Consider the following 54,089-nt stretch of genomic DNA (forward strand, 5'->3'; position numbering starts at 1 on the left):
AGCTGGACAGACCACCACCTTGACCTCCATTCGGGCGCGTGCACACGTCGTCCGACTCACCCTTTTTGCCGCGGTTCGACCGGCGAAACTGGACGGGCCGACATCCGACCGGGCTCGCGCGACATTCGCCCTGGTTGCCCTTCCCGCCATGGTTCTCAGGGTCGATCCAGCGGGCGGACATGAGACTTCGGTGGTTCGCTCGGGCCGTTGTTGCCCTCATAGCTGCCGAGGCTCACCGACGACAGGCGTTCGTCCCAGCTGTCCCAGTTCGCCTGCTTCTTCGACGCCCAGTAGGAATTGTCGTAGCCCAACAGGTCGCCGAAAGCTTCGTTCCGCTCGACTCGGTCGGGCCTGCCGAAGGCGGCGAGGAAGTCGTCGTAGGAGCGGAGGTGGCGGAAGTACGTCAGATGGCCGCGGTCTGCACCGTACAAGGCGAAACCAACGACAATTCCAGCCGCGATCTTGTAACTGACGTGCCCGTGAAGGTGCAACATGCCGTCGGCGGTGATGACGCTGTCGATGACCTCGTCAAGCGGGATACGCCTGCCGTCCGCAGCGTAGTACTCGCTCTCGATGCCCGTGCTGCTTCTGCCGCGCCGGACGATCGGGGAGAACGTGACTTCCTTGATCCGCGCGCGGTCAATGGAGGTGGCGGCGTTCGATCCGTAGCGGGCGCCGGCCAGGCTCAAGGTCGACAGATCGAGGTCAGGCCGGGCGAGGATGCCAAGGTTGTCCAGGATCTCGATCATCGAGCCGAGGATAACGGCCCCGGTCGGCCTCGACGCGACACCGCTCCCGCCCGCTGGGTGCTTTTGGGCTGACTGTCAGCCCGCTCAGTGGATTGCCGACAACTTCGGCGAGGTGGTTCGCATGGTGCATCGTCCGCTCCACCATGTTGACCAGGTCTTCCGTGGCCTGACATAGACGATCTCCGACGACCGGAGATTGTCTTCCCGGGGTTCCCCCGGCTTCCTACCGGCCCTTGGGGTCGGACACGTAGGTCCCGCGCTGCGGCAGTGTGAAGACCAGGCCCCGGTCGCGTAGCTCCTGCACGGCTCGGCGAGCCGTACCGCGCGCCACGCCGAACTCCTGTTGGATGGCCAGTTCGCTCGGAATGGGCTTGTTCGGCTCCAACTCCCCGCGCTCGATCCGCCCGGCGATGACGTCCGCCACCTGGACGTAGATCGGAGTTGGGCTCATCGGGTCAACCATCGACGGACCGTAGCTCTCTGTACGTCCTAAACGTCCTGGCGGCACGTCCTAGACGTACAGGACGTATACCCTTAGCCTCGACTACAGAGCGTGGTGGTCTGAGCGGATGGAGCCAGGGTCACCCCGCTCCTCCAAGAAATCAGCCAGCGGGAGGCAGCATGAGCGACGTTCGGCACGTAGCTAACCGGCCGAGCTGGCATTGCGCGACGTGCGATGAGCCGTGGCCCTGCCGGGAGCGCCAGATCAAGTTCCTGGAGGACTACCAAGGTCGCCGCCACTTCCTGCGCGCCCTGCTGGCGCTGTGGATGTACGAGGCGGCCGAGGAGATGGGCGTCAGCGCCGGGGACCTCCACGAGCGCTTCGTCGGCTGGAGCCTCACCCGGCGCTGACGCCCCTCGCTCCTCGGGTGCGCGTTTGACTGGGTGTATTTGGCCGGTATCTGGCTGAATGATCCGAACTCGACCGTTCCCCGCCCTCCGTGTCGCCGAGGCCGTAGCGGGCCATACCTGCGCGACGACAGCCGGTTTCTCGCTCGCCAAGGTTTAGGCGTGCGCGCACAATCGTTTTCGTGTTAGCGCCAGTTGTCCGAGACAACAGTTCATGGACGAAGCTGCCCTGCCTAACGTGCGGGCAGACGGTCAAGCGTCAGCGCGACGCGTGGTCGATGATCACTGGCACCCGCTCGGGAAGCTGGATCGCGGCGTTTCCGGCTGGACCTGCGCTAATGCGCCTGACCAGCCGTACGGTCCCCTCCGAGCCGACGTATTTGCTCGGCATTGTCCATTTCGACTGCGTGCCTGGTGTTCGTGCGCGGCTGCTGAACGGGGAGATCGAGTTTCACGAGGGTCTCACCGTGACCAAGTACGAGGCCGCCCATCCCGACGATCCTGCACTCCAGATGCATCTACCGGCGGGAGAGAACGACTGTCTGCTATGCCAGTCGAACGACGGGCCGTTGACCGAGGAGCACCTGTGGTCTGAGTGGATCTCCAACTATCTCACGTCTCACGGTGCGTGGTTTCCGCAGAATCGAGGCTTTGAGACGGCGCCAGCGGGTCCGCGCCCACCTGTGCTGTGCGATGACTGCAACAACCGCTGGGGCAGCGTCCTGGAGGGTGACGTCAAGGCGATCATGGTGCCGATGTTTGAGGGAACTTGGCACCTCGATCGGGCGCAGCAGGAGCGGCTCGCAGTGTGGGCGACCAAGACGGCGTTGGTTCTCGACTCGTTGAATCCGGTTCGCGTCGTCCCGCGTGCCGTCGGGCACGCCCTCCGGCTGGGGCATCGTCCGCCGGACGGCGTGACGGTGTGGATGTCGCCGTTCCTAGGTACGACGCGCGCGCTCGCGGCTTCGTCGTCCCCGCTGCACTTCCCGTTCCCCGATGAAGAGCCGGACCCGAGCCGTCAGCCGAACGCCTTCGTCGCGACGTTCACGGTCTTCCGTGTGGCATTCCAGGTCTTGATCAACTTCGCGGTGGGTGAGTTGGAGCTCTCCGGCGGGCGTCCGGATGTCGAGGCGTGCCTGATGCGGATCTGGCCGACCGAGCACGACCGGATCGACTGGACCAGCGGGCCGGTCTTCTGGGACCACACGCTGGAGTTGCTCGATCGGCGGATCCATGACTAGCGGGAGACGTTGGGGCTCGCCCTTACATTGATGCCATGGACAGCGCGCTCGTGGGCGTCTTCATCGGCGGCGGGCTGGCCCTTGTCAGTACGACCGTCGTGCAGGTGATCGTCGTGCCTTGGGCCCAGGCGCGGATCCGGCGGCGGGAGCGTTGGGAGGACAACCTTCACGAGTTGTCGAAGCTCCTCGAAGAGGAACTGCCGCAGGCTATCCGAGATCATGGCTTCGCCCTCATGGACGTCGTGCGCACTGCTGGTTCCGAGATCGTGTGGAAGAAGGGCGTCCCCACCGAAGGCCGTACCTCGCTGCCAGCCGCGAAGAGGAGACTCTCCGGGCGAAGCTTGACCTACTGTCTGAGCGGCACGCCCGGATGGTGCGGCGTCTGATCTGGTACAACCACGCCTCGCCGGTCTGGCTCGACATCGAGGTGCGGTCTGCCCAACTAGAGGAGACGATCCAACTCCAGACCTCGGTGGTCCCCCTCCACGTTCAGGCGGAGTTGGAGGACACGGGCGACACGTGGCTGGCCGCGAGTAGGGCGTGCGAGGGTCTCGCCAACTTGGTGGAGCCGATCGCTACGTCGATGCGACCGCCGAGGCGCCGGTTCGTTCACGGTCTCTCGGAAGAGTTGCGTGACGTAGGTCGCAAGGTCCTTCGGCGCCGAAAGCCAACACAGGGGGTCGCGGCGGCCGAGGCTGGGGAGGAGCCCGCTACTCGTCCTGTCGGCGAACCGGAAACGGTCCCAGCTTCCCCTCGTGAACCGGATCTCCCTGCGTGACGCCCCTTCTTCGAGAAGACAGTGCCGCCCTCGGCCGAAGCGATGGCCGAGGGTGGCCGACGGTTCCGTGCGGCCTGCTACTCGGCGGACACCGCGCAACGCAGCCGAGCTGCGCTGACGTTGCGAGGGTGGAGGCTCCGGGTGGCGGAGGTGTAGACGCTGTCGTTGTAGGTGAAGACTCCGGCGTCCCACACGATCACCAGCGTCTCCGTCCCGCGCTTCGCGCTCAGCTCCGCCCGGTCGTCGCCTTCACCGCCACGAGGACCTTCCAGCCGAACGGCTTCAGCTCCGCGGAGCGCCTCGGCCTTCGGCCGCCCACTTCGAGGCCGCCGCCTCGGCCTTCCTGCTCGCCTTCGCGGCGGGCGTGGCCGGCGTGGGCTTCGCCTTGGCTGGCCGGGCGGGTGCCTTCGCCCGGATCAGCTCGACCAGTTTCCCCTTCGGCATGCGCGTTGTCGGCGACAGCCCCAGTTCCCGCGCGAGGGTCACGAACTGTGCCTGGGTCCGGCTCTCCAGGTCCTCGCTCGGGTCCGGCTCGGGAGCTACGTGCCGGAGGTAACCGGGGGCCGACCCCGGTTACCTCCCATGGCCGCTGCGCGGCCACTGGCTGCGCTGCGGGTCGCGTCCACCGAGGCTTGCGGCTGGCATGGCTGAACGGACCACCACCCTGGTCTCCGGCCGGCCTCGCGTGCCGTTCGCCCACTCGCCCTATTCGCCACGTTTCGGATTCGTTGAGTTGGCCTGGGGACAGATTGAGACTTCGGCTGTGGTCGGGTCGCAACTGGCGACCAGGGGATTATGAGTCCTCGGCTCTGACCTGGTGAGCCACTGCTCCGGAGCTTCGGGGGGGTACCACGCGTCAGTTCAGGAATAGTGGTACCGGCAGGCGATGATATGCACGCCATCGGCAGTGGCTACGTACACCAGTCGATGCTCCTCGTCGATCCGCCGCGACCAGTAGCCGTCGAACTGGTGTCGTAGCCGCTCCGGTTTGCCAATGCCGTCCGCGTTGCCGTTACGGAGGATATCTTCGATCAACTGGTTGATCCGTCGCAGCAGCCTGCGATCATTGCCCTGCCACCACAGGTAGTCGTCCCAGGCGTCCCGGTCCCAGGTGATCTTCACTCGGCGTTTCCGGCCAGCTCATGCTCCTCGACCTCACCCTGACGGTGCCGCTCGATGGCGGCCTCCAGCCGTCGTGCGTTCGCCGGGCTGGCCTGCAGGTATGCCGTCTCGCGCAGTGATTCGTACTCACGCAGTGAAATGACGACCATCGGGTCGTGGCCGACGCGGGTGATCACTGCTGGTTCGGCGTCTTCCTCGACGCGGTTGAGGGTGGCTGCGAAGTTCTGGCGCGCTTCGCTGAATGTGACGTGACGCATGTCCTATCCCCTTCGGATGTACAGTCCATTGTACATCGAGTGCATCACGTTCGGCAGAGCGTGAACGTCGTTGTCGCCGTGGCGCTCTCATGGATCGGGCCGATCGCTGCGGCGCGGCGAGGGGGAGAACTCCGTGGCCGGGCGGGAGCCGCGCATCAACAGTGCCCCCTGCGGTGTGAACTGGTCAGGCGTCCAGATGGCGCGACGCCGGGGACGGGAAGTCATGCCGAACGACCGCCTGCGGACCGCCATGCCGGAACGTGGCATCACGCCAACCGGCCTCGCCGACGTGCTTGAAGTCGACTCCGAGAGCGTCGAACGCTGGATCGGCGGCCGGCTGCGCCGTAGCCGCTGAGGAGGTGATTCACCCGGGACCGGCGACTCGGAGCGCGGGCCGCGCCGGGGTTCCAACCCGCCGGGGGCCTGGAGGCATGTACTCGGGTAGAGGTGTCCTGGGGAGGAGTCGGGTGGTCGACGAAGAGGGTTTCCGTGAGTTCGTGCGGGCACGGCTGCCTCGGCTTTCCCGGGCCGCCTACCTGCTCGCCGGCGGGCATGCCCAGGCCGAGGATCTCCTGCAGGTCACGCTGATCAAGGCTGCGCTCGCCTGGCCGCGCATCTCCAAGGCGCAGGACCCCGAGGCCTACGTGCGCAAGATCTTGTACCACGAGCATGTCCGCACCTGGCGGCGCCGGCGGTGGCTGGAGGAGTCCACCGACGCCGTGCCGGAGCGGGGGCACGCCGAGGACGAGACCAGCCGGACCGTGTTGCGGGTCGTCCTGAAGGAGGCGCTCGCGCGGCTCACGCCCCGGCAGCGGGCGGTCATCGTGCTGCGGTACTTCGAGGATCTGTCCGAAGTCGACACCGCCCAGGCCATGGGCGTCACGACCGGGACGGTCAAGAGCCAGACCAGTCACGCGCTCGCGCGGTTGCGGAAGCTTGCGCCGGAGTTGGCCGAGCAGGTCGAGGAGTCGATGGAGGTGCGGCCATGAATCGGTTGGGCGAGTTGCTCGACGACCTTGCCGACGATGCGAAGCTCTACGACGTTACCGATCTTGCCTTGTACGGGGCGACCCGGCAGCGGCGGACGGTCGTCACCGCGCGGGTCGTGCTCAGCGTGCTCGCCGTTGTCTGCCTCGTCGGCGGGGTTGCGATCTTCCTGCCGCCGCAGCAGTTCGGGAGCGCCGGGCCGCCCGAAGGTGGGCCCGGCCGGCTCGACGGGGCGCCGCCGGCTCTCGTGCAGCCGCTGCTCGACACGCCCGCGCGCGGATCGCTCGCCGGGGACGCCGGCTTTGCCAGCGGGGTGCTCGATCGCATCGTGCAGGAGCCGGAGGCGTTCGGGCTGCCCGGGGACGGGGCGCGGTTGCGGATCCTCTTCGCCGGTGACGTACCGGGGAATCGCCGGCTGGTGCTCGTGGCGGGAGTGACGTCCGCTCCTCGGATGATCAACCTCGTCGGGCCGCGCGGGGCGAAGCCCGGGCGGCTGGAGCTCACGGGCTGGTCCGACGTCAGCGAGCCGGTGGTGAAGGACGAGTGGCGCGACACCGGCAACCGCGGGTACGTGCTGGTGTTCGGGCCGGCCGGATACGACACGTCGGTGTCGTCCGGGCCGCGCTACCGCGCCGACGGGACCGTCGAGCGGGAGTGGACGGCGGAGCCGGCGGGGTACGTGCTGCGCGACACCGCGAAGCTGCCGGCCGGGCTGCGGTTGCGGATCGGCCGCGGGGACGACGTGCTCTACGAGGGGCCCGTCGCGTCGGCCGGCGCCGCCCGGACCGGGAACGTCGACCCGGCACCGCTGTTCGGGCGGGGCAAGCCGGCGCCGCGGGCGGCCGAGGCGGCCGCGGACGCGCTGGCGTACCAGTTCGGGCTCACCGGCCCGGACGTGCACTACGTCGTGCTGTGGAGCGACGACTTCCAGGTCGACGACCCCAACGGCGGCGGCTCCGGTCTGGGCCAGATCGCCACCGTCATGGCGGTGACGAAGGACGGCGGCGGCCCGTACACGACGTTGGCCACCGACACGAACCCGGAGCCGAACGGGCGCAACCACCCGACCGGCGGCGGCATCGGCGGCGACCCGGCGAAGGCGCTCATCGCCATGCGGTTGCCCACGTTCAGCTGGGACGAGCCCGACACGCTGAAGGTCATCGCGCCGCCGGCGGCGGTGCGGTTCGAGGTGCGGCGGGGCGATGCGGTGCTCGCCAACGGAACCCTGACCAACGGGGTGGGCGGGGTCGAGCTACCGGGACCGCTCGCCGCGGTCACGGTGCGCGCCTACGACGACCACGACGCCGTCGTCGCCGAGCACGCCTTCGCCGACCTCGTCGCCGGCGCCCCGCCGGCCGACCCGTTCGAGCCCGAGATCAAGGGCTGGTGACCGGCGCTCCGGGCGGGGGCGAAACCGCGGGCGAGCGGGACGGAGGCGAAGCCGAGGGCGTCCGTCCCTGCCTACGCTCGGCGCATGTTCGTCCGTGTCGTCAAGGTGCGCTGGGTACGCCTGCTGGTGGTTGCGTTGCTGCTGGCCACGACCTTCGTGGTGGCCCGCGCCGTCACCAGCCGCGGTCCGCGTCCGCTCCCCGCCGATGCCCATCCGTCGGCGTTGCCGGGCGCCGGCTCGGGCGCGTCGCCGAGCGCCTCGCCCTCCGCCGGCGTCTACGCCGACCGCCTGCCGCGGTTCGACAAGGCACCACCCGCCGTCCGTCCGGCCGCGGTCGTCGAGGACGGCGGCGTGCCGTGGGTCGCGCGGGTGCCGACCGACCAGCGAGTCGCGTTCGTCACCATCGACGACGGCTGGGTCAAGCATCCCGAGGCGGCCGAGCTGCTGCGGGAAGCGCGCGTGCCGGTGACCCTGTTCCTCACGATCAACGCCATCAGCGACAACCCGGGGTACTTCCGGACGCTGCAGGACCTCGGCGCCGTGATCGAGGCGCACACGATCACCCACAACAAGCTGTCCGGTCTGTCGTACGACGCGCAGCGGCAGGAGATCTGCGGCTCGGCCGACCGGCTCGCCGAGCTCTACGGCCGGCGGCCGACGCTGTTCCGGCCGCCGTTCGGCGAGAAGGACGCGACGACGCTGCGCGCCGTACGCGACTGCGGGATGAAGGCCGCGTTCTTCTGGAAGGAGTCGGTCAACCAGGGCAACGTGTGGTACCAGGAGGTCAAGGTCGTCCAACCGGGCGACGTCATCCTCATGCACTTCCGGGACCAGTTCGTCGAGGACTTCATCGCCGCGCTGCGGGGCATCAAGACGGCCGGGCTGACGCCGGCGCTGCTGGAGGACTACTACTCCTGACCGGCCGGGTCGGCCGGGTCGCCGGCGGTGGGCGCGCCGGCGAGGAAGCGGCGTGCCGACTGTGCGTGCGAGCAGGGGAAAGCGACCAGCCGTGCCCATGAGGCCAGGCAGCCCTCGCATATTCCGTCTCGCTCGACGTGCTGCTCCAGGAGTGCGAGGGCCTCGCTGCGGGTTTCGGGTGCCCGGTAGTCCTTCATGGCGGTCCTTGGTGAGGATGCTGACGATCGCGTCACAGGGCAGGATCGCGGCGCACGCAGCCAGCTGTTGAGCCGCGCCTCCAGCCACGTCGCCTCGTCCACCCCGCCTGGAAGGTGTGTCTGGTTGAACGGGCGTGCGTCGACTCGCTCGGGTTACTCGGGTCGGCGGGAGTGTCGGGAAGGTGTCAGATCTGCCGGAGGGTGAGGCGGGCGGGTGAACCTGCATTTCACCCTCGGGCGATCTCATCGGCGTACGGCAATGGCCGCTACCGTCCGGTGCATGCTGGTACGGACGCCCGGCCGCGATGACGCCGAGTGCCGCGACACGAACACCCGGCCGCACCCGAGCCGGCGGCCCACGGTGGAGCCGGCGGCCGGCAAATGACGGACCCCGACCGGACGGAGCCGGGCACCGCCGGGCCGGAGCTCGACGACGAGCCGCTGCTCGTACGTCCCTACGTCCACCTGCTGCAGCACGCGGAACACCCCGCGGACGACGTCATGGGCGGCCCACCACCGTCAGCCGGTCAACCCGAGGATCACGGCCGGCCCGCGGCGACGCCCGGCCGCGCCGGCCCGACCCGCTCGGTCGGGCGGATCGGCTCGGCCCTGACGAGGCACGTCTCGACGGTGCATCGTGGCCGACGCCGCCTGCTCTCCGTCGGCTCGGGCGCGCTGATCCTGCTGACGGGCACCACCGCACTGGTACTCGCCGTCGGCGACCAGCCGGCGGCGCCGGCCGCGGACGTGGGCGGGGCCGCGGCGGGCCCCGTGCGGGCCGCACCGTCGTCGCCGGCATCGATCACGCCCTCAACGGCCGGCGCGTCGTCCCGGCCCGGCCCGCCGCCCGGCTCTGCGTCGCCGCCCCATCCGTCGGACAGCACCCAGCCGAGCGGTCCTCCTGCGCTCGACGAGCAGCCCGTGCCGGGGCAACCGCCGCCGGCCGGCACCCGCACCGGGCGGATCACCGCCGTCTCCGGGCTGTGCCTTGACGGCGCCGCCGGCCCGCACGCCGACAGGATCCGCAGGTGGGACTGCGACGGCAGTCCGGGCCAGACCTGGACCGTGGCGGGCGACGGCACCGTTCAGGCCCTGGGCCGGTGCCTGCAGGCGGCGGCCGGCCACGTCACCCTGCAGACCTGCGACGGCGGCCCCGCCCAGCAATGGCGGTCAGGATCCGCGGACTCGCTGATCAATCCGGCGTCGGGGCTGTGTCTCAGCGGGCCGGACGACGACCCGGGCAGCAGGGGCCCGCAGCGCACGGCGGCCTGCAACCAGTCCGACGCGCAGCGATGGACCATGCCGTAGCGCCGCGCCGGCGCCCAGGGCACTCGGACCGTCTCGACGGCCCGCTTGTCCTGGGCGCCGGCCGCTCTGCCGGCTCATGGGCGTGCTCGGATGCACCGAGAACTGCTACCACCCGTAGGGGGATCGGCTCGCCGAGGTGGGTTGGCGCTGGGCGGACTCGTCGGTCCCGCTGGCCCAGCGCTCGGTGTCGTAGGGCTCCGGGGTGGTGTACGGCGCGGGGACCGTGGCCGGCTCGGGTTCGGCGTCGCGGTATGCCGGGTTCAGGCCGAGCCCTTCGATGCCCAGCGGGCGCTGCGGGGTCTCCGTCGTCTCGGGCGCCTCGGCGGCGGGTTGTGGCCAGCGGCGCCAGCGCTGCCTGCTGGCCGCCCCGACCAGGAGCAGCACGCCCAGCACCATCGTGGTCCCGCTCCGGATCGGTGCGGTCAGGTCGAGGTGCCGGCCGGCCACCCAGAGGTCGTCGGTGAACAGGTTCATCGTCTGTGCCGGTGCGACGAGCAGCATCGCGTAGCTCAAGGTGTACGCGATGCCGATCGCCATCGCCCCCAGCGGCGAGAACCGCAGCGTGCCCAGCAGGCCCAGCAGCAGTCCGGCCGCGGCGAGCAGCGCCACCGGCCGCGCGAAGTCGGCTGCGTGCAGGGTGCCGGTGAACGCGCCGGCGGACCGGACCTGGCCGAGCGCCAGCAGCACCCAGGCCAGCGGAGCGATGACGATCGCAGCGATCAGGGTTCGAATGTGCCGCATGGTCGGCCCCCTACCACGTGAGCCGGTCGGTGTGCGGCCGGACACGAGCCTCTGGTCGACTGCTGGTGATTGCGCGCAATGTCCATCCTCCTCGGGCTTGGGTCGGTTTGTTCCCTCTCAAGGAGCGGGCGAGCGGTGCGCACCGTCACACCCACGAGGCCCGGGACGGGTGGAAGACCCGCGACCGAGGTCGGTACGGCAGGTCGACGCCGCGGCGGCGGGCGGACTCGCGGCCCCCCGCGAGTCCAGGCCGAACGGAAACCCGCGGCACGCGACCATGCGGTAAAAGATCTTCGCAACCCCCGTCGGGCGCCAGGCGTGTCGACGGTGCCTGCTCAACAAGGGGCGGGCGACAGGGGAGGAAGGACAGTGTGACCGCGACGATGACACGCAGCGATGCGGTGCCGAACGTCGATGTCCAACGCGACTTCGACGAGTTCTACGCGGCGGCGTTTCCGGTGCTGCGATCCCAGCTCTTCGCGTATCTCGGCGACCGGGCCGAGGCGCAGGACGTGGTGCAGGAGGCGTTCTGCCGGGCGTTCAGCAAGTGGAAGACCATCAGCACCTACCAGGACCCGTTCGCCTGGGTCAGGCGGGTGGCCTGGAACCTGGCCACCAGCCGGTTCCGGCGCCGCCGGACCGCGCTGAACTTCCTGCGCGGCCAGCGCGAGGAACACATGGAGGGACCCTCACCGGACCGGATCGCCCTGGTGGCGGCGCTGGCGAAGATCCCGGCGCAGCTGCGCAAGGCGGTGGTACTGCACTACATCGGCGAGCTCACGGTCGCCGAGATCGCGGCGCAGGAAGACGTCGCGGAAGGCACGGTCAAGAGCTGGCTGAGCCGGGGCCGTGCGGCCCTCGGCGAGCAGCTGGCGGAGCGCAAGGGAGGCAGGAACAATGTCTGAGTTCGACGACCTGATCAACGACGCCCTCGGGGACTTCCGCGCCACCGAGGCCACAACCCCGGCCATGACGCCCGGCACGGCCGCCGTGCGGGCCACGGTCAAGCACCGGCGCACGGTACGGCTCACCACGCTCAGCGTGCTGGGCGCCTTGCTCATCGCCGCGCCGATCGCGGCCTTCGCCGCCGATCCACACGGCAACAACCCGCCACCGATCCCGGGTGGGTCGCCGGGGCCGGTCGAGCCGTCCACGCCGCCGGCCAGCCCGTCGGCCGCGGCGCCGACGTCCGCGCCGCCGGACGGCGTGATCACGCCGGCCCAGCTCGGCGCGGTCGACGTGGACTTCCCGGCCTTCGCCAGCGGGCAGTGCCCGACCAAGGGGGTCAAGCTGGCGACCAGCAACCCGAAGGGCCAGACCAGGGCGTGGGTGGAGCAGGTCGTCCACACCGACCTCGACGGTGACTCGGCCCTCGAGACCGCCGCGCTCGTGCTGTGCAAGCCCGGCGAGGCGCCGGCGAGCCAGGTCCTCGCGTTCGACCGGGACGCGGCCGGCAACGTCGTGCTGCTCGGCGTGGTCGTCCCCGAGAACGCGCGGGCCAACGTCCGCGACATCAGGCCGCGCACCGGCGGCGGGATCGTCGCCGACATCTCCGACTCCATCGCCTGCTGCGGGCAGGATCCCAGCTCGGAGCGGCACCAGGACCGCGAGTACGGCTGGGACGGCACGAAGTTCAAGCAGCTCGCCGGCCCGACCGCGTTCGGCGACGCGTCCCGCGTGACCGACCTGCAGGTCACCGTCACCGACGTGGTCCTCGGCCCGGTCACCGACGGCAAGCGCACCGGCACCGCGAAGGTCACGGTGAAGAACAACGGCCCGAACGCGTCCGGCCGCTTCTTCGTCGACCTGTCGAACTGCTCCTTCCCCTGCTCGGGCGACAACCCGGCCTTCGAGAGCGGCTGGGTCTTCGGCAGCGACCAGTCGCCGCACGCCCCGCTGGCCGCCGGCGCCCAGCTCAGCGAGACGATCACGGTCACGGTGGACGCGTCGTTCACCGAGGGCACGGTCCAGGCGTTCGTGACCGCGGTCGGCCTCAACGACAAGAAGAACGTCGACGACCCGAAGCCGGACAACAACCAGGTCACCTTCCGCATCCGCACGAGCTGACACCTGCGCGACGAGGGGCCCGGCGAGCAGCCGGGCCCCTCGCCATGGGCTAGCGGGCGGTGCAGGTGGGGGTGAGGCCGGTACCGGTGCCCGTGCCCTGGAAGCCGAACTCCGTGTACTGGCCGGCGGCGACGGTGCCGTTGTAGGCGACGTTCGTGAACTGGACCGCGCCGCTGTTCCCGCTGCGGTCGGCGTTCCAGGCGTTCACGATCGTCGCGCCCGCCGGCAGGGTCGTGCCGACCGTCCAGCCGCTGATCGGCGCCGCGCCGGCCGTGACCCGGATCGTGGCCACGAAGCCGCCCTGCCACTGGTTGATCGACGCCGTGGCCGTGCAGCCGCCCGGGGGAGGCGGCGTCGACGCCGACGGCGACGCGGAAGCCGACGCCGAGGCGGATGCGGAGGGGGACGCCGACGCCGACGCGGACGACGACGGGAGCGTCCCGCTGAGGGTCGGGGTCGTCCAGTCGCGCCACTCGGCGAGGTTGCCGGCCGCGCGGCTGGAGATGCGCATGGTGCCCGCCGCGTTGCCGGTTCTCACGAGGTACTTCTGGATGTTCTGCTGCAACGGGGTGCGCCACTCCGGCCGGTTCGCGCAGTGCGTGCCGTCCTGCACGTCCGACCAGTACGTGATGTTCTCGCCGGCGCCCAGGGCCTTGTAGACCTCGGCGCCGCCGAGCGCCGCGACGCTCGCCGACTTCGGCCCGAGGTTGACGATGTGCGGGTTGTCCATGATGAACAGGCCGCGCGGGGCGACCATGGCCACCATCTCGTGGGTGTCGACCGGCAGCCGGGCCGGGCTGCCCGTGAACGAGCCGAACGCGTCGCCCAGCCACGGCTGCTCGCCGTAGGCGCTGCTCAGGCTCTGCGCCCCCTCGCCCGGGATGCCGCGGAAGATGGGCACGCCGGCGCTGCCCGACTCGATCGGCATCGTGAGGGCGATGCGCTGGTCGAACGCGCCGATGACGAAGGCGCCCTTGCCGAACCGGGAGCAGCCGGTCACGCCGGTCGCGTCGGCCCGCAGGATGCTCCCGCCGGACTGCTCGATGACGTCGATGATGCGGCTGACACCCCAGGCCCAGGCCATGAGCAGGCCGGTCGGGCTGGTCGCGCCGTAGACGGTGTAGAAGGCGCCCTGCTTGTTGGTGCGGGGCGTGCCCTCGCGGCCGACCGAGTACGGGTCGTAGCTGATGACCGCGGCGCCGGCCGCCTTGATGGCGGCGGTGTCCGCGCCGAAGCCGCCCACCACGACGACCGCGGGGAACGGCCCGGTGCCGCTGGGCAGGTCGACGCTCGCCGAGAAGCTCGAACTGCGGCCGTTCTGCGCCACGTTCACGGTGATGCCGGTCCGCGAGACGGTGCCGGTGACGCCGGCCGGCTTCGCGGGCTTCTCGCCGTACACGAACTTCTCGGCCAGCTTCTTGACGAGCGTCCGCTGGCACCGCCAGTCCGCCTTGGTGGTGATGCGGGAGCCGTCGAGTCGCTTGAAGGGGTCGGGGAGCCGGGAGTTGGTGGGCAGCGCGCCCGCGTCGGGCAGGGCCGGCACGGGGCAGTCGGCGCCCTCGTCCTCGACGCCCGCGGCGGCGGCCTGCGCGGTCGTGGTCCGCGCCAGCACCGTCACCGCGCCGGCGAACGCGACGGTCAGGGCCACCGCCAGGACGACCACCGCCGGCCGGAACTTTCGGTTGATCACCAGGCGCTCCTTCCTTGGAAAGTTGCGCCGAGAATCCGGCAACATTTCGGCAACTGTCAATGCGGTCGGTCTTTCGAAAATCGTGCTGTGCAGGTCGGATGGCGAACGGCCGATGTACGCACGTGAAAACAACGGTTCGGAAACCTGTGTCCAGCGGTCCCACGCGTGGAAATGTTTCGAGGTCCGCTTCGGGCGGAATGTCGCACCGGATCGCGGGGGATCCATCCGCGTGCGACGATGGCCTCATCCCGCGCGATCGCGTGGAACTTCACGGGGGAGTTCTGCCATGCGTGTTCATCGCCCTACCCTCAAACACCTCCTGCCACTGCTCGCCGCCGTCACGCTCGCCGTCACGCTGCTCGCCGCGCCACCCGCGGCCGCCGCGGCCGACAAGTGCGGCGGGACGCTCGCGTTCGGCGAGGTCGCCGTCTGTTCGGCGCTCACCACCGAGCCGGACGTCTTCACCGTCACCACGACCCGGGCCAACGACAAGCTGTTCGTGATGACCAGCGGCGGCACCGGCTCGCCGGTCGGGTTCACGCTCGTCGACCGGCAGGGCACGGTGCTGTGCTACCTGCACACCCGCGAGTGCCAGCTGGCGAAGGCGGGCACCTACACGATCAGGGCCGCGCTGCAGTATGGCGAGAGCGGCAACTACAGCATCTCGGTCGAGTCCATGCGCACGCCGTCCGCGTGCACGACGCTGCCCGGCACGTTCTTCTCGTTCGCCTCGACCGGCGTGACCGGGACCCTGCCGACCGGCTCGGCGGGCACCTGCTTCCGGTTCCACCAGCCGGTCGGCAGCGTGCTGCAGCTGTGGGCGCCGGCGAGCGGGTCGGTCCAGGGGACGATCCTCGACGGGCAGTTCCAGCCGGTCTGCATGGTCCGCTACGCGCAGGTCTGCAAGCTGGCCACGCCGGGGCCCTACTCGCTGAGCCTCTACGACTACTACGGCGCCGCCTCGCCGTACACGCTGCGGATGGCCCGGATCTCGAACGCGGCCGGCTGCGCGCCGCTGCAGCTGGCGGCGTTCGGCGACCCGGCCGGCCAGGCCGGCACCGGCAACCTGCCGGCCGGCGACGGCGTCAGCTGTCACCGGCTGCGGATGCCGTCCGCCGGGACCGTCGGGATCCGCATCTTCAACTCGCAGAGCCTGTTCTGGCAGCTCTACGACGACGCGGGCAACCTCGTCTGCGACAGCTCCGCCCTCCGGCCGGCGTGCGGTCTGCCGGCCGCCGGCGACTACACGGTCGTCACCACCAACCGCGACTGGAACCCGGTCAGCTACCGGATCGCCGCGCCGGCGCTGTTCCGCAACGCGGGCTGCGCGGCCGGCACCGGCCTGTCCTGGGCCCAGGACGCGCTGGTCGTGCACCAGACCTCGGCCGTGCAGACCAACTGCCAGCCGTTCCACGGCAACGCCGGCGACCGGGTCGTGCTCTACTCGGCGTCGATCAACTACAACTACGTCTCGTCCTGGCTGGTCGACAGCTCGGGCCAGGCGCTGTGCACGAGCTACAGCCCGGAGGACGGGTGCGTGCTGCCCGCGACCGGCACCTACCGGGTGCTGTCGTTCCTGGCCTACTGGGATTCCAGCAGCACCGACGAGGCCTACAAGCTGCAGGTCCGGCGGCTCTCGCAGCCGGCCGGCTGCCCGGTCGTGCGGCCCGGTGCGTACAACGCGGATCCGGCCGGCGCGCTCGGCCCGGTCCGCTGCCGCATCCTGAACATCGCGACCCCGGGCACCTACGTCGCCCGCGCCTACCGCGCCGACAACACCCTGCTCTACGGATCGGTGTACGACAGCACGGGCCACCGGGTCTGCGACGACAGCGCGTACTGCCAGATCCCGGCGGCCGGGCGGTACACGATGGTGCTCGACGGGCGGGTGCCCGGCTCGGTCATCGACAACGACGTCGCCTACGTGACGACGGTGCTGCCGATCGAGCCGTCGGGCTGCCCGGTGGTCGCGGACGACGGCGCCGCCTTCCGGGCCGAGTTCACGGCGCCGGGTCAGTACCTCTGCCGGCAGCTGCCCGGCGCGGCCGGGTCCCGGGTCGTCGAGCTGCAGCCCACCGACGCGACCGGCTCGGCCAACCCTTCGGCGTACGTCGTCGACGCGACGGGCGCGTACATCTGCGACGGCGGCTGGCAGCTACGGCAGAGCAGCTGCCAGCTCAACGGCACCGCGCCGTTCTACGCGATCCTGACCGAGAACGCGGGCAACGCGCCCGGGGCGTTCACGACCGCCTTCCGGCGCGTGGACGGCCCGCCGTCCTGCGCCGAACTGCCGCGCGGCGGCAGCGGGGCGACGGTCACTGCCGACGCGGACCACTTCGCGTTCTGTTTCACCGTCCCGGCCGGCCAGCACGCGTCCCGCGAGACGTTCACCTGGCAGCGCACGGCGGGCGCGGGCGCGGCGGCGCTCTCGGTGTTCGACGCGGGCGGACTGCGATACTGCGGGCCGACACCGGCGTACGAGGAGCGCACGGTCACCTGTAGCCTGCCCGACGGCCCGGTGACCGTGATCCTGGAGACCGGTGCCGTCGCGGGTACCTACGGGATCACCCACAGGGACGGCACCACGCCGTGACCGGCGGGCGCGCCCGGCCGAGCCGAGGGACCCCGGCCGGGCGCGCCCGCAGCGCCGACGTCGCGGGCGCGGGCGGGATCAGCGGCGGGCGGCCGGGGGCGTGATCCGGACGCGCTCGGTGTGCGGGCGGGTCTCGATGTCGGCGAGCTGGCCCACCACCGTGGCGCGCAGGTCGTCGTAGTCGCGGAACGCGTAGTCCCCGAACAGGGCGTGGCCCGCCCACATCAGGTTGGCGCAGACCTGGGGCGGCACGCTGCCCGTCGCGGCGCCCATGCCCACCAGGGCCACCGAGCGGATGCTGCCGGGCTCGCGGTCGTTCTGCATGTGGATGGCCTGGAAGGCGGCGGCGCAGGCGAGGGCCACGTTCAGCGTCGCGCTCACGTCCTCGACCGACGCGGTCATCGTCGGGGTCGAGATGAGGTACCGCGGGTTCGCCGCCCCCGACGCCACGCAGACGGCGCCGCCGATCGGCAGCGAACCGCCGAACTTCGCGCGGATCGCCTTCTGGACGCGCATCTGGATGCCGGCGCCCAGGTGGCGTTTGATGACCGCGTCGACGCCGCCGTCCATCCGGCCGTGGGAGTTCGTCGGGCTGACCCAGGCGTCGACCTGCTGGTCGAGGATCGAGCCCTTGGTGATCTGCACGTCCGGGGCGTCGGCGAAGGCGGAGAGCCAGGCCTCGACGACCTTTGCGTTGACGTCGCACAGGACGACGCGGAGCGGCTGGTGATCGGCTGTCATGGGTCACGAATATAGAAGAGGCCTCCTATGATCGGCCCGCAGACGCCCGACCACCCCCACGGAGCCGCCGAGATGACGAGCGACAGCACCGACCCGTTGGCCCTCACCGAGCTGTTCACCGGCGGCGGTGAGCCGTGGCTGCCGCTGCTGCGGCCGGTGATCGAGGCGCAGCCGGGCGCCGGGACGTTCATCGGGCCGGGCCGCAGCCCGCAGGTCGTGCCGGTGCGGGAGCTGACCTTCCAGGCGCTCAAGCCGCACCCGCCGCACAAGTGGAAGGTCGTCGTCTTCGGCCAGAACCCGTACCCGCGGCCGGAGAGCGCCACCGGCATCGCGATGTTCGACAACACCTTCCACGACTGGGCCGACAGCCAGTTCGGCAAGACGGTCAGCATCCGCTGCATCATCAAGGGCGCGGCGATGTGGAAGCACGACATCCCGAAGAAGACGCCGATCGCCGACATCCGGGCGCTGCTCAAGCGGCACGACACGGTGCAGCCGCCGGAGTGGTTCCAGGCGATGCTCACGCAGGGCGTGCTGCTGCTCAACGCCTCGCTCACCGCGAGCGCCGACGGCGCCATGGCGACCGACCAGCACACCGCGTTCTGGCGGCCGGTGGTCGAGCGGCTCGTGGAGGAGATCCTGCGGGCCAAGCAGGACGCCGAGAATGAGCAGGACCGCGGCGTGGTGTTCGCGTGGTGGGGCGCGCACGCGCGCAACCTCAAGTCCCTCGTGCAGCGCCTGCAGCGCAAGTACCCCGGGGTCGAGGTCCGCCACATCGACCACTGCAACCCGGCGGCCCAGGGCGACATCTTCTGCGACGGCGACCACTTCGGCCAGGTGAACGCGGCGCTGGCCGGCCTCGGCGCCGACGAGGTCGACTGGTTGCCGAGCACGGGGTGGAACGCGCAGCGGACGGCGACGGCCGACCGCATGGGCGCGTTCATCGCGTCCACGATGGAGCTGCACAAGCTGTACCTGGAGCGGCTGGCCAGCGTCAAGGACGAGGGCCTGGCCCTGCCCGCCATCACCGGCGTCTTCGACACGCCGCTCATGGACTTCCGCGAGGCCGTCGCGCCGGCCGCCAAGGTGCTGTCGGGCCTCGACTGGCACGTCGAGACGTCGCACCGGTTCGGCCTGGCGGCGACCGGCGCCGGCCTGACCGCGGACGAGGCCGCCGCCCTGTACCTCTACACCTGCGAGTCGGCGTTCTACCGGCAGATCAACGCCACCCTCCGCCACCCCGACCGCGGGCGCCTCGCGCCCTACCTGCCGTACCTCCGCCTCCTCTTCTCCGCCGTCTCGCGCCTGCCCGCCCGCAAGGAGCCGCTGTGGCGCGGCGTGGCGCTCGACCTGCGCGCGCAGTACCCGCTCGGCCAGACGGTCACCTGGTGGGGCGTCTCCTCGTGCACGTCGAAGCTCGGCGTGGCCCAGGCGTTCCTCGGCAGCCGCGGCAAGCGGACCCTGTTCGAGGTGCGCCCCGCCCGGGCCGTGGGCATCCGCAGCTTCTCGGCGTTCACCGGGGAGGAGGAGTTCATCCTCGCCCCCGGCACGCAGCTCGAGGTGACGAACGTGAAGGCCGAGCGGGGCGGGCTGTGCACGGTCACGCTGACGGAGCTGGACCAGCAGCAGATGGTGTCGTGAGCGGCGCGCCGCCCGGCTGGGAGAGAGCGCGGGCCAGGGAGCGGACGTGGCGGGCGTCCGTGCCGCAGCAGCCGCCGAAGACGGTCAGCCAGGGCAGGGTGTCACGCAGGCCGCGGTGCAGGCCGCCGAACTCGGCGGGGTCGCCGGCGTCCAGGGCCGGGGCCTCGTCCAGCTCGGCGTGGCTGAGGCGGGAGGCGTTGGAGCGCAGGCCGCGGATGCGGTGCGTCCAGGCCGCCTGCGGGTCGAGCGCCGGCGCGAAGTGGTCGGGGTGGGCGCAGTTGAGCATGTAGTACGCCGGATACCCGTCGGTCGCCTCGTCCGTGCGGACGACCGCCTCGGCGAGCGGCATGCCCGTGGGGAGGGTGCCGTCGGTCTCGACGGTGAACGAGATGACGACGGGCCGGCCCTCGGCCCGGGCCGCGCGGGCGACGCCGATCGCCTCCTCGGGGTACCCCATCGTCATCGCGGTGACGAGGTCGGCGCCCCTGAGCTGGCGGATCTGCACGGCGTGGTACTCGGCGGCGCCGTCGGTGTCCAGCAGCTGCTCCGGCCGGTAGCCGTCGCTGCGCGGCCCGACGCAGCCGCTCACCACGACCGGCCGGCCGGTCGGCTGCTCGTCGCGGATCCGCAGGAGCAGCTCGACGGCCTGCCGGTTGGCGCGGGCCAGGCCGGCGGCGTCGTAGCCGAGCTTCGCCGCCCAGCCGGGGCTGGCCCGCCAGGTCGCGGACTCCAGCACCAGGCCGGTGCCGGCCTGCGCGGCGACCGCCACGTACTCGCGGAAGTAGCCGTCGAGCAGCCGGGTGCCGGCCTCGCCGGACAGCAGCGTGAACGCGGCGAACTCGGGCAGCTCGGCGCCCTTGTTGAAGATCAGGTCGGTCTCGATGCCGCCGTCGGCCAGGAAGACGTCCGGGCCGAGCTGCGGAAGTTCGTGGGTCATGGCGTCTCTCCAAGCGGCCGTGAGCTGGCTGGTCGTGTCCACGTGGGGAGTGCACGGCCCGCGCCGCCAGGCGGTTCGGCGGTGCCGCATACCGGACAGGATAGTTGCACATGTCACATCGTGTTTCGTAAACATATGTCCGGGTAAGCGGGCAACCGTGGAGACGACCGCGCGAAGTAGCAGCAGGCCAGGGACGGTGAACGAGGCGCAGCGCGCCGGGGCGGCGGAACCGGAGGACGACCTGTCCTGGCTCGCGCTGGAGAGCGACCCGATCCCGGCCGGACCGCACGCGGACCGGCGGTTCGTCCTCTAGCCGGCCGCTCCCGGCCCCGGGAGGACGTCCACGTCGGTGGCGTGCATCGGGCCGCCACACGCCGAACAGACCGGCTCGACGTGGGCGATCTCGCCGCAGGCCCGGTGGCGGTACAGCACCGGGGGGCCGGCCTCGCCGGCCGTCCAGCGATCGCCCCAGCGCACCATGACCGTGAGCAGGTCGCACAGCTCCGCGCCCTTGCCGGTGAGGACGTACTCGTGGCGCACCGGCCGCTCGGAGTACTCCCGCCGCTCCAGCACGCCCTGCTCGACCAGCCAGGTCAGCCGCTGGGTGAGCACCTTGCGGGAGATGCCGAGGTCGCGCTGGAGCTGGTCGAACCGGTTGATGCCCACGTAGACGTCCCGCAGGATCAGCGGCGACCAGGGCTCCCCGATGACGTCGAGCGTCCGGGCGATCGAGCACGCCATGGCGGCGAACTGTGTGCGCTGCATGTTCCCGATGATAGTTCCCTCAAGAGACTCATTGGTGTAGCGTGAGTCTCCTGAGGGAACTTATTGGTGGGAGGGTACCCCATGAGCAGGCCACCGGTCGTGACGGCCGACGAGTGGCGGGCCGCGCCGTACGGCCGCCGGGAGGCGTGGGAGGACTCGCCGGAGGGCTGGCCGCAGACCCCGACGATGCAGTGGCTCCGGCCGCACGACGAATACGAGGTGCGGTGATGACCGCGTTGCCCGAGGGGGTGACCCGCCTGGTGGACGGGGTCAACATCGCCCACATCGCCACCGTGCTGCCGGACGGCGCGCCCCACTCGGTCCCCGTCTGGATCGACCGCGAGGGCGACCGCCTGGCCGTGCTGACCTCGCTGGGCTCCCGGAAGGCCCGCAACCTGACCCGCGACCCGCGCGTGGCGATCTCGGTCGTCGACCGCGAGCGCCCCCAGGCGACGGCGCTGATCCGCGGCCGCATGGTCGCGGTCCTGGACGGCGACGAGGGCTGGCGGGTCATCGACCGGATGTCCGCCAAGTACACCGGCGGCCCGTACCCGCTGCGCACCGACCGCGTGGTGCTGCTGTTCGAGGCCGACCGTGCCGACGCGTACGACTTCGGCTAGTGCGGTGCGGTGGGGATTGACTTTTAGTTAAGTTTCTTTATCGTTGAGCCTCGATAAGACCTTCTGCTCCTCATCATGGAGGCAGTGATGGCACTTCGAAGGCTCGCCCTGGCCGCCGCCGCGATCCTCGCCACCGCCGGGGGCGTCGCCGCGGTCACGGCGCCCGCGCAGGCGGCGGGCTCGCTCACCGCGACCCTCACGTACGACTCCGACTGGGGCTCCGGCTACCAGGCGAAGTACACGATCACCAACGGCACGGCCGCCACCGTGACCGCCTGGAAGGTCGAGTTCGACCTGCCCTCGGGCTCGGCCCTGGGCAGCTACTGGGACGCGCTCATGAGCCAGTCCGCCCAGCACGTCACCGCGGACAACCGCACCTACAACGGCACCCTCGCGCCCGGCGCCTCGACGACGTTCGGGTTCCTCGTGTCCGGCTCCGGCAAGCCGGCCAACTGCAAGATCAACGGCGGGAGCTGCGCGGGCGTCGTCGACACGCAGGCGCCGAGCGTGCCCGGGAGTCTCCGCGTCACCGGCACCACCTCGTCCAGCGTCAGCCTCGCCTGGAACGCGTCGACGGACAACGTCGGCGTCACCGCCTACGACGTCTACCGGGGCGGCACGCTCGCGGCGACGGTGACGGGCACCAGCGGTACCGTCGCGGGACTCTCGCCCTCGACGGCCTACACGTTCACCGTGAAGGCGCGCGACGCGGCCGGCAACGCGTCCGGCGCGAGCAACCAGGTCAGCGCGACCACCAACGCCGGCAACCCGGACAACCCGGGTGGCTCGACGATCCCCGTCGCGCCGTACGTCGACATGGGCGCCTGGCCGACGCCGAGCCTCACCGACATGGCCACCGCCGGGAACCTCAAGAGCTTCACGCTCGCGTTCGTCAACAGCGCCGGCTGCAAGGCGTCCTGGTTCAACGCCTACGACCCGCGGGCGGCCTGGGCCCGCGACCAGATCGACGCCATCCGTGCCCGGGGCGGCGACGTGAAGATCTCCTTCGGCGGGGCCAGCGGCATCGAGCTCGCCCAGGCCTGCTCGACGCCGGCCGCCGTCGCCGCCGAGTACCAGGCGGTCGTCGACGCGTACGCGCTGAAGTACATCGACCTCGACATCGAGGGCGCCGCCGTCGCCGACCCGACCTCGGTGAACCGCCGCTCGCAGGCCCTCGCCCTGCTGCAGGCGGCCCGCCCGAACGTCAAGATCTCGCTGACCCTGCCGGTGCTCCCGGAGGGCCTGACCGCCGACGGCGTCAACGTGGTCCGCTCGGCCCGCGACGCCGGCGTCAACCTCGACCTGGTCAACGTCATGGCGATGGACTACCAGCGCTCCAGCGGCGACTACGGCAACTTCGCCGTCCAGGCCGCGCAGTCGACCTTCACCCAGCTCAAGGGCCTGTACCCGGGCAAGACCGACGCCCAGGTCTGGCGGATGGTCGGCGTGACCCCGATGCTCGGCAAGAACGACGACGGCGGCACGTACGACCAGAACGACGCCCGCCAGCTCGTCGCGTTCGCGCAGACCAACCACCTGGGCATGCTGTCCTTCTGGGAGACGACCCGCGACCGCAACGCCTGCAACGGCGCGCTCTACATGTGCACGAACATCCCCCAGCAGCCCTACGAGTTCAGCCGCATCTTCGCGGCCTACACCGGCTGACCCGCCCGTCCTCGCGATGTGGTAGCGAAACTGGGCCTATAGCACCAGTTTCGCTACCACATGACGCGCGCCGGTTGACACGGTGGCGGATGCGTCGGTCATGCCGAGGAAGCTGCGCCGCAAGCTGCGGACCTCCGTTCTCGGCTAGCGCCCCGGCAGGGACGAGCGCAGCGCGGACAGGATGGTGGTCAGCTCGGCCAGCAGGCCGCCCACCGTGGTCTGGTCGGTGCCGCCGATGGTCACCGTGCGCAGCTCGGCCGGCTTCGGCAGCTTGGCCACGATGTCGGGCAGTGCCGCCACCAGGCTGGCCTGGATGTGCTCCGGGGACTGGTCGTTGTCGATCGCCGCGCGCTGGCGCAGCCGCTCCAGCTCCAGCAGCGCCTGCTCGTGCTGGGCCTGGGCGCGGGCCGCGGCCAGCTCCAGCTCGGCCTCGGCCGTCAGCCGGGTCAGCTCGGACTCGCGGGCGATGCGCAGGCGGCCGATCTCGGCCTCCTCCGCCGCCCGCTCGCGCTCCAGGGCCAGGGCATGCCGGCTCGTCGCGTCCTGCAGGTCGGCGAGGGCCCGGGCGTCCTGCTGCTCGCGCTGCGACCGGCGCAGCCGCTCGGACGCCTCCCGGTCGAACTGCAGCGCCGCGCTGCGGGCCCGCAGGTCGGCCAGCTCGCGGTCGTTCTCGATGACCTGGGTCTCCCGCTGCCGGCTCGCGGCCAGCTCGCGCCCGCCGATCGCCTCCTCCGCGGCCAGCTCGGCCAGCCGGGCGATGCGGCCCTGCTCCGAGCGGTACGGCTTCTGCAGGTTCTCCCACAGCCGCGCCGAGCTGACGACCGCCTCCTTGATCTGCACGGTGACGATCCGCAGGCCGACGCCCTCGGCGACGGCGCGCAGGCGGGCGGTCAGCTCCTCGATGATGGGCTGCTTGTCGCTGAGCACGGCGCCGACGCTCAGCGTCGCCACCTTGTCCTTGATGGCCGCCTCCGCCTGCTCCTTGAGCTGCAGGTTGACCACGCGCATCGGGTCCTCGGCGTCGGCGAAGTCGAGCTTGCGGTACGCCGTCGCGAAGTCCTCGATGATCCACTGGACGTAGGCCTGCACCAGGACGCCCTGCAGCTCGCTGCAGATGCAGTACGCGTTGATGAGGATGGTCTGCATGGCGCCGGGCACCACGAGGTACGAGTCGGTGTTCGGGTTGTACCGGAACGACACGCCGAGGCCCACGTGCAGCGGCTCGGTGTGGCCGCGGCGGGTGTGCACGACGAAGGCGTTCGGCGGGACGAGCACGGTCTTCCAGCGGCCGAACCCGGTGACGCGGACCTCGACGGCGCTCGACGTCGGCGAGGCCGCCTCGCCGCCGCCCCGCTGGCGCCCGCCGCCACCCTGGGGCGCGGGTGCGGCGGCCGGTGCGGGCGCGCTCCGCTTCGTCCGCAGGTCCGCCTCCAGGCGCTCCTGCTGCCTGACGACCTGATCGAGGTACGAGTTGCTGCTGGACATCTGCCGGCTTCCTCTCGGACGGTGACGGCCCAGTCTCGTCGGCGGTGTCAAGCCCGCGCCCCCGGGTAGAGCTGCGGCATGCCGATCCTGGTCACCGGGGCGGGCGGAGCGGTCGGAGGCGTCGGGCGGCGGGTCGTCGAGCTGCTGCGCCGCCGGGAGCTGCCCGTGCGCGCCCTTGTCCACCATGACGACGAGCGGGCGAAGGCCCTGCGTCAGCTCGGCGCCGAGGTCGTCGCCGGCGACCTCACGAGCGGCGCCGACGTCCTGCACGCGATGAGCGGCTGCGACCGCGTCTACTTCGGTCTCGGGGTGTCCGAACGGTACCTCGAGGCGACCGTCACGACGGCGGCCGCGGCCCGTCAGCTGGGCGGCCTCGACGTCTTCGTGAACATGTCGCAGATGACCGTGTCGCAGATGAGCATCATCAGCTCGGTCGAGTCGCGCCAGCAGCACCAGCAGTGGCTCGGCGAACGGGTGCTCGACTGGTCCGGCCTGCCCGTGGTCGAGATCCGGCCGACGATCTTCATGGAGAACCCCATCTTCACCGCCTCGATCCTCGACTCGATCGAGCGGGACGGCACCATCCGGCTGCCGTTCGGCACCGCGCGCACGTCACCCGTCCTGGCCGGCGACGTCGCCGAGGTGGTCGCGACGGTGCTCGCCGCGCCGCGCCGGCACATCGGCCGCGTGTACGAGCTGACCGGCCCCCGCCCGGTGACGGCGGTCGAGCTGGCCGTGCAGTTCGCCGAGGCGCTCGGGCGCCCGGTCACCTACGTCGACCTGCCGTACCGCCGCTGGGTCGACGAGGTCCTGGACCCGCTCGGGCTCCCGGAGCACGTGGCGGACCACCTCGCGACGATGGTGCGCCTGCACGCCCTCGGCCGCTACGACCGGCACAGCGACGACCTCCAGCACCTCCTGGGCCGCCCGCCCCGCGGCGTGCCCGAGTACGTCCGCGAGCTGCGCGAGGCGAGGACCGTCACCGGAACCGGCCGCGAGCGCTGAACGCACGCCGCCCCGCCGGGCGCTGGTCCGGCGGGGCGGGTGCGGATCGGGCAGGGCTACGGCAGCACGTAGTTCTCGTTCAGGGCCGCGCCGCGCTCCGGCTTGTACTGGTCGAAGCCGCGCGGGTTGCACTGCAGGCCACCGTTGATGCAGTGGTTCGACAGGGCGGCCAGGGTCGGCACGTCCCACGCGTTGTAGAAGTCGTAGTGGAAGGAGTAGCCGCGCCCGCTGGAGAAGTGGACGTTGGCCATGTTGCCGGAGACCGGCCACGCCATCTTGAACTCGATCATCGGCACCGCCACCGGGTGGCTCGACGGGCAGACGCCCACGACCGGGTAGGCCATGTGCGACTTGTGGTCGGGCGTGTCCAGGTACTTGCCGTCCCAGCAGCTCGGGGCCTGGAACCGGACGTTGAGCTGGCTGCCGGCGACGCAGTTGGCCGGGATGTCCCACTGCTTGGTCAGGTCACCGCACTCGAAGCCCTCGACCGCGCCCGGGTGGTTGCGGAACTCGTCCAGTGTGGACGACGGGCTGCCCACGACGTACCGCAGGCCGGGCGGGAACGGGCGGACGCTGCGGTAGTCGATGACGCCGCTCTTGTAGTAGATGACCTGCGGGCCGGTCGGCTGCACCGCGGTGTCCCCGTTGTACAGCGTGGGCATCCAGTAGGCGCTCTTGTCGCCCGGCGTGATGCACGCGGTGCCGCCGGCCTGCAGCGACTGCAGGGTCGTGTTCGCGTTCGTGGTGGTGTTGCCCATGAACGTGTGCGAGTGCGAGGCGCCCGGCAGGCCGAAGAAGACGATCGGGTCGTCGTTGAGGTTGCTGCGGCTGACCGAGCAGTTCGCCTGGAACTCGTGGTGCGTGGTCGGCGGGTTGGTCGGCGGCGGCGTCGCGGTCGACGGCACCACGCCGGTGACCTGCGGGTTGGCCGGCACGTAGCCGGCGCCGCCGGTCGGCGTCGGCTGCGTGCCCGACGTCCCGTACACCTTGAACTCGAACAGCGAGTAGCCGTAGCCGGTGCCGCGCTGCGTGCCGTACATGCGCACGTACCGGCCGGAGCCGTTCACGTCGAGCGTCTGGGTGCCGCCGTTGCCGGTGGTGGTGGTGTAGATGGTCGTCCAGGCGTTGCCGTCGGGCGAGGTCTGGATCTGGAAGGCCTTGGCGTAGGCCGCCTCCCACTGCAGCACGACCTGCGAGATCGTGGCCGTCGAGCCGAGGTCGACCCGCAGCCACTGCGGGTCGCTCCACTGGCTGCCCCAGCGGGTGGCGTTGTTGCCGTCGACCGCGGCGGCGGCCGGCGTCTCGCCGAGTTCGGTGGAGGAGGCGAGGGCCGGGCGGCCCTGCGACAGCAGCGTGCCGGTGGCGGCGTCGGCGGCGGTGAGCTGCAGCGCCCCGACGACGACCGACGCGACGACGGTGGTGGTGACGGCGAGCGGGGCCAGGACTCTGCGGAGCCGGGGTCTGGCCGTGGTGCGGGTTTCGGTCCTCAAGGGGGCTCCCAAGGGTGTTCGACGGCGTGAGGCGGTCACGCCGGGCACCGGCGCGGTTACGGCGCCGGTGGGCGGGATTGCGCTTGGAGAGCGCTCTCCCGATGGTGCTCCCAAGGGGCCGGTTCGTCAATACGTCGCCCCTATAACTCGCACAATTCGGACGGCCATCGCGAGTCGGCGGCGCGCTCGCCGCGGTTGTTGGAGAGCGCTTTCCATCGGGCGTGCCGGTCGGCCGCCTCCTCCCGGAGGCCGGAAGGTCGGGCCTCCGGTCGGATCTGCGGGCGCCGCGCGTCGAACAGGCTGAACGGCATGACGACACCGACGACGCTCAATGCATCCGTGGCCCGGGTCGTGCGCCGGCACCGGCCCCTCATGGCCCTCTCGGCGGCGATGGCCGCGCTGGCCGTGGCCTGCGCCGCCGGGCTGCTCCTCGACGACCGCACGGTGGTCGGGGCGCCCGTGTGGCTCAAGCCGTTCAAGTTCTCGCTGTCCCTCATGGTGTACAGCGGGACGCTCGCCTGGATGATCACGCTGATCGACCGGGGGCGGCGCCTCGCGCACCGGGCCGGGACCCTCGTCGCCGTCAGCGCCGCGGGCGAGATGCTGCTCATCGTCGGCCAGGCGGCCCGCGGACGGCCCAGCCACTTCAACACCACGACGCCGCTCGACGACGCCATCCTGCAGGCGATGGGCGGCACGATCACGCTCCTCTGGGCCGGCACGCTCGTCCTCGGCGTGCTGCTGTTCCGCGCCGCGATCGCCGACCGCGCCAACCGCTGGGCCGTGCGGCTCGGCGTGGTCCTCTCCCTCGTGGGCATGTCGCTCGGCGGGCTGATGGTGCTGCCCAACGCCGAGCAGCGGCGCGCGCTCGAGGCGGGCGTGGACACCGTCGTCGGCGCGCACAGCGTCGGCGTCGCCGACGGCGGGCCCGGGATGCCCCTCACCGGCTGGAGCACGACCGGCGGGGACCTGCGCATCCCGCACTTCGTGGGCCTGCACGCGCTGCAGGTACTGCCGCTGCTCGCGCTGCTGCTGGCCGTCCTCGCGCACCGGTACCCGCGGCTGACCGAACGCCGCCGCACCGGGCTGGTCCTGCTGGGCGCGGCCCTGTTCACCGGGCTGCTCGCGCTCGTCACCTGGCAGGCGCTGCGCGGCGAGCCGCTCGTCCACCCGGGCGCCGCGACCCTCGCCGCGGCCGGCCTGCTCGCCGCCGCGGGCGTCGCCGGGACCGCCGCGGCCCTTCGATGAAGCCCTATGGTGGGGTGGTGCTCACCCGGATGTTCGACGAGCGCTTCGCCCTTGCCCGGCTGGTGCTGCTGGCCGTGAGCGGCGTCGGGTACCTCGTGCTGCTGCGCGACCCGGCCCACCCGCGCAACGGGTTCGACTGGGCCACCGACCTCGCCGAGTTCGCCCTCGTGCCGCTGTGCGCCCGGCTGCCGTTCGCGGGCGCGCTGGCCCAGGCCGCGGTCCTCGCCGTCGCGCTGCTGTGGGGCGAGGACCGCGCGGTGATCCCGATCGTCGGCTCGGGCTGGGCCGCCCTGGAGCTGGCCCTGCGCGCACCCGGCCGCCGGCTCGCCGTCGCGACCGCGGCGCTGTTCGCGGCCCACCTCGCCGACGAGTGGCGCCGGCTGCCCGGCGATCTGCTGCCCGTGCTGTACAACATCGTCATCCTGGTCGGCGTCCCCGTCCTGTTCGGCGTGAACATCCGCGCCGCACGGCAACTGGCCCGGCAGGCCGAGGGCCGGGCGGCCGACGAGCGGCGGCGCCGCGTGTCGGAGACGAGGGCGGCGCGGGCGGACGAGCGCACGGCCGTCGCGCGGGAGCTGCACGACGTCGTCGCCCACCACGTCGCCTCGATCGTGCTGCGCGTGGGCGTCGCCCGGCACGTGCTCGCCGGCGCCGACCCGCGCACGGTGGCGGTGCTCGACGACGTCCACGCCACGGGTACGGCCGCGCTCGCCGACCTCCGCCGCCTCGTCACCGTGCTGCGCCACCCCGATCCGGCCGGCCCGGCGCCGGGCGACGGGCCCGCCGTGGTGTGGATCGAACCGGCGTCGCTGCCCGCCGCGCTGGCCGCCGCGGTCGACCGGGCCCGGCAGGCGGGGGTGGCGGTCGAGGCGGACGTCGACCCGGCCGTGGCCGGCCTCGACGCGGTCCGCGGCCTGGCCGTGCTCCGGCTGACCCAGGAGGCCCTGACGAACGTGGCCCGCCACGCCGGCCCGCACCCGCACGCCCGCCTCCGGGTCCGCCTGCGCGACCAGGCCGTCGAGTGGTCCGTCACCGACGACGGCGGCCGCTGCGGCTCGGCCGCGGGTGAGAACGGCCGCGCCGTCCCGGCCGGCGAGGGCGCGCGGGCCGGCGGGGCGGCGGTCGGGACCGGGCACGGGCTCGTCGGGATGCGGGAGCGGGTCGAGCTCCTGGGCGGCGACCTGCGGGCCGGCCCGCAGGCGGCCGGCGGCTGGGCGCTCGCGACCACCCTGCCGGCGGTCCGGAGCGACGCATGACCATCCGGGTGCTGCTCGTCGACGACCAGCGGCTGGTCCGCGCGGGCCTGCGGATGCTGTGCGAGGCCGAGCCGGACCTCGACGTCGTCGGCGAGGCCGACAACGGCCGGGACGCGATCCGGCTCACCGACGAGCTGCGGCCCGACGTCGTGGTGATGGACCTGCGGATGCCGGGCGTCGACGGCACGACGGCGACCGCCCGCATCCGCGCCGCCCACCCCGCGTGCAAGGTCGTGGTGGTGACGACGTTCGACGACGACGACCACCTGTACCCGGCGCTGGCCGCCGGTGCCTGCGGCTTCCTGGTCAAGGACGCGGCCCCGGCCGAGCTGCTCGACGGCATCCGCAAGGCGGCCGAGGGCGACAGCCCGTTCAGCGCCGCCGTCCTGCGCCGCCTGGTGGCGCGCGCGGTGAGCGCGAGCGGTCCGGCGACGCCGGCGGCCACTGTGGACGGTCTGGCCGACCTGACCCGCCGCGAGCGCGACGTGCTGGCGCTGGTCGGCGAGGGCCTGTCGAACCAGGAGATCGCCGACCGGCTCCACCTCGGCGTGACCACCGTCAAGACCCACATCACGAGCCTGATGACGAAGACCGGCGCCCCGAACCGCGTCCGCCTCGGCATCCTCGCCGCCCGCGCCGGCGCCTGAGGCCGGGCGGTCAGTGTTTCGGGCCGGCCAGGCGCAGGGCCAGCGCCGGGCACACCGCGATCGCCTCGCGGGCGACCGGCTCCAGCCGGGGCGGGATCGGGGCGTCGCCCAGGGCCGGGAAGCCGTTGGCGTCCAGGCGGATCAGGTCCGGGGCCACGTCGGCGCACAGGCCGTGGGCGTCGCAGCGGGACCAGTCCACGGTCAGCCGGCGCTCGCCGTGCGGGGTCGTGCCGGGGACCGGCAGCCGGCCCTCGACCGGGCGGCCGCACGTCCCCGCCGTCGCGTGGCGGTGCAGGTCGTCGGCGAAGGCTTCCAGGGCCGACGTGGCGAATCCGGCGGTACCGTCGGGATGGCTGCACGCGCCGCGTCCCACGACCGCGCCGGCCGCCGCGCGGACCGCGGCCGGGTCGCCCGTGCCCGCCACCACGGCGTCCACGGCCCGGGCCAGGTCGGGCAGGCCGAGCCGGCACGGGCCGCACTGGCCGGCCGACTCGGCGGCGAGGTACCGCACGACCCGCGCCACCTCGCCCAGCGGGCAGGTCGCGTGGTCGATCGGCAGCACGATGCCCGCGCCGAGCGAGCCGCCGGCGGCGCGCAGGCCGCGGCGGGAGAACGTGGCGGTGCGCGCCTTCGCCAGGGGCACCCAGCGGCCGTGGAACCCGCCGAACAGCACCGCCGGGCCGTCCGGCACGCCGCAGGCGTCGAGCACCGCCGGCACCGGCGTGCCGGCCGGGCACTCGACGACCGCGGGGCGGGCGGCGCTGCCGGTGACGCTCAGCAGTACCGTGCCGGACTCCTCGTCGCCGAGCTCCGCGTAGCGGGCGGGCCCGAGGCGCGCGGCGACGGCGAGCTGCGCGTACGTCTCGGCGTTGGAGAGCAGGGTCGGCCGGCCGTCGACGCCGGCGTCGCTCGCGCGGCGCTTGATGCCGGGCGGGATGTGCGGCAGGCCGTTGATGCCCTGCACCAGGGCGCCGCCCTCGCCGGAGATGAACCGGTGCGGCACGCGCACCAGCCGCGCCGGCGCCGGCAGCGGCTGCTCGCGCAGCGCGGCGAGCATCGACGCCTCGCCGACCCCGTCGTCGGCGACCGCGATGACGATCTCCGCCGCGTGCAGCGCCCAGGCGGCGAGCGCCGCGCCGTCGAGGACCAGGTGCGGGGCCCGGGTGAGCAGCACCTTGTCCTTCCAGGCGGCCGGCTCGCCCTCGGTGGCGTTGACGACGACCGCGGGTGCGACGGTACGGCGGTCGACCGAGCCCAGCACCGCCCGCACCTTCTTGGCGAACGGGAACCCGGCCCCGCCGCGACCCGCGAGCCTGACCCGCTCGGCGAGGTCGACGAGCCCGGCCGCGGTGAGCGGGCCGAGCGGGCCGTGGACGGCGAGGTGGGCGCGCAGGTCGAGCCGGTGCTGCGGCCCGTGGAGCCCGGCCGTGAGCCGGGGCCGGCCCAGGGCCAGCACCTCGGGGACCCGCACCGGCGCGGGGGCGGGGCGGTCGCGCGTGCCGAGCCGGATCATCGGGCCTCACCGCGCAGGACCCGCCAGTACTGCTCGTCGTCGAGGTCGTGCGCGCGCTCCTTCGGCCGGGCGGCGCCCGCCGGCCGGCGGGCCGGGCGGGAGGCGCGGGGCGGGGCCGGGGGCTGGCCGGCACCGCGGCGCATGATCCGCTGGGAGTCGAGGTTGACGAGCGTGGGGGTGTCGTCGTCCGGGTACAGGTCGTTGGCCTCCGCGGCCTCCGCCCGCCGCGCGTCGAGCCGGTCGCGCAGGCTCATGACGGGCTGGAGTTGCGGGGACGGGGCGGGCGTGGCGGGAGCGGGGCGCTGGGCGCGGGCGGGCTCGTCCGGCCGGTCGGGTTCCCGCGACTGCGGTGGCGGCGCGGGACGGTCCGCGGGCGGGGCGGCCCAGAGGTGCTCGGCGGACGGCGCGCCCCAGTGGAACGCGGCCCGGTGCGGCGTGTGCGGGATGCTCGTCGTCGTGCGGTCGGCCGAGCGCCGGTGGCGCCGGTGGCGGGACTCGGCCGACAGCCGCAGGCCGAGCGCGACCGCGGTGAGGAAGAACAGGACGAGGTACGACGCCGTGACCCAGACCGCCGGCGGGCGCCCGGCGCTCAGGCCGTGCAGCAGGGCGAGCGGCCAGCAGAGGTACGCGGCGGCGTGGATCGGGCGCCACAGCCCCGCCCGGGCCTCGCCGGCGAAGCGGGCGCGGGCGACGCCGGTCCAGATGACGGCACCCATCAGGTATGCGGCCAGGGTGCCGAGGCCGACCGCCGCCGGGGCCGCGGCGAAGGGCACCACCGCGGCGGCCGCGGACACGCGCGCCGACAGCACCTCGCTGAGCACGTGCACGGCCAGGCAGGACACGGCGATGACGCCGAGCGTGCGGTGGATCGACTGCAGCCAGACCCGGTGCCGGGGCAGGAGCAGCACCCGGTCGGTGGCGACCAGGCCGCCGATCACCGTGAGGGTCAGCGACACCAGCGTGAACACGCCGCCGTAGAACCGCAGGAACGCGTAGAGGTGGTGCAGCCCGCCGGTCGCGGTGCCGAGCACCGCCAGGCCGGCCAGCGCCGTGATCGTGATCCAGCGGGCGGGGGGCCGCGCGCCGGATCGTGAACTCCGCCTGTCCACCGGCAGAACGTACGACCGCGGCAAGAGCCGGTCAATTTAAGTTTATCTGGGCCAATCGGCCGTCCCGGACACGTCTCGGCAGGCCGGTTAAACAATGCGCGCGGGGTCCTTCAAGTCCCGCTTAACCAGGCGTTAGATCCAGCCGTGCTCGCGCGCCGCGCGCAGCGCCTCGGCCCGGTTGGACACCCCGAGTTTCTGCACGATGGCTGTCAAATGATTCCGCACGGTACCGCTGGACAGATGCGTCCGCCGGGCGATCGCGGCGACCGGAGTGCCGGGCTCGGCGAGCCGCAGCAGCTCGAGCTCCCGCGGCGTGAGCGGGCAGGGCGGGGCGGCCAGGGCGGCGGCCGCGAGCGACGGGTCGACGTAGCGGTCCCCGCCGTGGACGCGCCGGATCACGTCGGCGAGCGCGCCGCCCGGCGACCCCTTCGGCAGGAACCCCTTCGCGCCGGCCGCGAGCGCCCGCGACAGGTGCGCGGGCCGCCCCCGGCCGGTGAGGATCACGACCGCGCACGCGGGCAGCACCCGGGTCAGCTCGGCCGTCACCCGCAGGCCGTCGAGGGCCGGCATCTCCAGGTCGACGACGGCGACGTCCGGCCGGTGGGCCAGCGCGGCGTCGACCGCGGCCCGGCCGTCGGCGGCCTGCGCGACGACGTCGAGGTCGGGCTCCAGGCCGAGCAGCGCGGCGAGCGCGACCCGGATGAGCTCCTCGTCGTCGGCGAGCAGCACCCGGATCACGCACGCGCCTCCAGGACGAACCGGCCGTCCCCGGCGCGGGTGGTGAGCGTGCCGCCGGCCGCCGACAGCCGCTCGGCGAGCCCGGTCAGGCCGTAGCCGCCGGGCCGCGCCGGCCCGTCGGCGACCCCGTCGTTCGTCACGCGCATGACCGCCTTCCCGTCCTCGTGCGACACCTCGATCGTGCACCACGCGGCCCGGCTGTGCCGCAGCACGTTGGTGCTCGCCTCGCGCAGCACCGCCGCGAACTCCGGCGGCACGCCGGCCACGGCGTCCGGGGCCGAGGCCGTGCAGCGGATGCCGCACGAGCGCAGCAGCGCGGCGACGGACGCCAGGTGCTCGCCGAAGTCGACGGTGCGGTAGCCGTGGACGGCCTCGTGGACGTCGTCGAGGGCGGTGCCGGCGAGCCGCTGCACCTCGGCGGCCTCGCGACCGGCGCGCTCCGGGTCGGTGCCGGCCAGCCGGGACGCCAGCTCGGCCTTGAGCGCGATGATCGACAGGCTGTGGCCGAGCAGGTCGTGGACGTCGCGGGCGAACCGCAGCCGCTCCTCGGCGGCGGCCAGCCGGGCCCGGGCGTGCTGCCCCTCGCGGGCCTGGAGCAGCAGGTCCCAGAACCACACCTGCCACCAGCTGACGAGCGCGACCCCGGCGCCGACGACCGCGATCGCCGGCACCGCCCGGCCGCCGACCAGCAGCCCGGCGGCCACGGCGGCACCGCAGCTGGCCAGAGCCCAGCCGCGGTGGCCCAGCAGCGGGGCGGTGCCGACGACGGAGACGCCGATCCACACCCAGGCGTCGGTGGGGCCGAGCAGGGGGAGCGACGCGGCGGCGGCCACCGCGTAGCCGAGCAGGAGCCGCCGCCGGGCCGCGGGCCCCAGCCAGGGCGTGATCGCCGCGTAGATCGCCGCGCCCTGACCGGCGGTGAAGGCCACGACGCCGGCCAGGGCGGCGGCCGACCGCCACGGGGAGAGCGCGCTCCACGGCGTGGTGGCCAGCGGCAGTACCAGACCCGTGACCGCGTGCAGGCCCAGCGAGACGATGCCCACGAGCCGCGCCCGCCGCAGCTGCCGATCCGCCCCCGTCATCGGGCGATCGTAGTCGCGCCGTACACCAGGGCCGCCGCCACGAGCAGGTCGTACGGCAGGCAGAAGCCGATGATCCAGCGGGGGATCACCGTGCCGTCGCGGTGGAACCAGTCCCAGACGGCGTGGCCGGCCCAGCCGGCGGCGACCACGTACTGCCCGGCGACCGGGTCGACCACGAGCGCGGCGCCGGCCGCGGCGGTGAAGAGCGCGACCCCGGCGAGCTGCCGGGCGACGAGCCGGTGCCGGGCGAGGGCCAGCACGAGGTACAGCAGCGCGGCCGCGGGCGGGATCCACAGCACGGGCCCGGCCGGGGCGAAGGCGGCGAGGTCGGCGAACTCGGCCGCCCCGACGACGAAGCCGGCGACGACGGCCGGCCAGACGAACTTCGACATGCGTCGAGCCTCGGCCGGGCCGCGCGCAACCCACAGCTGCGGATTGTCATGCCTCGGGCATGACAATCCGCGTCAGACCCGCAGGCCCGCCTCGCGATGGGCGTGGTCGATCAGCGTCGCGTACGAGGCGATCATCCGGGTGTGGCTGAACCGCTCCCGGCTGCCCAGCAGCGCCGGGGTGAACTCGGCCCGCCGGTCGACCGCCTCCGACCAGGCCGCGGCGATCGCGTCCGGCTCCGGCTGGGTGATCAGGCCGTGCCCGGCGACGATGAGCGCGGTGTCGCCGACGTCGGTCGAGACCGGTACCGCGCCGCACATCGCGCCCTCGATCAGGCACAGCGGGGCGGCCTCGCCGCTCGCCGAGGTCAGCGCGACCACGTCGGTGGCGGCGTAGACGAGCTCCATGTCGCGCCGGATGCCGAGCAGGTGCAGCCGGGCCAGGTGCCGCGGCTCGTCCGCGAACACGTCGGTGAGCAGCCCGCACAGCTCGGGGTTGGCGGCGCTCATCCCCGCGCCGCACATGAGCACGTGCCCGGCGGGCTCGCGCTGCAGGTAGCGCCGGGCCGCCAGCAGGAACAGGTGGACGTTCTTCATCGGGTCGTACCGCGCGGCGAGGGTGACCACCCGCGCCTTCGCCGGCACGCCGAGCGCCCGGCGCAGCGCCGGCCGGCGGCGGGCCGTCACCGGCTGGAACCGCGCCAGGTCCACGCCGTTGGGGATCACGTGCAGCAGCCGCTGCGGGATCCCGGCGGCCCGGTAGGCGTCCCTCGTGGACTCGGCGCAGCAGATCGCGGCGGCGACCCGGCCCTCGGCGACCGCGGTCCGGAAGTCGTCGAGCGCGCTGCCCTGGTTGTGCGGGTCGGAGCGGTGCAGGCAGACGATCACCGGCTTGCGCGGGAAGTCCGGCCGGTTCACCAGCCGCAGCGGCTGCTCCTTGAGCGACAGGATGATGTCGGCCCGCTCGGCGTGCGCGATCGCGGTGGCGACCTCGGCCGCGCTGAACGTCCGGCGGGTCGCGGTGCCGCCCCCGACGCGGCGGCCGAGCGCGTTCACCTCGACGCCGGCCGCGTGCAACCAGCGGTACGAGGCGTCGTCCTCCATCCGCTGCAGGACGGTCTCCCGGCGCATCGCGCTGTGCAGGCTCAGCACCGAGTGCCGGTGCGAGCCTGCGGTGTGCAGCCCGGCCACGACGGTGCTGTGGAGGGCCCGGGCGCCACCGGCGAAAAACCCCTCATAGATCGACATCACGCGCAGTCGGCTTGTCACGGGCAAATCATCACCCGCCATGCCGGATCTGTCAGGCTGAAACGGCGCTCCCCGAGTGAACTGTGCGTTTCGGGGAAATCACGCTTCGGTACCGCGGTCACGCATTTCGGTGAGCCTGATGACCTGCGGTTTCGTCTCGTGCGGCGGCCGCCGTGAGCCGGTATTCTGCCGCACCGGTTGACCGCGGCGGCCGCGTCCGGGGTACCGTCCCCGGCATGCGTCCGCGACGATTTCCGGTGGCGCCGTCGTGACCGTCACCGTGCTCGTCGTCGACGACAATCCGGTCGTCCGGGAGGCGCTGCGCGGGTTCCTCGACACCGGCGGCGCGACCCGGGTCGTCGGCGAGGCCGGCAACGGGCAGGCGGCCCTCGCGCTGGCGCTGCGGCACCGGCCGCACGTCACGCTGCTCGACCACCGCATGCCGATCGCCCACGGGCTGTCCATCGTCACCGAGCTGGCCCGGCTCACCGCCGTCCTCGCACTCACGAGCGACGCGAGCCCCGAGGTCATCGGGGCGATGCTGCGCGGCGGCGCCCGCGGGTACCTCGTCCACGGCCAGTTCGACCCGCCGGAGCTGCTGCGGGCGGTGCTGGCGGTGGCCGGCGGGCAGGGCTGGCTCTCGCCGGTCGCGGCCTCCGTCGCCACCTCGGCGCTGCGCTCGCAGGGCGACGCCGAGCGGGGGCGGGCCGCGTTCGGGCTGACGGACCGCGAGCGCGACGTCCTCGACCTGCTCAGCGCCGGCCGGTCGAACGCGGCGATCGCCGAGCGGCTCGGGCTGACCGAGAAGACCGTGAAGAACCACCTGTACAACATCTTCGCCAAGCTCGGGGTGAGCAGCCGCACCGAGGCGGTGGTGCGGTGGGCTGGGCCTTTCGACTCATGACCGGGCCGGGCGGTTCGCCTACCGTCGGCGGCGGGTGGCACCGACTCGAAAGGCCTGCACACACGTGCGTCTCCGACCGCTGTTCGCCGTGCTCGCCGCCGGCGCCCTGCTGACCGCCGTGGCGGCGTGCGACCCGTCCGCGCCCGTCATCTCCCAGCCGCCGCCGTCACCGACCGTCCTGTCTCCCGTGCCGTCCGTCGCGCCGTCATCGCCTTCCCCGTCGGTCAGTGCCGGGACGGCCGCCCCTCAGCCGGCGAAGACGTTCACCGACAAGCCGCCGCAGGCGCAGTACCGCGAGTTCGCCGCGAACTGCACCGAGACGCACCGCGCCGGCGACGACCCGATCGTGTTCCCCGGCCTGCCGGGCGCGGCCCACGACCACACGTTCGTCGGCAACCCCGCGACCACGGCGACGTCGACGCCGGAGAGCCTGCTGAAGGGCTCGACGTCGTGCCAGGACAAGCTGGACGCCTCGTCGTACTGGTTCCCGACCCTGTCCCAGAACGGCACCGTGGTGCAGCCGCAGATGGTCACCGTCTACTACAAGTCGGGGGTCAAGGACTACCGGACCGTCCAGCCGTTCCCGGCCGGGTTCCGGCTGGTCGTCGGCGACGTGAAGACGGCGTCGGCCGAGCAGTTCACCGGCACGTGGAGCTGCACCGGGTACCTCGGCAAGGACATCCCGCCGTCGTGCCCGGCCGGATCGTCGCTCATCGTCCGCATGCAGGCGCCGAGCTGCTGGGACGGCGTGCACCTGGACTCGCCCGACCACAAGTCGCACATGGCCTGGCCGGTCGGCGGGGTGTGCCCGAAGGACCACCCCGTGCCGCTGCCGATGTTCGAGCTCAAGGTGCCCTACAAGCTGCCCGGCGGCAACACGGGCGGCCTGCGGTACTCGTCGGGCGCCGCGCACTCGTTCCACTACGACTTCATGAACGGCTGGGACGCGCCGCGCCAGGCCCAGCTGGTCGCGCACTGCGTCAACGGCGGCCGCCAATGCAACGGGCTGGGCGTCGACCAGCACAAACCGTAGGGACAGGCCTTTAGGGACGGACGAGGCCCGACTCGTAGGCCAGGATCACGAGCTGGACGCGGTCGCGCACGCCCGCCTTGGCGATCGCGCGCGTGACGTGGGTCTTGGCCGTGAGCGGGCTGATGTACAGGCGGGCGGCGATCTCCTCGTTCGACAGCCCGCTCGCGACCAGCCGGACGATCTCGACCTCGCGCGGGGTCAGGGCGGCCAGCCGGTCGCGGGCGGCGCTCGCCGGGCCGGCCGGGTCGGCCGCGCCGCCCGGGTTCGCCGCGCCGGCTGGATGCACCGCACCCGGCGCGAACCGGGCGATCACGCGGGCCGTCACGCTCGGCGACAGCAGCGCCTCGCCGGCCGCGACCACCCGCACCGCGCGGCGCAGGTCCTCGGGCTCGACCTCCTTGGTGAGGAAGCCGCTGGCCCCGGCCCGCAGCGCCGCGAACACGTTCTCGTCGGTCTCGAACGTGGTCAGCACGACGACCCGGGTGCCGGCCAGCCCGGGGTTGCCGGTGATGCGGGCGGTCGCGGCGATGCCGTCGAGGCCGGGCATGCGGATGTCCATGAGGACGACGTCGGGCCGGTGCCGGCGCGCCTCGCGGACGGCCTCGTCCCCGCTCGACGCCTCGGCGACGACCGTGATGTCCCGGGACCGGCGCAGCAGGCTGCCGAGCCCGGCCCGCACGAGCGCCTGGTCGTCGGCGAGCAGCACGGAGATCGTCATGCCGGAATCGTCGCGTGCACCCGGAAGCCGCCGCCGTCCGCGGCCCCGGCGGTGAACGCCCCGCCGAGAGCCGCCACCCGCTCCGCGAGCCCGGTCAGCCCGTGCCCCGCCGCCCGCTCGGCCGGTCCCGAGCCGTCGTCCCGCACGGTCACCTCGGTCGCCGGTCCATAGTGGACGGCCACCGTGACCCTCGTCGCCGCGGCGTGGCGGACGGTGTTCGTGAGGGCCTCCCGGACGATCGCGGACGTCACCAGGCGTACCGGCAGGGCACACGCCTCCTCGGCACCCGTCACCGTCAGCTCGGTGGCCAGGCCGGTCTCCCGCACCCGGGCCACCAGCTCGTCGAGGGGGAGCGGCGCGGCCGGCGGGCGGCGGTCGTCGCGCAGGACGCCGACGAGCGAGGACAGGTCGGCCATCGCCGAACGCCGCACGTCCTGCGCCAGCCGCACCGCGTCCCGCGCCTCCTGCGCGGCCGGGTCCGCCGACGCGTCCAAGGTGTCCGCGGCCACGTTGAGGTGGACGCCGACGACGGCGAGGGTGTGGGCCACGGTGTCGTGGACCTCCCGGGCGACCCGCAGGCGCTCCGCCGTGCGCTGCTCGTCCAGGTCGGCGCGCAGCCGGTGGACGAGCTCGTCGCGCCAGCGGAGCCAGTTGCGGTACGACAGCGTGGCGGCGACGACCGCGGCGAGCCACAGCGACTCGGTGCCGACCGTCGCCATGGCCCGGGCCGCGGTGTGCTGGAGCACGGTCCAATCGAAGTTGAACGCGCAGACCGCGTGCACCGCCGCGACGGTGACGACGAGCGTGGTGCGGGCGCGGGGCGCGAGCAGCGCGGTGACGTACAGGAAGGTGGCCGGCCACAGCCAGCCGGCCGTCGTGAGGTCGGCGGTCCGCTGGCCCGCCACGGTCGCGATGCCGAGGAGCAGGCCGGCGAGCGGCCAGCGGCGCTGCAGCCAGAGCAGCCCCGCGAGGGTCGTGGCGACGGCGAGCGGGCCGGGCGCGCCGAGCGGCTGGCCGGCGAGGGACTCGCCGCTCAGCACCCCGACGAACGTCACGGCCGAGCAGGCGGCGGTGACGGGGCGGCTCAGCGCTGGCATGGAGCCACCGTCCCATACTCGACGAAGGTCACGCTGGTCGAGTCGCCGCCGGGGCCGAGAAGGCCGGTCAGGACGAGCACGACGCCGGCCACGGCGGTGACCAGACCGGCCACCAGGCCGGCGAACGCGAAGCGGAGCAGGTCGTCAGGCATGGCATCGACGCTATGGCCGATCGCCCGGCCGGTCGTCGTCTCCGCGGTGACACCTGCGCCTGCACCAAATGGAGTACGCAGGCATGTTCCGGGTAGCCGGGTGGGCCGGCCCGGCCGGCGACGCTAGCTTGATCCGGCATGGAGCACCGCTGCGGCAAGCATGTCGTCCTGGCCAACCCGGCCTCGCGCATCCCGATCTGGATGGAGTGCGCCGTGCACCGGTTCACGCCGATGCAGGTCACCCGCCGGTTCCACGACGTCGTCGCGCTCGAGTTCTCCGGCGAGGAACTGCTGCGCCTCGACTGGATCGTCGAGCACGGGATGCTCTGAGCGGCTCCGCAGCGGCTACAGCAGGCCCGGGTACAGCAGGGCCAGCTCGTCCGGGTAGCCCGCGACGAGGCGCAGCTCGTCGTCGGTCAGCGGCCGCCCGGTCGCGGCGTTGCATACCTGCACCAGCTTGAACGTCAGCTCCTCGTCCTTGACGTCGACCCCCAGGTCCTCCATGACGTGCCGGAACCCGGCCAGCCCCCCGTACTCGCCGGTGAGCACGATCCGGCCGGCGCGCGCGTGCCGGTCGGCCGGGAACGGGCCGAGCTCGTCCTCGTCGTAGAGCTCGTAGTTGCGGTGGTCCTTGAGCGCGCCGTCGGCGTGGATGCCCGACTCGTGCGCGAACGCGTTGGGGCCGACGCCCGGCTGGTGGTTGGGCAGCGGCTGGCCGAACGCGTACGACGCCCAGCGCGCGAACCGGCGGGCCCACGCCAGGTCGATCGGGTCGCCGATCTCGGCGCCGTCCGGCACGCCGAAGCCGTGGCGCAGGGCCAGGATGCACGAGACCAGGTCGGCGTTGCCCGACCGCTCGCCGATCCCGTTGACGCAGGTGTTGATCCATGCGTCCTGGCCGGCGGCGAGGTCGCCGAACGCGCCGGCCAGTGAGTTCGCGACCGCCATCCCCAGGTCGTTGTGGCAGTGCGTCTCGATGGGGATCCCGACCGCGGCGGCCAGCGTCGCGAACCGTTCGCCGATGCGGCCCGGGGTGTCGCCGCCGATCGTGTCGCAGTACCGCAACCGGTCCGCCCCCGCCTCGCGCGCCGCGATCGCGAACTCGGTGAGGAAGCCGTCGTCGGTGCGCGAACCGTCCTCGGCGTTGACCCCGACCGTCTGCGCGCCGGCCGACTTCGCGGTGCGTACGGCGTCGGTCATCTCGCGGATGAGCGCCGGCCGGTCGAGCCGCCCCTTGAACTTGTTCTGCAGCATCTGGTCGGACGTCGAGATCGACAGGTTGTAGTGCCTGAGCCCGAGCGCCGCCGACTTCTCCACGTCCGCGGCGACGGCCCGGCACCAGCCCGACAGCCGCAGCCCGCCGAACGCGCCCGCCGCTTCCAGCGCGGTCTGGGCGCGGATGTACGGCACCTCGTGGAAGAGGAATGGGAAGCCGATCTCGGACTGCGCGACGCCGAGCCGGCCCAGATAGAAGTTGACCATCGTCTTGCCGAACTTGGACAGCCCGGTCCGGGCCGTCTGGACCCCGTCACGGTTGGTGACGTCAAGGAAGTGGATTGTCGGAGCCATGCGTCCACGTTGACTGTCATGCTGTACTTGTGTCAACGTTGATGAAAATCAACATGACTCGACCGGGAGAAGCGGCGTGACCAGGTGGATGACCGTCGAGGAGGCGGCCGGGCGGCTCGGTGTGAAGACCGCCACCGTCTACGCGTACGTCAGCCGGGGCGTGCTCACCCGCCGCCGCGGCGCCGACGGGCGCAGCGTGCTGGACTCGGAGGAGGTCGAGCGGCTCGCCCTACGCGGCCGCCCCCGCCGCACCGGCCGCCCGGAGTTGGTCATCGAGTCGGCGGTCACGCTGCTCGGCGCCGACCGCCCCTACTACCGGGGTCGTGACGCCATCGTACTGTCCGACACCTGGCATCTTGAGCACGCGGCGGGTTGGCTGTGGACCGGCGTGGACCGCGACCACCTGGACCCGTGGACGGCACCGGCCGAGGCGGTCGCCGCGGCCCGGGCGGCCCAGGCCGGCCTGCCGGTCTCCGTGCTGCCGCTGGAGCGCCTGCAGGTCATCGTGACCACCCTGGCGGCGGCCGATCCGGTGCGGCTGACGCTCGAACCCGCCGCGGTCGCCGGGATCGGGCAGAGTCTCGTCGCCGGTCTGGTCGACGCGCTGCCGGCCGTGGGCGGGCGGTCACCGGCCGTCGAGGGGCCGGTCGCGGAGCGGCTGTGGGCGAAGCTGGCCGGTGCCGGGGCGGCGCCGGCGCTCGCGGACGTGCTGCGGTACGCGATGGTGCTGCTCGCCGACCATGAGCTGGCCGCCTCGACGCTCGCCGCGCGGGTCGCCGCGTCCGTGCGGGCCGACCCCTACGCGGTGGTCGCGGCCGGCCTCGGCGTGGTGAGCGGAGCGTTGCACGGTGGGGCGTCGCTCGGCACCGAGGCGATGCTCGCCGAGACGTCCGAGCCCGCGGAGGCGTCGGCGGCGATGGGCCGGCGGCTGCGGCAGGGGGAGCGGGTCCCCGGGTTCGGCCATGCGGTGTACCGTGCCGGCGACGGCCGGGCCCCCGCCCTGCTCGCCCGGATCCGGGCGGCCGTCCCCGGGCACCCTCGGCTCGCCGTCGCCGACGCGATCCTGGCCGAGGCGGACCGCCGCCGGCTGCCGGCCGTGAACGTGGACTTCGCCCTCGGTCTGCTCGCCCACCTGGCGGGCATGCCCCGCGGGGCCGGCGAGGCCATCTTCGGCGTGGCGCGGACGGTGGGCTGGCTCGCGCACGCCATGGAGGAGTACGCGCACCCGACCAAACTCCGCCTCCGCGCCTCCTACACGGGCCCCCTCCCCTAACCGCGTCGATCTTGCAGTTGTGGTGCCTGACAAACAGGGACATCCTGGGAGCGTCGCGGCACCACGACTGCAAGATCGACGCGAGGGGGCTACACGTAGAGGGTGCCCTCGGCGACCAGCACCGCGTGGCCCCAGACCTCCACCCGCTCCACCTCGTCCAGCGTGCCCTCGACCAGGGCGTGGATCGTGGACGGGCGGCCCATCTCGACGCCCTGGCGGACGGTCAGCGGGGTGCCCAGCGGCAGGCGGCCGTGGCGGGCCAGGTGCAGCGCCAGCGGGCCCGCCGCCGAGCCGGTGCCGGCGTCCTCCGTCACGCCGTAGGCCGGCGAGAACATCCGGGTCCGCCAGACCGCCGGGTCGGCCGTCGGGGCGAAGCAGTTCAGGGCCAGGTCGTCGTGGGTCGCCAGGGCGCGCAGGTCGACCCGCAGCGCGGCCAGGGCGGCCTCGTCCGGCAGGGCGGCGAAGGCGTGGCGCGGGCCGTTGCGGTACACCTCGATGGGCAGGACCGATCGGGTGCCGAGGGCGTCGAGCAGCTCGTCCGCCCGCGGGTAGGGCTCCAGCACCGGGATCGGCTGGAGCATCCGCGCGCCCAGGGCGCCCCCCGAGCGGTCGCCGAAGAAGCGGAACGGCACCACCCCCATCCCCGTCTCCATCCGCAGCTCCGGGCCCGCCGCGCCCGCGGAGGCCAGGACCACGGCCGTGCCGAACGTCGGGTGGCCGGCGAAGGGCAGCTCGCCCAGCGGCGTGAAGATGCGCACCCGCACGTCGCCGCCGGCCTCCGGGGGCAGCACGAACGTGGTCTCCGACAGGTTCATCTCGCGCGCGATGCGCTGCATGAGTGCAGCCGGCAGGCCCGTCGCGTCCGGCAGGACGGCGAGCGGGTTGCCGGTGAGGGCGGTATCGGTGAAGACGTCGGCGATCACGTATCGGTACACGTCGTCACGGTAGCCACGCGGAGCGCGGTCGGGACACTGCCAAAGCGAGTAGGGTGCGCGCCCCACTCGATACAGTCGGTGGGTGACCACGGACAACCCGTTCTTCGCCCCGAGCGACCTGCCGTACCAGCTGCCGCCCTTCGACCGCATCGAGATCGGCCACTACCTTCCGGCCTTCGAGCGCGGCATGGCCGACCAGCGCGACGAGGTCGCGGCGATCGCCGCCGATCCGGCGCCGCCCACGTTCGAGAACACCCTCGTCGCCCTGGAGCGGTCCGGACGGATCCTGCAGCGCGTGTCGGCCGCGTTCTTCAACCTCGCGAGCTCCGACACCAGCCCGCAGCTGCAGGAGATCGAGACCCAGGTGGTGCCGCGGCTGTCGGCGCACAGCGACGCCATCATGCTCGACCGCACGCTGTACGGGCGGGTGCGCGACCTCTACGAGCGGCGTGACGAGCTCGGCCTCGACGCCGAGTCGGCCTGGCTGCTCGAGCGCTACCACACCGACTTCGTGCGGGCCGGCGCGCGGCTGTCCGACGAGCAGCACGTGCGCCTGCGGGAGATCAACGCCGAGCTGGCCGGCCTCGCCACCGAGTTCGGCAACAAGGTGCGCGACGAGATGAACGCGAACGCGGTCGTCGTCAACGACGTGGCCGAGCTCGACGGGCTGTCCGACGACGCGATCGCGGCGGCCGAGCAGGCGGCCCGCGACCGCGGCCTGGAGCGCGGCTACGTGCTCAACCTGATCCTGCCGACCGCCCAGCCGCAGCTCGCCGCGCTCACCAACCGGGCGCTGCGGGAGCGGCTGCACACCGCCTCGGTGACCCGCGGCGCGCGCGGCGACGAGCACGACACCACCGGCCTGGTCCGCCGCATCGTCCGGCTGCGGGCCGAGCGGGCCCGGCTGCTCGGCTTCGAGCACCACGCCGAGTACAACATCGCCGACAACACGGCCCGCACCGTCCAGGCCGTCGAGGAGATGCTGGCCAAGCTCGCCCCGGCCGCCGTCGCCAACGCGCTCGCGGAGGCCGAGGACCTGCAGGCGGCGATCGCCGCGTCGGGCGAGACGTTCACGCTGGAGCCGTGGGACTGGGCGTTCTACACCGAGCGGGTGCGGCGCGAGCGGTATGCGATCGACGAGTCGGAGCTGCGCCCGTACTTCGAGCTGGAGCGGGTCCTGCGCGACGGCGTCTTCTACGCGGCCGGCCGGCTCTACGGGCTGCGCTTCGAGGAGCGCCCCGAGCTGCCCGCGTACCACCCGGACGCCCGGGTGTTCGAGGTGCTCGACCACGACGGCAGCCGGCTCGGCCTGTTCATCGGCGACTTCTTCACCCGGCCGTCGAAGCGCGGCGGTGCCTGGGCCAACGCGCTGGTGCCGCAGTCCCGCCTGTTCGGCACCGCGCCGGTCGTGGTGAACAACCTCAACGTCAACCGGGCCCCGGCCGGCGAGCCGACGCTGCTGACGCTGGACGAGGTGCGCACCCTGTTCCACGAGTTCGGGCACGCGCTGCACACGCTGTTCTCGCAGGTGCACTTCCCGAAGTTCGCCGGCACGCGGGTCCCGCGCGACTTCGTCGAGTATCCGTCGCAGGTCAACGAGGTGTGGATGCTCTGGCCGGAGGTGCTGGCCAACTACGCGACCCATCACGAGACCGGCGCGCCGCTGCCGCAGGAGATCGTCGACCGGCTCCAGGCGGCGAAGCAGTTCAACGAGGGGTTCGCCACGACGGAGTACCTCGCGGCGTCGCTGCTCGACCTCGCCTGGCACACGCTGCGGGTGGAGGACGCGGAGGACATCGACGTCGCCGCGTTCGAGGCCGCCGCGCTGGAGCGGGCCGGCGTCGCCGTGCCGTTCGTGCCGCCGCGGTACCGCACACCCTACTTCGCCCACATCTTCAGCGGCGCCGCGTACAGCGCCGGCTACTACTCCTACATCTGGAGCGAGGTCCTCGACGCCGACACCGTCGACTGGCTGACCGAGCGGGGCGGGCTGCGCCGCGAGCTCGGCGACACGTTCCGCGACGGGCTGCTCGCCAAGGGCGGCAGCGCCGACGCGATGGCGGTCTATCGCGCGTTCCGCGGTCGCGATCCGTTGATCGAGCCGCTACTCAAACGGCGCGGTCTGACCGCCAATCCTTAGGTTTTGTTCAAGCAATAGTTTCGCCGCTTTCGTTGTCGGCGCCACGTTCCCTAAGCTGTCGCGGTGCGTGGCGCCACCTCCCGGCGCGGGCGCACCGCCGGACGTCGTCTGCACATGGGCAGAATGGCGCTCCTGGCGGTGGTCGCCCTCGCTGCTTCGTTGATCAGTGTCGGTGTGTCCTGGGCGATCTTCCCGAACGACCCCGTTGCCGTGGCAGACGACACCGACTTCGACGCGGCGAAGTTCTACGAGACCCACGCGCGGGCGAACGCCGCCCGGGGCGTCGTGGTCGCCTCCGCGCCCGGCACGTCGCTGGTGCCGCGCCCGGTCGCCGGGCTCAACCAGGCGCAGACGAACAACGCCTTCATCGTCATCGAGGTGGCCCGTCAGATGCAGCTGCCGGAGCGGGCGATGGTGGTCGCCATCGCGACCGCGCTCCAGGAGACGTACCTGCGCAACCTGGCCAACCCGAAGGTCCCCGCGTCGCTGAAGCTCCCGCACGAGGGCACCGGCACGAACTACGACTCGCTGGGCATCTTCCAGCAACGGGCGAGCATCTGGGGCACCCCTGAGCAGCTGATGGACCCGGCGTTCGCGTCGGCCAAGTTCTACAACAAGCTGGTCAAGGTCGACGGCTGGCAGAAGATGAGCGTGACGGGGGCGGCCCAGGCCGTGCAGCGCAGCGCCTTCGCGAGCGCCTACGCCAAGCACGCCACGACGGCCCAGAAGATCGTCGACGAGCTGAACCGCTGACCCCTCCGCGTCGATCTTGCAGTTGTGGTGCCTGACAAACCCGGACATCGTGGGAGTGTCGAGGCACCACAACTGCAAGATCGACGCACGGGAGGGTCGACGCACTGGTCCAACCAGTTGATGGGTGGGACACTGTCGAACCATGGAGTTCCGGGCCGTCAGGCGTAGTTCCGTGTCCGACCACGTGTTCGGGCAGCTGCGCGACGCGATCGTCACCGGTGAGTACGCGCCCGGCGACGGGTTGCCCAGCGAGCGCGAGCTCGCCGGCGTCTTCGAGGTCAACCGGCACGCCGTCCGGGAGGCGCTGCGGCGCCTCCAGCAGCTCGGGCTGGTCCGGGTCGCGCAGGGCGGGGCCACCCGGGTCCTCGACTGGCGCCGGCACGCCGGGCTCGACCTCGCCATGGCCGGGGCCGAGGTGCTCCCGGTCGAGACGCTCGTGCGGGACGTGGTGGAGATGCGCGCCTGCCTCGGCGCCGACGCGGCCCGGCTGTGCGCCGAGCGCGGCACCCCCGAGGCCAGGGCCGCCGTCGTCGCGGCCGTGGACGTGTACGCGGCCGCCGCCCCCGACCTGGAGCGGATGGGCGAGGCCGACGTCGCGCTCTGGCGGGAGGTGATCGCCGGCAGCGGCAACATCGCCTACCTGCTCGCGTTCAACTCCCTCGTCGGCGGCGCGCTCGCCGTCGGCCGCGTGCCGGCCAACCGCCGCACCGCCGAGCTGCTCGACGTCGCCGGGCACCGCCGCCTCGGCGAGCACATCGCCGCCGGTGCCGCTGCGGAGGCCGAGGCCCAGGCCAAGGCCCTGCTCACCGCCCCGATCACGCTTCCGAGAGAGGACAGCAGAGCATGATCCCCGCCGTGCTCTACGCCGTTCCGGCCTTCCTGCTGCTCATCGTCATGGAGGCGGTCTCGTACCGCTTCCTGCCCGACGACGAGGAGCGCGGCTACGCGGTCCGCGACACCGCCACCAGCCTCAGCATGGGGCTCGGCAGCCAGGTCATCGGCGTGCCGTGGAAGCTCGTCGTGGCCGTCGCCTACGCCGGGCTGTACGTGCTCACCCCGCTCAAGCTCGACCCGCACAGCCCCTGGACGTGGGTCCTGCTGTTCTTCGCCGACGACCTGGCGTACTACTGGTTCCACCGCCTGCACCACGAGGTCCGCGTCTTCTGGGCCGGTCACGTCGTGCACCACTCCAGCGTCTTCTTCAACTTGTCGACCGCCCTGCGGCAGAGCTGGACGCCGATGACCGCCACCCCGTTCTGGCTGGTCCTGCCGCTGCTGGGCATCCCGCCGTGGATGGTGTTCCTGCAGCAGTCGATCAGCCTCGCCTACCAGTTCTTCCTGCACAGCGAGCGGGTCGGCCGGCTGTGGCGGCCGGTCGAGTGGGTGTTCAACACGCCGTCGCACCACCGGGTCCACCACGGCGCCAACGCGGAGTACCTGGACCGCAACTACGGCGGCATCCTCATCGTCTGGGACCGGCTGTTCGGCACGTTCGAGCCGGAGCGGGCCCGGGTCGTCTACGGCCTGACGAAGAACATCGACACCTACAACCCGCTGCGCGTCGCCACCCACGAGTACCGGGCGATCTGGCAGGACGTGCGGTCCTCGGCGAGCTGGCGCGACCGCCTGCGCTTCGTGTTCGGCCGCCCGGGCTGGCAGCCGGCCGCATGAGGGGTCCGGAGCGCAGCGGAGGCCGCAGGACACGCCTGCCGCTCGGCCTGTTCGCGCTGGCCGCCGTTGTCGAGCTGATCGGCGTGGCCCTCGACGAGCGGGCGATCCAGTGGGCGTCGAAGCCCTTCCTGGCGTTGCTGCTGCTCTGGTACCTCATGAGCCGCCGACCCGGCCGGGACGCCGTGGCGACGGGCCTAGCCTTCGCCTTCGCCGGTGACGTGGCGCTGCTGGTGCCGGGCCGGGCGTGGTTCCTGCTCGGCATGGTCTGCTTCCTCGGCACGCAGCTGAGCCTCCTGGTCGCCTTCCGCCGCGCCGGCCGGCCGCGCACGGCCGTGCTGGTGGCCGCGGCCGTGCTGTGGGCCGGGCTCAACGCCCTGCTGTGGAGCCGGCTCGGCCCGCTGCGGGTGCCGATCCTCGGCTACAGCCTGGCGCTCACCGCGATGGCGGCGTGGGCGACGGCCGTGAGCGCCCGGGTCGCCGCCGGCGCCGTGCTGTTCCTGCTGTCCGACCTGCTCATCGGCGTCGGCGCGGCCGGGATGGACTTCGCCGGCCGGGATCTCGTGGTCATGTCGACGTACGCTGCGGCGCTGGCGCTGATCGCGACCGGCTGGGTGGCGTCCTGCGCCGCAGGTGCCGGCGCCGGGTCAGCGGCGCCGCCAGTCCCGCACCGGCAGCGTTGACGATCACGTCGCCGCCCATCTGGACGACCGCCGAGACCCCGGCCGATCGCGATGACGGCCGGCCTGCGTCGCATCCCCGCAATCCAGGGCTTGACCATGACGCTGCGTCAACCCTCCATGCTGGCGGTCATGGGCATCCCTCCAACCGCCGATCAGGCCCAGGCGCCCGCGATCCACGTGCAGGGCCTGGAGAAGTCGTACAAACAGCTGCGAGTGCTGCGCGGCGTGGACCTCGACGTCGCGCGGGGCAGCATCGTCGCCCTGCTCGGCTCGAACGGTGCGGGCAAGACCACGCTGGTGAAGATCCTGTCCACGCTGCTCAGGGCCGACGCCGGAACGGCCCGGGTCAACGGCTTCGACGTCGCGACGCAGGCCGCCGGCGTCCGCGAGTCGATCAGTCTCACCGGGCAGTTCGCGGCGGTCGACGAGATCCTCAGCGGGCGGGAGAACCTCGTCCTGGTCGCCAGGCTGCGCCACGTCAAGGACCCGGGCGCGATCGCGGACGACCTGCTGCGGCGCTTCTCGCTGACCGAGGCGGGCCCGCGGCGGGTGGCGACGTACTCCGGCGGCATGCGCCGCCGCCTCGACATCGCGATGAGCCTCATCGGCGATCCGCCGGTCGTCTTCCTCGACGAGCCGACGACCGGGCTGGACCCGGAGGCGCGCATCGAGGTGTGGCATGCCGTCAGGGAGCTCGCCGAGGGCGGCACGACCGTGCTGCTCACCACGCAGTACCTGGACGAGGCCGAACAGCTGGCCGACCGGATCGCGATCCTCCACCAGGGCCGGATCATCGTGAACGGCACGCTGACCGAGCTCAGGCAGCTGCTGCCGCCCGCCGAGGCCGAGTACGTCCAGCGGCAGCCATCCCTCGAAGACGTCTTCCTCGCGGTCGTCGGCCAGCCGAGCAAGCAGTAAGGAACGACCATGACCACGCATTTCCTGGGCGACACCGCCGTCCTCACCGGACGGACCCTGCGCCACGTCACGCGCAGCCTGGACACCATCATCACGACCGCGATCACACCGATCGCCATGATGCTGCTGTTCGTCTACGTCTTCGGCGGCGCGATCGACACCGGGCCGGTCACGTACGTGACCTACCTGCTGCCCGGCATCCTGCTCATCACGATCGCGTCGGGCATCTCCTACACCGCCCTCCGGCTCTTCACGGACATGCAGGGCGGGATCTTCGAGCGGTTCCACTCCATGCCGATCGCCCGGTCGGGCGTGCTGTGGGCGCACGTGCTGACCTCGCTGGTCGCCAACGTGATCTCGCTCGTGCTCGTCGTCGGCGTCGCCCTCCTCGTCGGCTTCCGCTCGGGCGCCGGCGTGCTGGCCTGGCTCGCGGTCGCCGGCATCCTCGTCCTGTTCACCCTGGCGTTGACCTGGATCGCGGTCATCCCCGGCCTCATCGCGAAGAGCGTGGACGGCGCGAGCGCGTTCGCCTACCCGCTCGTCTTCCTGCCGTTCATCAGTTCGGCGTTCGTGCCCACCGCCACCATGCCCGGCCCGGTGCGCGCCTTCGCCGAGCACCAGCCGGTGACGTCCATCGTCGACACGATCCGCGCCCTGTTCACCGGGCAACCGGTCGGCACCGGCAGCTGGACCGCCCTCGCCTGGTGCGTCGGCATCCTCGTCGTCGCCTACGGCTTCGCCAACGCCTCCTACCGCCGCCGGATCTCCTGAGCCGGCGACGGCGCGGGCGGGTTGAGGGCAGGATCAGGGCATGCTGACGATCGGTCAACTGGCGGCGTATGCCGGCGTCACGGTGCGGGCCGTGCGGCACTACCACCAGGTCGGACTCCTGCCCGAGCCGGAGCGGGACGCTTCGGGTTACCGGCGGTACGGCGCGAAGGCAGTCGTGTCCCTCATCAAGATCCGCACCCTCGCCAACGCCGGCGTCCCGCTGTCGCAGATCGGCCGGATGCTCCAGGCCGACGCATCGGCCTTCGCCGAAGCGGTCCACAGGATCGACAGCCGGCTGCGCGACGAGGTCGACCGGCTGGAGGCCAGCCGCAAGCAGATCGCGCAGCTCGCGGCCGGGGACAGCCTGGCGCTCCCGCCGGAGGTGACCGCCTATCTCGACCGGCTCCGGGAGATCGGGGTGTCGGAGCGGGTCGTGGAGGCGGAGCGGGACGGGTGGATCCTGATCGCGGCGCGCTGGCCCGATCGCATCCGCGAGATGATGCCCTCGAAGTTCGCGCACCTCGCCGACCCGCGCGTGGTGCGGCTCTATCGGGTCCTGTCCGAGCTCGACGAGCTGCCCGAGAGCGACGCGGCCGACGACCCGCGGCTGGCGGAGGTCGCCGACATCATGGCCGGCCTGGCCGAGGAGGCGTACACCCCCGGCGGCGAGACCGACGCCGGCGACGACCTGCCGTTCGACCTTCTCGACGCGCTTGCCGTCGAGACCGACCCGCGGGCGCAGCGGATGCTGGACCTGATGCGCGAGCGTGGCTGGGCCCGCTGGACCCGGCTGGATCGGCTGGCGGGGCCGCCCGGCGCGGCTACCGGGCGTGGGCCGGAACGCTGACCTCCAGGGCGTCGGTCAGGGCCGGGATCTCGTCGCCCGGTGCGTAGTCGAACCGGATGCGGCCCTCGTCGCCGGTGAGCACCTCGACCGGCTCGCGCAGCGGCACGACCAGGTAGTTCATCGTCCAGTCGACGCTGCCGGGCGGCTCGTAGACGAGGGCCAGCAGGTTCTTGGTGATCACCCGGACGGCGTTGACCAAGGCCGGGCGCTCGGCCACGAACCGCAGGTCGGCGGCGCACCGGGCGGGCAGCGGGTCCTGGTAGAAGAACTGCTGGAACACCTGCGGCGGGGCGACCTCGACGGTGCGCGGCTGTACGTTCTCCGGCAGCTGGAAGACCGGCGCCGGGACGGTGTAGCCGAAGTAGGTGAAGTCCTGCTCGACCGGCTGCACCGCCTGCACGCACGCCTCGGGCAGGAACCGGGGGAGCGGGCCGCCGACGTGGCGCAGGTAGCGCCGCTTGAAGCTGTTGATCACCTCGACCTGCCGCTCCCGCAGCAGCCCGACGTGGAGCATCTCGCACAGCACCACGTCGACCGGCGCCTCGGGCAGGTAGTCGCGGGCGTCGGCGTGCACGATCCGGACCCGGTCGCCGGTCGCCGCCCGCAGCGCGGCCCGGGCGGTCGCGAAGACGCGCGGCTCCCGCTCGATCGCGGTGACCGTCGCGCCCTGGCGGGCGGCGAAGTACGACAGCACGCCGGTCCCGGCACCGAGGTCGAGGACCCGGGTGCCGGGACCGACGGCGTGGCCGATCGCCTCTTGGAACGCGCTCATCCGGGGCTCGTCGGAGAGCAGGAGCGCCTGGTACTGCAGCGGGATCACGTCCGCCGGAAAGCCCTGGTGCCCGATGTCCGGCGCCCCTTCCATGGGGAAAGGGTATGCGCAGCGTGCGCGGGATGTGCGCGGTTTGGCTCAGGTGAGCCGCAGGCCGTCCCAGCCGGCGTAGCCCTTCGGGCCGGCCGGCCGGTCGCGGGTCACGAGGTACACCCAGCAGGCCGTCGTCAGCGCCGCCCCCGCGATCGCGTCGACGATGTAGTGGTTGGCGGTGAGCACGACCGCGCAGACCATCAGCACCGGCAGCACCGCACCGGCCAGCCGCACCAGCGGGCGCCGGGCCGCGACCACGATGGCCAGGCCGATGAGCAGGTCCCAGCCGACGTGCAGGCTGGGCATCGCCGCATACTGGTTGGTGAACATCGCCGGTTGCAGCACCCGGTAGGCGTCGGAGGTCTCGGTGACCGTGTCGACCAGGCCCAGCTCCGCGAGGCGCGGCGGGGCGACCGGGAACAGCGTGAAGACGAACAGCCCGATCCCGCCGGAGAGCAGCATCGCGTTGCGGGTGCGGTAGTAGATGCGCGGGTTGGTGCGGGCCAGCCAGACGAGCGTGGCGATGATGACCGGCCAGTGCCCCCAGATGTAGACCCAGTTGAAGAACGTGGCGACGGCCGGGGTGCCGGCGAACGTGTCCTGCAGCCAGCTCTCGTGGAACAGCCCGATCCGGCGCTCCAGGGCGACGACGGAGCCGGCGTTGTCGAGCGCCTGGTCCGTCGCGGCCTCGGTGGCGCCGCGGACGAGGAAGTAGGCGGCCACGGCCGCGGTCACGATGCCGATCTGCCGGCCGAGCGCGACCCGGGGTGTGGCCGCGCGGGTGGCGGTGTCGGGCTCCTCCCAGGTGATGGTCATGGCCTTCAGCTTTGCCGTGACCTGGCTCGATGCCATCCAGGCGATGCACCGACTTTCACCCTGAACTCGGCGGCCCGGCCGGTTCAGGAGTACCCCTAGGGATCGGCTCAGTCCTCCCCGATGTCCTTCAGGGGCGACGGGTCCTCCGTGTTGGCGGGGGCGTTCCACTTCTGCAGCTTCGAGCCGTTGCAGGGGGCCACGGTCAGCTTGCTGACGGTCGTGCTGCCCTTGAAGATGTTGTTGTCCAGCAGCGGCCTGGCATCGAGGTCCGTCGGGGTCAGGCAGTAGCCCTTAGAGTCCAGGATGACGTAGCTGGCGCCATAGGTCTGCTCCTGGTAGTACACCGTCCATTCGGCGGACGCGGTCGTTGGGGCGGGGCAGGCCTGCATCGTCACGAACTTCTCGGGGTCGGCGGTCGTCAGGCAGACCGTCTTCTTCGTCTTCGAGCTGTCGTACGTGCTGATCTGCCCGCTAGCGTGCC

Annotated in this window: 58 protein-coding genes (1 of these 58 only partly in view); 31 read left to right on the plus strand and 27 right to left on the minus strand. The window is 72.5% G+C overall.

Going from position 1 to position 54,089, the window contains the following annotated elements:
- Positions 1-155 precede the first annotated feature (155 nt).
- Together IEZ31_RS23930 and IEZ31_RS23935 are read right to left on the minus strand one after the other, a co-directional pair.
- On the minus strand, positions 156-749 hold the full coding sequence (locus IEZ31_RS23930) for a hypothetical protein (RefSeq protein ID WP_190252192.1): 594 nt from the start codon (positions 747-749) through the stop codon (positions 156-158).
- 223 nt (positions 750-972) lie between these two features.
- Positions 973-1,200: a GntR family transcriptional regulator gene (locus IEZ31_RS23935; protein ID WP_373294674.1), complete on the minus strand. Its 228-nt coding sequence runs from the start codon at positions 1,198-1,200 to the stop codon at positions 973-975.
- Positions 1,201-1,370: 170 nt separating this feature from the next.
- On the opposite strand from IEZ31_RS23935, the gene IEZ31_RS23940 reads away from it, so the two are divergent.
- The 3 genes from IEZ31_RS23940 (at position 1,371) to IEZ31_RS23950 (ending at position 3,225) form a co-directional block, all read left to right on the plus strand.
- Positions 1,371-1,601 carry a hypothetical protein gene (locus IEZ31_RS23940; RefSeq protein ID WP_190252194.1) on the plus strand — a complete coding sequence of 77 codons (231 nt, stop codon included), beginning with the start codon at positions 1,371-1,373 and terminating at the stop codon, positions 1,599-1,601.
- Between the two features lie 275 nt (positions 1,602-1,876).
- Positions 1,877-2,839, plus strand: coding sequence for a hypothetical protein (locus IEZ31_RS23945; RefSeq protein ID WP_190252195.1), 963 nt, complete (start codon positions 1,877-1,879; stop codon positions 2,837-2,839).
- Positions 2,840-2,874: 35 nt separating this feature from the next.
- Entirely contained in the window at positions 2,875-3,225 is a 351-nt protein-coding gene (locus IEZ31_RS23950) for a hypothetical protein (protein WP_190252196.1), read from the plus strand.
- Positions 3,226-3,694: 469 nt separating this feature from the next.
- On the opposite strand, the gene IEZ31_RS58220 is transcribed toward IEZ31_RS23950, so the two are convergent.
- From IEZ31_RS58220 to IEZ31_RS23960, 3 genes are all read right to left on the minus strand, one after another.
- Entirely contained in the window at positions 3,695-3,817 is a 123-nt protein-coding gene (locus tag IEZ31_RS58220; RefSeq protein ID WP_268241686.1) for a hypothetical protein, read from the minus strand.
- Positions 3,818-4,478: 661 nt separating this feature from the next.
- The gene (locus IEZ31_RS23955) at positions 4,479-4,739 is read right to left on the minus strand and encodes a Txe/YoeB family addiction module toxin (RefSeq protein ID WP_190252197.1); all 261 of its coding nucleotides are present in this window, start codon (positions 4,737-4,739) and stop codon (positions 4,479-4,481) included.
- Positions 4,736-4,996 carry a type II toxin-antitoxin system Phd/YefM family antitoxin gene (locus tag IEZ31_RS23960; protein WP_190252198.1) on the minus strand — a complete coding sequence of 87 codons (261 nt, stop codon included), beginning with the start codon at positions 4,994-4,996 and terminating at the stop codon, positions 4,736-4,738. The genes IEZ31_RS23955 and IEZ31_RS23960 overlap by 4 nt, the downstream gene beginning before the upstream one ends.
- Before the next feature lie 133 nt (positions 4,997-5,129).
- Here IEZ31_RS23960 and IEZ31_RS23965 point away from each other — a divergent pair, with 133 nt between their 5' ends.
- The 4 genes from IEZ31_RS23965 to IEZ31_RS23980 all read left to right on the plus strand — a co-directional run bounded on the left by IEZ31_RS23965 (position 5,130) and on the right by IEZ31_RS23980 (position 8,291).
- Entirely contained in the window at positions 5,130-5,351 is a 222-nt protein-coding gene (locus tag IEZ31_RS23965) for a hypothetical protein (RefSeq protein WP_190252199.1), read from the plus strand.
- Between the two features lie 112 nt (positions 5,352-5,463).
- Positions 5,464-5,985, plus strand: coding sequence for a SigE family RNA polymerase sigma factor (locus IEZ31_RS23970; protein WP_229835787.1), 522 nt, complete (start codon positions 5,464-5,466; stop codon positions 5,983-5,985).
- Entirely contained in the window at positions 5,982-7,373 is a 1,392-nt protein-coding gene (locus IEZ31_RS23975) for a hypothetical protein (protein WP_190252201.1), read from the plus strand. The genes IEZ31_RS23970 and IEZ31_RS23975 overlap by 4 nt, the downstream gene beginning before the upstream one ends.
- Positions 7,374-7,457: 84 nt before the next feature.
- On the plus strand, positions 7,458-8,291 hold the full coding sequence (locus tag IEZ31_RS23980) for a polysaccharide deacetylase family protein (protein WP_190252202.1): 834 nt from the start codon (positions 7,458-7,460) through the stop codon (positions 8,289-8,291).
- Here the strand turns inward: IEZ31_RS23980 and IEZ31_RS23985 are convergent.
- Positions 8,282-8,488, minus strand: coding sequence for a hypothetical protein (locus IEZ31_RS23985; protein WP_190252203.1), 207 nt, complete (start codon positions 8,486-8,488; stop codon positions 8,282-8,284). The genes IEZ31_RS23980 and IEZ31_RS23985 overlap by 10 nt on opposite strands.
- Positions 8,489-8,869: 381 nt before the next feature.
- Here IEZ31_RS23985 and IEZ31_RS23990 point away from each other — a divergent pair, with 381 nt between their 5' ends.
- Positions 8,870-9,796 carry a ricin-type beta-trefoil lectin domain protein gene (locus IEZ31_RS23990; RefSeq protein ID WP_190252204.1) on the plus strand — a complete coding sequence of 309 codons (927 nt, stop codon included), beginning with the start codon at positions 8,870-8,872 and terminating at the stop codon, positions 9,794-9,796.
- A 105-nt stretch (positions 9,797-9,901) separates the two neighbouring features.
- Here the strand turns inward: IEZ31_RS23990 and IEZ31_RS23995 are convergent, their stop codons facing one another.
- Positions 9,902-10,537 carry a hypothetical protein gene (locus IEZ31_RS23995; RefSeq protein WP_190252205.1) on the minus strand — a complete coding sequence of 212 codons (636 nt, stop codon included), beginning with the start codon at positions 10,535-10,537 and terminating at the stop codon, positions 9,902-9,904.
- Positions 10,538-10,920: 383 nt separating this feature from the next.
- On the opposite strand from IEZ31_RS23995, the gene IEZ31_RS24000 reads away from it, so the two are divergent.
- Together IEZ31_RS24000 and IEZ31_RS24005 are read left to right on the plus strand one after the other, a co-directional pair.
- On the plus strand, positions 10,921-11,442 hold the full coding sequence (locus IEZ31_RS24000; RefSeq protein ID WP_190252206.1) for a SigE family RNA polymerase sigma factor: 522 nt from the start codon (positions 10,921-10,923) through the stop codon (positions 11,440-11,442).
- Positions 11,435-12,604 carry a hypothetical protein gene (locus tag IEZ31_RS24005; protein ID WP_190252207.1) on the plus strand — a complete coding sequence of 390 codons (1,170 nt, stop codon included), beginning with the start codon at positions 11,435-11,437 and terminating at the stop codon, positions 12,602-12,604. Before IEZ31_RS24000 ends, IEZ31_RS24005 begins: the two co-directional genes overlap by 8 nt.
- A 49-nt stretch (positions 12,605-12,653) precedes the next feature.
- Here the strand turns inward: IEZ31_RS24005 and IEZ31_RS24010 are convergent, their stop codons facing one another.
- A complete protein-coding gene (locus IEZ31_RS24010; RefSeq protein WP_229835788.1) occupies positions 12,654-14,294 on the minus strand; it encodes a glucuronyl esterase domain-containing protein in 1,641 nt (546 codons plus the stop codon).
- 286 nt (positions 14,295-14,580) lie between these two features.
- Between IEZ31_RS24010 and IEZ31_RS24015 the strand changes: the two genes are divergently transcribed.
- Positions 14,581-16,887, plus strand: coding sequence for a hypothetical protein (locus tag IEZ31_RS24015; RefSeq protein WP_190252209.1), 2,307 nt, complete (start codon positions 14,581-14,583; stop codon positions 16,885-16,887).
- A gap of 78 nt (positions 16,888-16,965) precedes the next feature.
- On the opposite strand, the gene IEZ31_RS24020 is transcribed toward IEZ31_RS24015, so the two are convergent.
- Positions 16,966-17,628 (minus strand): macro domain-containing protein, encoded by a 663-nt coding sequence (locus IEZ31_RS24020; RefSeq protein ID WP_190252210.1) that lies wholly within the window; start codon positions 17,626-17,628, stop codon positions 16,966-16,968.
- A 72-nt stretch (positions 17,629-17,700) separates the two neighbouring features.
- On the opposite strand from IEZ31_RS24020, the gene IEZ31_RS24025 reads away from it, so the two are divergent.
- Positions 17,701-19,269: an ADP-ribosyltransferase domain-containing protein gene (locus IEZ31_RS24025; RefSeq protein WP_190252211.1), complete on the plus strand. Its 1,569-nt coding sequence runs from the start codon at positions 17,701-17,703 to the stop codon at positions 19,267-19,269.
- Here the strand turns inward: IEZ31_RS24025 and IEZ31_RS24030 are convergent.
- Together IEZ31_RS24030 and IEZ31_RS24035 are read right to left on the minus strand one after the other, a co-directional pair.
- Positions 19,229-20,206 carry a homocysteine S-methyltransferase family protein gene (locus IEZ31_RS24030; protein WP_190252212.1) on the minus strand — a complete coding sequence of 326 codons (978 nt, stop codon included), beginning with the start codon at positions 20,204-20,206 and terminating at the stop codon, positions 19,229-19,231. The two genes, IEZ31_RS24025 and IEZ31_RS24030, sit on opposite strands and share 41 nt — an antisense overlap.
- Positions 20,207-20,515: 309 nt before the next feature.
- Positions 20,516-20,971, minus strand: coding sequence for a winged helix-turn-helix transcriptional regulator (locus tag IEZ31_RS24035; RefSeq protein WP_190252213.1), 456 nt, complete (start codon positions 20,969-20,971; stop codon positions 20,516-20,518).
- Between the two features lie 81 nt (positions 20,972-21,052).
- On the opposite strand from IEZ31_RS24035, the gene IEZ31_RS24040 reads away from it, so the two are divergent.
- The 3 genes from IEZ31_RS24040 to IEZ31_RS24050 all read left to right on the plus strand — a co-directional run bounded on the left by IEZ31_RS24040 (position 21,053) and on the right by IEZ31_RS24050 (position 23,256).
- The gene (locus IEZ31_RS24040) at positions 21,053-21,199 is read left to right on the plus strand and encodes a hypothetical protein (RefSeq protein ID WP_229835789.1); all 147 of its coding nucleotides are present in this window, start codon (positions 21,053-21,055) and stop codon (positions 21,197-21,199) included.
- Positions 21,199-21,591, plus strand: a complete 393-nt coding sequence (locus tag IEZ31_RS24045; protein ID WP_190252214.1) for a TIGR03618 family F420-dependent PPOX class oxidoreductase — start codon at positions 21,199-21,201, stop codon at positions 21,589-21,591. The genes IEZ31_RS24040 and IEZ31_RS24045 overlap by 1 nt, the downstream gene beginning before the upstream one ends.
- An 87-nt stretch (positions 21,592-21,678) precedes the next feature.
- The gene (locus IEZ31_RS24050; protein ID WP_190252215.1) at positions 21,679-23,256 is read left to right on the plus strand and encodes a cellulose binding domain-containing protein; all 1,578 of its coding nucleotides are present in this window, start codon (positions 21,679-21,681) and stop codon (positions 23,254-23,256) included.
- A gap of 144 nt (positions 23,257-23,400) precedes the next feature.
- Here the strand turns inward: IEZ31_RS24050 and IEZ31_RS24055 are convergent, their stop codons facing one another.
- Positions 23,401-24,741: an SPFH domain-containing protein gene (locus tag IEZ31_RS24055; RefSeq protein ID WP_190252216.1), complete on the minus strand. Its 1,341-nt coding sequence runs from the start codon at positions 24,739-24,741 to the stop codon at positions 23,401-23,403.
- A 78-nt stretch (positions 24,742-24,819) separates the two neighbouring features.
- On the opposite strand from IEZ31_RS24055, the gene IEZ31_RS24060 reads away from it, so the two are divergent.
- Positions 24,820-25,746: an NAD(P)H-binding protein gene (locus IEZ31_RS24060; protein ID WP_190252217.1), complete on the plus strand. Its 927-nt coding sequence runs from the start codon at positions 24,820-24,822 to the stop codon at positions 25,744-25,746.
- 56 nt (positions 25,747-25,802) lie between these two features.
- On the opposite strand, the gene IEZ31_RS24065 is transcribed toward IEZ31_RS24060, so the two are convergent.
- Positions 25,803-27,236 (minus strand): DUF1996 domain-containing protein, encoded by a 1,434-nt coding sequence (locus tag IEZ31_RS24065; RefSeq protein WP_229835790.1) that lies wholly within the window; start codon positions 27,234-27,236, stop codon positions 25,803-25,805.
- Between the two features lie 309 nt (positions 27,237-27,545).
- Between IEZ31_RS24065 and IEZ31_RS24070 the strand changes: the two genes are divergently transcribed.
- The 3 genes from IEZ31_RS24070 to IEZ31_RS24080 are packed head-to-tail and all read left to right on the plus strand — an operon-like array spanning position 27,546 to position 30,387.
- Positions 27,546-28,484 (plus strand): hypothetical protein, encoded by a 939-nt coding sequence (locus IEZ31_RS24070; RefSeq protein WP_190252218.1) that lies wholly within the window; start codon positions 27,546-27,548, stop codon positions 28,482-28,484.
- Between the two features lie 17 nt (positions 28,485-28,501).
- Complete coding sequence (locus IEZ31_RS24075; RefSeq protein ID WP_229835791.1) at positions 28,502-29,740, plus strand: sensor histidine kinase; 1,239 nt, start codon at positions 28,502-28,504, stop codon at positions 29,738-29,740.
- Positions 29,737-30,387 carry a response regulator transcription factor gene (locus tag IEZ31_RS24080; RefSeq protein ID WP_190252220.1) on the plus strand — a complete coding sequence of 217 codons (651 nt, stop codon included), beginning with the start codon at positions 29,737-29,739 and terminating at the stop codon, positions 30,385-30,387. Before IEZ31_RS24075 ends, IEZ31_RS24080 begins: the two co-directional genes overlap by 4 nt.
- Before the next feature lie 10 nt (positions 30,388-30,397).
- On the opposite strand, the gene IEZ31_RS24085 is transcribed toward IEZ31_RS24080, so the two are convergent.
- The 6 genes from IEZ31_RS24085 to IEZ31_RS24110 all read right to left on the minus strand — a co-directional run bounded on the left by IEZ31_RS24085 (position 30,398) and on the right by IEZ31_RS24110 (position 36,487).
- On the minus strand, positions 30,398-31,900 hold the full coding sequence (locus tag IEZ31_RS24085) for an NADH-quinone oxidoreductase subunit NuoF family protein (protein ID WP_190252221.1): 1,503 nt from the start codon (positions 31,898-31,900) through the stop codon (positions 30,398-30,400).
- Entirely contained in the window at positions 31,897-33,009 is a 1,113-nt protein-coding gene (locus IEZ31_RS24090) for a ferric reductase-like transmembrane domain-containing protein (protein ID WP_190252222.1), read from the minus strand. The genes IEZ31_RS24085 and IEZ31_RS24090 overlap by 4 nt, the downstream gene beginning before the upstream one ends.
- A gap of 132 nt (positions 33,010-33,141) precedes the next feature.
- Positions 33,142-33,747: a response regulator transcription factor gene (locus tag IEZ31_RS24095; protein ID WP_190252223.1), complete on the minus strand. Its 606-nt coding sequence runs from the start codon at positions 33,745-33,747 to the stop codon at positions 33,142-33,144.
- A complete protein-coding gene (locus tag IEZ31_RS24100) occupies positions 33,744-34,829 on the minus strand; it encodes a sensor histidine kinase (protein WP_190252224.1) in 1,086 nt (361 codons plus the stop codon). The genes IEZ31_RS24095 and IEZ31_RS24100 overlap by 4 nt, the downstream gene beginning before the upstream one ends.
- Positions 34,826-35,221 carry a hypothetical protein gene (locus tag IEZ31_RS24105; RefSeq protein WP_190252225.1) on the minus strand — a complete coding sequence of 132 codons (396 nt, stop codon included), beginning with the start codon at positions 35,219-35,221 and terminating at the stop codon, positions 34,826-34,828. The genes IEZ31_RS24100 and IEZ31_RS24105 overlap by 4 nt, the downstream gene beginning before the upstream one ends.
- A gap of 72 nt (positions 35,222-35,293) precedes the next feature.
- Positions 35,294-36,487 carry a glycosyltransferase gene (locus IEZ31_RS24110; RefSeq protein ID WP_229835792.1) on the minus strand — a complete coding sequence of 398 codons (1,194 nt, stop codon included), beginning with the start codon at positions 36,485-36,487 and terminating at the stop codon, positions 35,294-35,296.
- 247 nt (positions 36,488-36,734) lie between these two features.
- Here IEZ31_RS24110 and IEZ31_RS24115 point away from each other — a divergent pair, with 247 nt between their 5' ends.
- Both IEZ31_RS24115 and IEZ31_RS24120 read left to right on the plus strand, forming a co-directional pair.
- Complete coding sequence (locus IEZ31_RS24115) at positions 36,735-37,370, plus strand: LuxR C-terminal-related transcriptional regulator (RefSeq protein ID WP_229835793.1); 636 nt, start codon at positions 36,735-36,737, stop codon at positions 37,368-37,370.
- A 64-nt stretch (positions 37,371-37,434) separates the two neighbouring features.
- Positions 37,435-38,403: a DUF1996 domain-containing protein gene (locus IEZ31_RS24120; protein WP_190252226.1), complete on the plus strand. Its 969-nt coding sequence runs from the start codon at positions 37,435-37,437 to the stop codon at positions 38,401-38,403.
- A 10-nt stretch (positions 38,404-38,413) separates the two neighbouring features.
- Here IEZ31_RS24120 and IEZ31_RS24125 read toward each other — a convergent pair whose 3' ends face one another.
- The 3 genes from IEZ31_RS24125 to IEZ31_RS24135 are packed head-to-tail and all read right to left on the minus strand — an operon-like array spanning position 38,414 to position 40,370.
- The gene (locus tag IEZ31_RS24125; protein ID WP_190252227.1) at positions 38,414-39,121 is read right to left on the minus strand and encodes a response regulator; all 708 of its coding nucleotides are present in this window, start codon (positions 39,119-39,121) and stop codon (positions 38,414-38,416) included.
- Positions 39,118-40,218 carry a sensor histidine kinase gene (locus IEZ31_RS24130; protein ID WP_190252228.1) on the minus strand — a complete coding sequence of 367 codons (1,101 nt, stop codon included), beginning with the start codon at positions 40,216-40,218 and terminating at the stop codon, positions 39,118-39,120. Before IEZ31_RS24130 ends, IEZ31_RS24125 begins: the two co-directional genes overlap by 4 nt.
- On the minus strand, positions 40,206-40,370 hold the full coding sequence (locus IEZ31_RS24135; RefSeq protein WP_190252229.1) for a hypothetical protein: 165 nt from the start codon (positions 40,368-40,370) through the stop codon (positions 40,206-40,208). Before IEZ31_RS24135 ends, IEZ31_RS24130 begins: the two co-directional genes overlap by 13 nt.
- 138 nt (positions 40,371-40,508) lie before the next feature.
- Here IEZ31_RS24135 and IEZ31_RS24140 point away from each other — a divergent pair, with 138 nt between their 5' ends.
- Positions 40,509-40,700, plus strand: coding sequence for a hypothetical protein (locus IEZ31_RS24140; protein WP_190252230.1), 192 nt, complete (start codon positions 40,509-40,511; stop codon positions 40,698-40,700).
- A gap of 15 nt (positions 40,701-40,715) precedes the next feature.
- Here the strand turns inward: IEZ31_RS24140 and IEZ31_RS24145 are convergent, their stop codons facing one another.
- Positions 40,716-41,939, minus strand: coding sequence for a hydroxymethylglutaryl-CoA lyase-like TIM-barrel protein (locus tag IEZ31_RS24145; RefSeq protein ID WP_190252231.1), 1,224 nt, complete (start codon positions 41,937-41,939; stop codon positions 40,716-40,718).
- Positions 41,940-42,015: 76 nt separating this feature from the next.
- Here IEZ31_RS24145 and IEZ31_RS24150 point away from each other — a divergent pair, with 76 nt between their 5' ends.
- Positions 42,016-43,212 carry a citrate/2-methylcitrate synthase gene (locus tag IEZ31_RS24150; protein WP_229835794.1) on the plus strand — a complete coding sequence of 399 codons (1,197 nt, stop codon included), beginning with the start codon at positions 42,016-42,018 and terminating at the stop codon, positions 43,210-43,212.
- A gap of 89 nt (positions 43,213-43,301) precedes the next feature.
- Here the strand turns inward: IEZ31_RS24150 and IEZ31_RS24155 are convergent, their stop codons facing one another.
- Entirely contained in the window at positions 43,302-44,147 is an 846-nt protein-coding gene (locus tag IEZ31_RS24155) for a PhzF family phenazine biosynthesis protein (RefSeq protein ID WP_190252232.1), read from the minus strand.
- An 82-nt stretch (positions 44,148-44,229) separates the two neighbouring features.
- Here IEZ31_RS24155 and IEZ31_RS24160 point away from each other — a divergent pair, with 82 nt between their 5' ends.
- The 8 genes from IEZ31_RS24160 to IEZ31_RS24195 all read left to right on the plus strand — a co-directional run bounded on the left by IEZ31_RS24160 (position 44,230) and on the right by IEZ31_RS24195 (position 51,927).
- Positions 44,230-46,287, plus strand: a complete 2,058-nt coding sequence (locus IEZ31_RS24160; protein ID WP_190252233.1) for a M3 family metallopeptidase — start codon at positions 44,230-44,232, stop codon at positions 46,285-46,287.
- A gap of 114 nt (positions 46,288-46,401) precedes the next feature.
- A complete protein-coding gene (locus tag IEZ31_RS24165; protein ID WP_190252234.1) occupies positions 46,402-47,040 on the plus strand; it encodes a hypothetical protein in 639 nt (212 codons plus the stop codon).
- A 172-nt stretch (positions 47,041-47,212) separates the two neighbouring features.
- Positions 47,213-47,887 carry a FadR/GntR family transcriptional regulator gene (locus IEZ31_RS24170; protein ID WP_229835795.1) on the plus strand — a complete coding sequence of 225 codons (675 nt, stop codon included), beginning with the start codon at positions 47,213-47,215 and terminating at the stop codon, positions 47,885-47,887.
- Positions 47,884-48,711 (plus strand): sterol desaturase family protein, encoded by an 828-nt coding sequence (locus tag IEZ31_RS24175; RefSeq protein ID WP_190252236.1) that lies wholly within the window; start codon positions 47,884-47,886, stop codon positions 48,709-48,711. The genes IEZ31_RS24170 and IEZ31_RS24175 overlap by 4 nt, the downstream gene beginning before the upstream one ends.
- Positions 48,708-49,391 (plus strand): lysoplasmalogenase, encoded by a 684-nt coding sequence (locus tag IEZ31_RS24180; protein ID WP_190252237.1) that lies wholly within the window; start codon positions 48,708-48,710, stop codon positions 49,389-49,391. Before IEZ31_RS24175 ends, IEZ31_RS24180 begins: the two co-directional genes overlap by 4 nt.
- Before the next feature lie 129 nt (positions 49,392-49,520).
- Entirely contained in the window at positions 49,521-50,309 is a 789-nt protein-coding gene (locus IEZ31_RS24185; RefSeq protein WP_229835796.1) for an ABC transporter ATP-binding protein, read from the plus strand.
- Positions 50,310-50,318: 9 nt separating this feature from the next.
- Complete coding sequence (locus IEZ31_RS24190) at positions 50,319-51,080, plus strand: ABC transporter permease (protein ID WP_190252238.1); 762 nt, start codon at positions 50,319-50,321, stop codon at positions 51,078-51,080.
- 40 nt (positions 51,081-51,120) lie between these two features.
- Positions 51,121-51,927, plus strand: a complete 807-nt coding sequence (locus IEZ31_RS24195) for a MerR family transcriptional regulator (protein WP_190252239.1) — start codon at positions 51,121-51,123, stop codon at positions 51,925-51,927.
- Here the strand turns inward: IEZ31_RS24195 and IEZ31_RS24200 are convergent.
- The 3 genes from IEZ31_RS24200 to IEZ31_RS24210 all read right to left on the minus strand — a co-directional run.
- Positions 51,902-52,792 carry a methyltransferase domain-containing protein gene (locus IEZ31_RS24200; RefSeq protein ID WP_190252240.1) on the minus strand — a complete coding sequence of 297 codons (891 nt, stop codon included), beginning with the start codon at positions 52,790-52,792 and terminating at the stop codon, positions 51,902-51,904. The two genes, IEZ31_RS24195 and IEZ31_RS24200, sit on opposite strands and share 26 nt — an antisense overlap.
- A 45-nt stretch (positions 52,793-52,837) precedes the next feature.
- Positions 52,838-53,608 carry a phosphatase PAP2 family protein gene (locus tag IEZ31_RS24205; RefSeq protein ID WP_190252241.1) on the minus strand — a complete coding sequence of 257 codons (771 nt, stop codon included), beginning with the start codon at positions 53,606-53,608 and terminating at the stop codon, positions 52,838-52,840.
- A gap of 107 nt (positions 53,609-53,715) precedes the next feature.
- A protein-coding gene (locus IEZ31_RS24210) for a ricin-type beta-trefoil lectin domain protein (RefSeq protein ID WP_190252242.1) crosses the window boundary here: on the minus strand, positions 53,716-54,089 show its 3' portion. 1,099 nt of this gene lie beyond the right edge of the window; 374 of the gene's 1,473 nt are visible here — the last part of the coding sequence; its start codon lies off the right edge, out of view; its stop codon occupies positions 53,716-53,718.

The organism is Dactylosporangium sucinum, assembly GCF_014647515.1.
In the GTDB taxonomy this organism is placed as follows: domain Bacteria; phylum Actinomycetota; class Actinomycetes; order Mycobacteriales; family Micromonosporaceae; genus Dactylosporangium; species Dactylosporangium sucinum.

Bases quoted from the DNA above. Each gene is read 5' to 3' on its own strand.
- IEZ31_RS24140 (WP_190252230.1), top strand. From the start codon at position 40,509: ATGGAGCACCGCTGCGGCAAGCATGTCGTCCTGGCCAACCCGGCCTCG.
- IEZ31_RS23980 (WP_190252202.1), top strand. From the start codon at position 7,458: ATGTTCGTCCGTGTCGTCAAGGTGCGCTGGGTACGCCTGCTGGTGGTT.
- IEZ31_RS24055 (WP_190252216.1), bottom strand. From the start codon at position 24,741: ATGTCCAGCAGCAACTCGTACCTCGATCAGGTCGTCAGGCAGCAGGAG.
- IEZ31_RS24005 (WP_190252207.1), top strand. From the start codon at position 11,435: ATGTCTGAGTTCGACGACCTGATCAACGACGCCCTCGGGGACTTCCGC.
- IEZ31_RS24200 (WP_190252240.1), bottom strand. From the start codon at position 52,792: ATGGAAGGGGCGCCGGACATCGGGCACCAGGGCTTTCCGGCGGACGTG.
- IEZ31_RS23985 (WP_190252203.1), bottom strand. From the start codon at position 8,488: ATGAAGGACTACCGGGCACCCGAAACCCGCAGCGAGGCCCTCGCACTC.
- IEZ31_RS23950 (WP_190252196.1), top strand. From the start codon at position 2,875: ATGGACAGCGCGCTCGTGGGCGTCTTCATCGGCGGCGGGCTGGCCCTT.
- IEZ31_RS24195 (WP_190252239.1), top strand. From the start codon at position 51,121: ATGCTGACGATCGGTCAACTGGCGGCGTATGCCGGCGTCACGGTGCGG.
- IEZ31_RS24125 (WP_190252227.1), bottom strand. From the start codon at position 39,121: ATGACGATCTCCGTGCTGCTCGCCGACGACCAGGCGCTCGTGCGGGCC.
- IEZ31_RS23930 (WP_190252192.1), bottom strand. From the start codon at position 749: ATGATCGAGATCCTGGACAACCTTGGCATCCTCGCCCGGCCTGACCTC.
- IEZ31_RS24025 (WP_190252211.1), top strand. From the start codon at position 17,701: ATGACGAGCGACAGCACCGACCCGTTGGCCCTCACCGAGCTGTTCACC.
- IEZ31_RS24145 (WP_190252231.1), bottom strand. From the start codon at position 41,939: ATGGCTCCGACAATCCACTTCCTTGACGTCACCAACCGTGACGGGGTC.
- IEZ31_RS24135 (WP_190252229.1), bottom strand. From the start codon at position 40,370: ATGCCTGACGACCTGCTCCGCTTCGCGTTCGCCGGCCTGGTGGCCGGT.
- IEZ31_RS24100 (WP_190252224.1), bottom strand. From the start codon at position 34,829: ATGACGGGGGCGGATCGGCAGCTGCGGCGGGCGCGGCTCGTGGGCATC.
- IEZ31_RS24165 (WP_190252234.1), top strand. From the start codon at position 46,402: ATGGGCAGAATGGCGCTCCTGGCGGTGGTCGCCCTCGCTGCTTCGTTG.
- IEZ31_RS24190 (WP_190252238.1), top strand. From the start codon at position 50,319: ATGACCACGCATTTCCTGGGCGACACCGCCGTCCTCACCGGACGGACC.
- IEZ31_RS23990 (WP_190252204.1), top strand. From the start codon at position 8,870: ATGACGGACCCCGACCGGACGGAGCCGGGCACCGCCGGGCCGGAGCTC.
- IEZ31_RS24080 (WP_190252220.1), top strand. From the start codon at position 29,737: ATGACCATCCGGGTGCTGCTCGTCGACGACCAGCGGCTGGTCCGCGCG.
- IEZ31_RS23975 (WP_190252201.1), top strand. From the start codon at position 5,982: ATGAATCGGTTGGGCGAGTTGCTCGACGACCTTGCCGACGATGCGAAG.
- IEZ31_RS24180 (WP_190252237.1), top strand. From the start codon at position 48,708: ATGAGGGGTCCGGAGCGCAGCGGAGGCCGCAGGACACGCCTGCCGCTC.
- IEZ31_RS23935 (WP_373294674.1), bottom strand. From the start codon at position 1,200: ATGAGCCCAACTCCGATCTACGTCCAGGTGGCGGACGTCATCGCCGGG.
- IEZ31_RS24050 (WP_190252215.1), top strand. From the start codon at position 21,679: ATGGCACTTCGAAGGCTCGCCCTGGCCGCCGCCGCGATCCTCGCCACC.
- IEZ31_RS24000 (WP_190252206.1), top strand. From the start codon at position 10,921: ATGACACGCAGCGATGCGGTGCCGAACGTCGATGTCCAACGCGACTTC.
- IEZ31_RS24175 (WP_190252236.1), top strand. From the start codon at position 47,884: ATGATCCCCGCCGTGCTCTACGCCGTTCCGGCCTTCCTGCTGCTCATC.
- IEZ31_RS24045 (WP_190252214.1), top strand. From the start codon at position 21,199: ATGACCGCGTTGCCCGAGGGGGTGACCCGCCTGGTGGACGGGGTCAAC.
- IEZ31_RS24040 (WP_229835789.1), top strand. From the start codon at position 21,053: ATGAGCAGGCCACCGGTCGTGACGGCCGACGAGTGGCGGGCCGCGCCG.
- IEZ31_RS24015 (WP_190252209.1), top strand. From the start codon at position 14,581: ATGCGTGTTCATCGCCCTACCCTCAAACACCTCCTGCCACTGCTCGCC.
- IEZ31_RS23945 (WP_190252195.1), top strand. From the start codon at position 1,877: ATGATCACTGGCACCCGCTCGGGAAGCTGGATCGCGGCGTTTCCGGCT.
- IEZ31_RS24070 (WP_190252218.1), top strand. From the start codon at position 27,546: ATGACGACACCGACGACGCTCAATGCATCCGTGGCCCGGGTCGTGCGC.
- IEZ31_RS24020 (WP_190252210.1), bottom strand. From the start codon at position 17,628: ATGACAGCCGATCACCAGCCGCTCCGCGTCGTCCTGTGCGACGTCAAC.
- IEZ31_RS24060 (WP_190252217.1), top strand. From the start codon at position 24,820: ATGCCGATCCTGGTCACCGGGGCGGGCGGAGCGGTCGGAGGCGTCGGG.
- IEZ31_RS23960 (WP_190252198.1), bottom strand. From the start codon at position 4,996: ATGCGTCACGTCACATTCAGCGAAGCGCGCCAGAACTTCGCAGCCACC.
- IEZ31_RS24105 (WP_190252225.1), bottom strand. From the start codon at position 35,221: ATGTCGAAGTTCGTCTGGCCGGCCGTCGTCGCCGGCTTCGTCGTCGGG.
- IEZ31_RS23995 (WP_190252205.1), bottom strand. From the start codon at position 10,537: ATGCGGCACATTCGAACCCTGATCGCTGCGATCGTCATCGCTCCGCTG.
- IEZ31_RS23940 (WP_190252194.1), top strand. From the start codon at position 1,371: ATGAGCGACGTTCGGCACGTAGCTAACCGGCCGAGCTGGCATTGCGCG.
- IEZ31_RS24205 (WP_190252241.1), bottom strand. From the start codon at position 53,608: ATGACCATCACCTGGGAGGAGCCCGACACCGCCACCCGCGCGGCCACA.
- IEZ31_RS24130 (WP_190252228.1), bottom strand. From the start codon at position 40,218: ATGCCAGCGCTGAGCCGCCCCGTCACCGCCGCCTGCTCGGCCGTGACG.
- IEZ31_RS24085 (WP_190252221.1), bottom strand. From the start codon at position 31,900: ATGATCCGGCTCGGCACGCGCGACCGCCCCGCCCCCGCGCCGGTGCGG.
- IEZ31_RS24030 (WP_190252212.1), bottom strand. From the start codon at position 20,206: ATGACCCACGAACTTCCGCAGCTCGGCCCGGACGTCTTCCTGGCCGAC.
- IEZ31_RS24185 (WP_229835796.1), top strand. From the start codon at position 49,521: ATGGGCATCCCTCCAACCGCCGATCAGGCCCAGGCGCCCGCGATCCAC.
- IEZ31_RS24035 (WP_190252213.1), bottom strand. From the start codon at position 20,971: ATGCAGCGCACACAGTTCGCCGCCATGGCGTGCTCGATCGCCCGGACG.